This is a genomic window from Ornithinimicrobium panacihumi, from assembly GCF_052073805.1.
GTDB classification, from domain to species: Bacteria; Actinomycetota; Actinomycetes; order Actinomycetales; family Dermatophilaceae; genus Ornithinicoccus; species Ornithinicoccus panacihumi.
On record NZ_JBQGWG010000001.1, the window covers coordinates 1 to 57,008 of the forward strand.

A 57,008-nucleotide genomic window follows, 5' to 3' on the forward strand; every position below is an offset into this window, starting at 1 on the left:
TCAGTGTCAGGGTGATGGCACCGCACTGGTTGCGGTGGTTGGATCCTGATCACCTGGTGTCTGGCTCATAGGTTCGCTGTCGCTCGCTCGCGGGTTGACCAGCATGGGTTTTGCCGGCACCAGGTGTGACGGACCGGCCGGCGTGACTTGATAGGAGCGTGGTCTCGCCCCGACTGAGATGTGTCCGCCGACCGGTCCAACCGTCCACTCACTGATCAAGGTGAAAGAGGAGGCAACCGCCATGGTTGTTGTTGGAGCCGATGTGCACAAGTCCACCCACACTTTCGTCGCCGTCGACGAGGTCGGCCGCAAGCTGGGCCAACTGAAAGTCGAGGCCACGTCCAAGGGGCATCTGAAGGCGTTGGCGTGGGCCCGGCGCGAGTTCGGGACCGAGCTGACCTGGGCGATCGAGGACTGTCGGCACCTGTCCGCGAGGCTGGAGCGGGACCTGCTGTCCGCGGGCCAGCTCGTGGTGCGGGTCCCGCCGAAGATGATGGCCCAGGTCCGGGCCAGCGCCCGCACCCGGGGCAAGTCCGACCCGATCGACGCACTGGCTGTGGCGCAGGCGTACCTGCGTGAGCCACACCTGCCGGTCGCCTCCCATGACGAGGTGTCCCGGACCGCCAAGCTGCTGACCGACCGGCGAGATGCGCTGGTCAAGACCCGCACGCAGCGGATCAACGCCTTGCTGTGGCGGGTGCACGAGCTGGACCCCGAGCACGCTCCCAAGCCCCGGTCGCTGGACCTGGCCAAGCACCAGGACGCGTTGAAGGCGTGGCTGGTCACCCAGGAGGGGATCGTGGCCGCCCTGGCGCTGGAGGAGCTTGAGGACGTCATCGAGCTCACGGCACGGATCAAGGCCAAGGAGAAGGAGCTGACCGCGCACGCGAAAGAGCACGCCCCCTCCCTGGTCGCGATGGACGGCTGCGCCGGGCTGACCGCGGCCAAACTGCTCGGGGAGTCCGCCGGCATCACCCGCTTCAAGAGCGAGGCCGCGTTCGCCCGGCACGCGGGAGCGGCGCCGATCCCGGTCTGGTCCGGACGCACCGACGGGCGGGTCCGGATGACCCGCTCGGGCAACCGTCAGCTCAACTGCGCCCTGCACCGCATCGCCATCACCCAGGTCCGGCTCAAAGGATCCCTCGGGCAGGCGTACTACGAGAAGAAGAAGGCCGAGGGCATGTCCAACCGTGAAGCCCTGCGCTGCCTGAAACGACGCCTGGTCCGCACCGTCTTCAACCTCCTGACCACCGACCACAACACCCACACCACCGTCGAACCGACTTGCCAAACGGCAGCGGCTTGACATAGGAGAAACCCATGCCGCACACCGATCCGACGACCGGCGCACTGGTCCTCGCCGCGACCCCCATCGGCGACTCCCGCGACGCCAGCCCCCGCCTCCTGGAGGAGCTGACCACCGCCGACATCATCGCCGCCGAGGACACCCGCAGGTTGCGCAAGCTCGCCGACCGGCTCGGCGTCGACGTCAAGGGCGAGGTGGTGAGCTACTACGAGCACAACGAGGCTGCCCGCACTCCCGAGCTGGTGACCCGGATGGCCGAGGGCGCGCGCGTCGTGCTGGTCACCGACGCGGGGATGCCCTCGGTCTCCGATCCCGGCTATCGGCTCGTCAGCGCCTGCGTGGAGGCGGAGGTCCACGTCACCTGCGTCCCCGGCCCCTCCGCCGTGCTGATGGCGCTCGCGGTCTCAGGTCTTCCCGTCGACCGTTTCTGCTTCGAGGGCTTCCTGCCTCGCAAGCAGGGTGAGCGCGCCCGGATGCTCGCCACGCTCTCCGACGAGCCGCGCACGATGGTCTTCTTCGAGGCCCCGCACCGGCTCGCCGCAACGCTGTCGTCGATGGCTGAGGCGTTCGGGGACGAACGCCGTGCCGCGGTATGCCGTGAGCTCACCAAGACCTACGAGGAGACCCGGCGAGGCGGACTCGCCGAGCTGGCCGCTTGGGCGGCGGACGGGGTGAAGGGGGAGATCACCGTGGTCGTGTCCGGCCGGCCGAGCGAGGCGACGCGCGAGACCGACCCTGCGAGCCTCATACCCGAGATCCTGGAGAGGGCCGCGGCCGGTGAGAGGCTCAAGGACGTCACGAGGGACGTGGCGGCCCGCACGGGTCAGTCGGCGAAGGTGCTCTACGACGCGGCCATCGCCGCCCGCTGAGCCCTCAGCAACCACAGCGCGCGCCCGGTGGGGTGGAGGGCAACCACTCGGTGCGCTCGGTGGGGTGGAGGGCAACCATTCGGTGCGCTCGGTGGGGTGGAGGGCAACCATTCGGCGCGCCCGGTGGGGTGTGGGGCAACCATTGGACGCGCCCGGTGGGGGTGGAGGTCAGGTCTCCTTGGGGGGACGGCCACGGCGGGGTATGGGGTTCGCGCCCTTGGGGGATCTGCCCGCCTCGCGGAGGGCGTCCCGGATGATCATCTCGACCTGGGCGTTGACGCTGCGCAGGTCGTCGGCGGCCCAGCGCTGGAGCGCCGCGTGCACGGCAGGGTCCAGCCGCAGGAGCACGGACTTGCGCTCCTGCGGGCGGCGCCCTTCCTTCTGTGCCATGCCCGGGTCAGGTGTAGAGCGACCCGGTGTTGACGACCGGCGTGGTGCCTCGCTCGGAGCACAGCACGACCAGCAGGTTGGAGACCATGGCGGCCTTGCGCTCGTCGTCGAGCTCGACGATGTCCTGGGTCTCGAGCTGCTTGAGGGCGCTGTCGACCATCCCGACGGCGCCGTCGACGATCTTCTCGCGGGCGGCGATGATGGCCGAGGCCTGCTGACGCTGGAGCATGGCCTGAGCGATCTCGGGGGCGTAGGCCAGGGCGGAGATGCGCACCTCGACGACCTCCAGGCCGGCCAGCGCGATCCGCTCGGCGACCTCGTGGGCCAGCTCGGCGGAGATGACGTCGGTGTCGCCGCGCAGGGTGACCTCCGTGGCGTCGTTGTCATAGGGGTGGCTCATGGCGACGTGCCGCAGGGCGGACTCGGCCTGGACGGCCACGAACTCCTCGTAGTCCTCGACGGCGAAGGTCGCCCGGGCGGTGTCGGCGACCTGCCAGACCACGATCGCGGCGATGTTGATGGGGTTGCCGTCGGCATCGTTGACCTTGAGCTCGTTGGTCTCGAAGTTGTGGACGCGGACCGAGACGTTGCGGCGGGTGCTCAGCGGCACGACCATGCGCAGCCCGGGCTTGCGGACCGTGCCGATGTAGCGGCCGAAGAACTGCACCACCTTGGTGTGTCCCGGGGCCACGACCGTGAGCGAGGCCGCCAGGACGATCCCGAGCAGGAGCACGACCGAGCCCAGGACGATGAGGCCCACGCCGCCCCGTCCGGCGTCCGCGTCGAGTCCGCCCTGGACGACCGCCCAGCTGCCCAGGCCCATGAGGACCAGCGAGACCGCGAGGCCCGCGAAGCCGTCGATCGACCAGGCCTTGCGCTCGGTCACGTCGACGCGGGTGCCGTCGACGCCCACCGGCCGGCCGGCCGGCGTGCCCCCGGTGGACTCGTCGAGGTCCAGCCTGTCGTCGTGGACCTGTGCGTGCTGCTCTTCGGTCATGGTGATCCCTCCTGGTGGAGTCCAAAATGATAACTAAGTGATATCACTTTATCAGAACGGATCCTGGGCTCGAACCCTGACGGGGGGAGCCGGTGCGCGCTAGCGTGATCGTGGGTCGCAGGCGCGGCCTGCTCCACCCGGATCCGCTCCACCCGCTTCCGCTCCACCCAGACCACCTCACCCACGACACCAGGAGGTGCCAGATGGGCAACACCATCGGCATCCACCAGCCTGACCCGGACGCCGCCTGACCCTGGCCCGGATCCCGCCTGACCGGGATGCCGCCTGACCCGGCGCACGACCGCGGCGACGGGGCTCCGGCCGGGGTGTGGCCGCATACCGGAACGGCCCGCCACCCCACAGGGGTGACGGGCCGTCCGACGTCTGCGTGCGCTCAGCTGTAGCCGGCGTCCGCCATCAGCTCGTCGCGGCGCCGGCGCCGGTTGTAGCCACGGCGCCACAGCGCGAACAGGCCCCACAGCAGGAGCAGGAGGAGGAAGATCACCAGCACGGGGAGGAAGATGGCGACCAGCGACAGGGTGATCGCAGCCCCGTCCTCGGCGGTGGAGACGACGGGTGCGCCGAGCCCGCCGGTGCCGGCGTTGACGACCGGGCGGCTGACCGCCTTGCCGGTGTGCACGATGCCGGCGGTGATGATGCCGAGGATGACCCCGACCCAGGGGTTGTCGGCCATGAAGGTCGACCCCTTCTCGAAGTCCTCGGCCGCCGTCGTCGCGGCGAAGATCAGGCCGCCGGTGGCGGGGCGCACGAAGGTGCCGACCGCGTCGTTGATGCTGTCGACGACCGCGACCTTGTCGAGCACCACCTCGGAGAGCAGCAGCACGGCCGCGATCCCGATGGCCCACCAGGACTCGATCCAGGCGTACTGGTGCGGCAGGTTGATGACGTCGGTGAAGCGGGCGATCAGCGCGACCAGGATGAACGGGATGTAGGCGTTCAGGCCTGCTGCGGCCGACAGGCCTGCCCCGGTGAGTGCAGCGAGCATCGGTGCCTCGCCCTTTCGTCTCGGCGTCCCCCGGTGGGGGTCGTCGGTCTAGTGAACCACGCAGGGTGGTCCGGTTCTTCCCGGTGACGGGCGAGCGTGGCAACCACATGGCGCGCCCGGTGGGGTGTGGGGCAACCATTCGGCGCGCCCGGTGGGGAAGGGGGAGTGGGGACTCAACCTTTCGGGGGGCTGGGCCGTTGGGGGGACATGATGGATGTCAGGAAGGAGGTCGGTGATGCGAGCGGCGCACGAGGCTGAGTTCGTCGAGTTCGTCACGCAGACCTCGCCGAGGTTGCTGACCACCGCGTGGATGCTGACCAGCGACCCCGTGGCGGCCGAGGACCTGGTGCAGGAGGCGCTGGAGCGGGTCTACGTCCGCTGGGGGCGGCTGCGCTCGGGGAACCCTGCGGCCTACGCGCGGCGGATCCTGGCGAACCTGCACACCGACGGCTGGCGCAAGCGTCGCCGCGAGGTGCTCTCCGACAGCCCTCCCGAGCGTGACCCCCTCGACGCCGGTGCCGGTGTCGGATCCCGCCCCTCAGGCTCTCCGGCCGACAGCCAGAACGTCGACCTCGTCCGGGCGCTGCAAGAGCTGCCCACCAGGGAGCGCGAGTGCATCGTGCTCCGCCACTACCTGGACCTGTCCGAGCAGCAGACCGCCGAGGCCCTCGGCGTCAGCCTCGGCACGGTCAAGAGCTCCACCTCGCGCGGCCTCGCCGGCCTGCGCCGCATCCTGGAGGACAGCCATGTCTGAGCGAGACCTCGACGTCCTGGCCCTGATCGACCGCGCCGCCACCGACGCGCCCCCCATGTCCGTGCAGCCCGACTCCGTGCTCGAGGGCGGTCGCCGCAAGGTCCGCCGCCGCCGCGCTGCGGGAGCAGGTATGGGGCTCGCCACCCTCGCCCTGGCCGGCGCCTTCTGGATGGGGCCGGGTCAGGACCTGCTCGGGTCCTCGCAGTCGACCGCCCCAGCCGGGCAGACGACCTCGCAGAGCGAGCAGGACGGCACCGTCCGCCCCGCGACCGATGCCACGCTGACCCTCGCCGACGGCTCGACGGTGACGCTGACCCAGGAGGGTGAGGACGTGGTCGCCACCGGTGAGGACGGGCAGACCTATCCCACCCCGCTGGCCGACATCATGTCGGTGTCCGGGCTGGCCACGCTCTACGGCGAGGGTCGACCCGTCTATCTCTTCGGGGGCTGGGAGCTCTCCGACCCCGCCCTGGCGCGGGTCGGCTCGCAGGGCCCCGCCGGAGCCATCGACTGGTCCGAGCCGGCCGACGTCGCCATCCTTCCCCTGACCGGGGAGGACGCAGACCAGGTCATCGCCCTGCGGGTGGACGCACCACCGTTCGGTGAGCTGGTCGTCGGTGAGGAGCAGCCGGACGGCAGTGTCCGGCAACCCGCCCTCGCCGTCCCCTCCCCGGCGGAAGGCCTCGAGATCCTGGTCGAACCAGGCACGGAACGTCCGTCCGCCGTCCTGCGCGGCCCCACGAAGCTGGCCGAGGCGCCGCACCAGCCCGAGGGGCAGCTGTGGGCCTGGACCGACACCGACGGCTCCACCCTGCTGCTGGCCGAGGCCAACCCGACCGGCCCGGTCCTGCCCATCGTCGAACGGGACGGGAGGCTCGTGGCAGACCCCAGCGCCGTGCGTCGGGAGGCGGTTGTCGAGCTCGCGGCCGGCCGGGTCTTCCTCGTGGCCCAGGTCGCCGAGGGGGCTCGCGTCGTGGCGCTGGCCCGGGAGGACAGCGAGCAGCGCACCGAGGGGATCGCCAACTACTGGCACTTCGTCGGGACCGACCCGGCCGGTTATGTGGCGATCGACGACGGCCTCGTGCTGGCCTCCCCGACGGGCACCTGGCTGCTGGCGCAGACGACCGGCCGGGTGCTGCACGACCCGCTCGCGGGGCGTGCCGACGAGGACCTGCTGGCCTTCACGGTCGACGAGCGCACGGTCCGCTACGCGGCGCTGGTCCGCGGGGACGCACGGGTCGACGCCCAGATCGTGGCGGAGCCCGGCGTGCAGATCGAGCCGGCCGACGACGTGGAGCTCGAGGGTGGGCTCACCCTCCTGCACGGGACCGCCCGGTTCGACGAGCCGATCGACGACCCGGCCGGGACCGGTCTGGGGCTGGACCTGGACGGGGACGAGCGCCCCGACGTCAGCGCCAACCTGGCTCCCTGAGCGACACCCCCCAACCTTTCGGCCACCTGCTCCGTTACCGAGGGCGAAGAATGGCCACGCCGAGAGATAGGAGGAGCGGGTGAGCGGTTCTCAGGACGCGGCTTATGTCGAGTTCGTCGACCAGTCCAGGTCCACGCTGCTGGGCTACGCCTGGTTGCTGACGGCCGACCCGTACGCGGCCGAGGATCTCCTCCAGGAGACCTACGTCCGCGTCTACGTGCGGTGGCGCAAGGTGGCCTCGGGCCATCCCGTCGCCTACGCCCGCAAGGTGATGAGCAACCTGCACACCGACCGGTGGCGCTCGCGGAGGCGAGAGGTGTTCACCGACCAGGCGGGGGAGGCCGCATACACCCAGGACCCGATGACCGTGGACCTGGTGAGGGCGCTGCAGAAGCTGTCCCCGCGCGAGCGGGAGTGCGTGGTGCTGCGGCACTACCTGGATCTGTCCGAGAAGGACACCGCCGAGACGTTGGGGATCAGCCTCGGCTCCGTCAAGCGATACACGTCCGACGCCCTGGCGGCCCTGCGGCCGCTGCTGAGCGAGGAGGAGGCACGTCATGTCTGAGCGCAACCTTGGCCAGCTGCTCGACCGTGCGGTCGAGCACGCCCCCACCGCAGGCCTGACCCGCGACCTGGGCGGGGAGCAGATGCTCGCCGCGGGCAGGCGTCGGGTGCGCCAGCGCCGCACCGTCGCCGCAGGCACCGGGATCGGCGCCCTCGCCCTGGCCGCCGCCGTGTGGACCAGTGTGAGCGGCAGCGGACTGCTCTCGGGTCCCGACACCAGCCCGGCCGGCCGGACGACCACGACGACCACGACGTCGACGATCACGACCGGCCCCGTCGCGAAGGACCGGACCATCTACCTGCGCGGCGCGGACGGGGACTACATGTTCAGCGACGGCTACACCCGCCTGGGTCAGATCACGCTCCAGCTGCAGGCCGACGGCAGCTCCACCGCCGAGATCGAGGTCAACGGCACGAGCGCCGTGGTCGATGGGGAGAAGGTGCTCGCCGGCCAGGTCACGGCCTACCGCGGGGAGCAGGTCACGATCCTGACCGTCCCCCTGCCCGACGATCAGGTGCGCCGTGCGTCGATGCTGGGCACCGGCGAGGCCATCTCGGACCTCTATGCCGACGGTGACGCGCCGATGCAGTGGTGGGCCGTCCTCAACGGGCCCGACCCGAGCCCGGAGGCAGGCCCGCCGACCGACGTGCTCTTCACCTGGGCCGACCGGGCCGAGGCCCTCAGCGGAGCGCCCGTCGACTTCGCGGCGGTCGAGGAGCGGGGCCTGCTCGCCTGGTCGATCCCGAGCCTGGGGCAGTGGGGTATGGCCAGCCACGACTTCGTCAGCTCCACCCCGGGTCAGCTGTTGATGACGGGCGAGGAGGAGCAGATGACCTGGGCGGCACGGGTGCCGCAGGAGGCGCGCAGCGTGTGGCTGGCGGCGCCGGGCAGCGATGACGAGGTCGCGCGCGCCGACTGGTTCGTGACCGTCGGGGACCAGGTGATCGCCGGAGGCGAGTCCTCCTGGCAGGTCGTGGAGGGTGCCGAGGTGCGCTGGGCCGACGAGGCGGGCACCGTGTCCGCGCTCGCAGGCGGCACCGTGGAGGCTCTGGGCGACTTCGCCGGCCTGACCTTCGAAGTCACCCCCGAGCTGGAGGTCACCGCGTCCTACCAGGGCGAGGAGCTGGTCCCCTCCCCGAGCTCGTTGACCTCGGGCGACGTCTACCCCTACCCCGGGGTCGACGGGGCCGACCTGGTGGTGCTGCCCGTGGGCATCGGGGACGACTCGGTCCTGATGACCTTGGAGCCCAACGGCGGCCGCTACCTCCCGGCGGTCGGGAGCATCGTGGACTCGACCACGCTGCAGACCGAGTCGGGCGCGCTGCGCCTGCTCAAGGTCGCGTCCGGCACCTTCGGCGAGGAGGACGGTCACCTGCTGGCGATCCACCACCCGAGCACGGTGGGTGCCTACAACACGTGGTCGCTGATGGGCGGCTCGGTCGTGACCGGATCGATGGCGCTGGACCCGGGCCTCGCGCTGGACCTCCTGCCCGGCCAGGGCTGGCTCATCTACCCCGGCGGCGACCTCGGTGACGGCACCGAGCTCCTCGGTGGGGCGATCGACGAGACGGTCCTGGAGTGGGTGCACCCGGACGACCCGCAGCGCGTCGTCCTCGTGGCGGTCCTCACCGCCGGCACCGATGCCGCCGTGGTCCTGCGGGACGGCTTCGAGCTGGTGGGGACGCAGACCCACGAGGGTCCCGTGGAGGGCTACGAGGTCTTCACCGCCACCGTGGACCGCCCGGTCGACGGCGGCACCGGCGACTTCGGGCTGGACACAGACGGCGACGGCGCGCTCGACCTCGAGGTCGCACCCGCCCTCCCGTGGGGCGAGATGGATTGAGGGGACGGCGCACCGCATACCCCCACCTTTTCGAGGCCTCATCCGTTGAGAGAGTGAGGCCACGAGAGGAGGCGGGTATGCGGTCGTCGCACCAGGCGGAGTTCGCGGACTTCTTCGACCTCGCCTCCCCCCGTCTGCTGGCGGCCGCCTGGATGTTGACGGGGGAGCAGGCGGCCGCCGAGGATCTCGCGCAGGAGGCGCTGGCGCGGACCTATGCGCGGTGGTCGTCGGTGCGCACCGGTCAGCCGCTGGCCTTCGCCCGCCGGGTGATGGTCAACCTGCACACCGACACCTGGCGCAAGCGCCGCCGCGAGGTGCTGACCGACGAGCTGCCGGAGGGTGACGCGCAGGTCGGCCCGCACCTCGACCCGCAGACCGTGGACCTGGTCCGCGCCCTGCGCCGCCTGGCGCCGCGCGAGCGCGAGTGCGTGGTGCTGAGGCACTACCTGGACCTGTCCGAGAAACAGACCGCGGAGGCGCTGGGCATCAGCGTCGGCAGCGTCAAGAACTACACCATGAAGGGCCTGCGCGGGTTGCGCGCCCAGCTGCTGGAAGGGGAGACCACCCATGTCTGAGCACGAGCGAGACGTCCTGGCGCTGCTGGACCGCGCCGCCGCCGACACCCCGCCGCTGCACCTCGATCGGGCCGACGTCGTCGCGCGGGGGGAGCAGATCGTGCGCCGTCGGCGCACGGCCTCTGCGGGTATGGGGCTCGCCGGCCTCGCGCTCGCCGGCGCCGTCTGGGCGGGGCTGGGTGGGTCGGGCCTGGTGAGGCTCTCCCCGGTCGTGCCGGCGGGGACGACCTGGCAGGTGCCCGAGGGGGTGGTGCTGTCGGCGCCGTCCGTGGACGGGCAGCCGTGGCCGGAGGTGGTGCTGACCAAGGATGGTCCGGACGGTTACGGCTCGGTGCGGATCGGGAGCGGTGAGGACGCGCAGACTGTCGACGGCGAGCTCGTCGGTGGGGGGCTGGTCGTCTATCCCGGTCGAGAGATGACGGTGGGGGTGTGGGAGGTCCCGGAGGGTGCCGATGGGCTGGCGGTCGTGTCCGGCAGCGCATCGGAAGATCGCTCCCCGGTGGATGGTGAGCCGGTGGACGTGCCGGGGGGTCGGCTCGACTTCGTCTTCGCCGGCGGGGACACCGAGGTCTCTGAGGCGATCACCCAGGTGCCGCGGTGGGGCGGGGCCGACGTCGTGGCGGCATCCGGGGCCCGCGTCGTCACCGACAGGGTCGGGCAGGGCGGCTTCGCGACGGAGGTCTACGTGCTGCCGGACGCGCGCGGGCTGTGGGGAGTGGTGGGTGAGAACCAGTATCCAGCCTCGTCGGAGCAGGTCCTGCAGGTGGCTTCGGGTCGCCCGTGGTGGCGAGGTGGCGGGATCGCGGCCGTCCACCTCGGTGTTCTTGGCGACGACGCCGCGCGGGTGCGCGCCACGCTCTCCGGCGAGGCGGATCCGGACGACCTCTTCGCCATCGCGCCCGGCGCGGTGGAGGAGGTAGGTGGGCTCCGACTCGGGGTGGTGGGTGTCACCGAGGCGGGCCTGTCGGGGGTGCAGGGGCTGGGGCCGGAGGTGGTCCAGATGCAAGGTCTTGAGTGGGCCGCCGCTGATGGGGTCTGGCACCGGCAACGCTGGGAGCCGACCTCGGTCTCCTGGGAACCCCGCGGCGTCGTGGACGGGGAGGTGGCCGGCCCCGGCGAGGAGGTGACGCTGCTCGGCACCACCTACACCGTGGCGATCGATCCCCACGGTTGGCCGCAGCTGCTCGACGCCGAGGACGGATCGCTCTTCCTCAGGGTGACCGACGAGCAGGGTCCCTCGGCCGGGGGGATGGTCGACATGACCCGCTGGCGCTGGCCGTGGGAGACGGACGCGGCCATCTACTTCACCGTCGGTGACGGGCAGCCGGGGGTTCTGCCTGCCGAGCTCGATGCCGGCGGCACCGAGCGCGTGACCATCGAAGGCCCGGAGGGGCAGGTTCGACTGGTGGGTGTCCCGAAGCGATAGCCCGACCCCGATGCGCCGGCCGCCGGGGTGCGGGGTCGGCGGGGCGGAAGGCCATTGACCGGGCCGACCGCAACTACCTGCCCCTCTTTGCGAACGGCGGAAGTCAGCGTGCTCACTCGCGGAAGCTGCCGTGGCCGAGCCCCCGCCAGGTCATATCGAACAAATATCTGACACGGCTGTGGATACCCGGAGGTTGTCGGACGTGTGTTCTAGAATGGAGGTAGTTCAACAGACCACCTCCTCAGGGGAAGGGCGGGGCGGTCGTGATGGATCGATGGGAGGGGAGGGTATGGCGGCTCAACCGCAGGATCGAGAGAACGAAGGCCGTGAGCGGGCGCAGGAAGACCGCGAGCGAGAAGACCGTGAGCGGGCGGAGTGGGACGAGCTCGGCTTCGAGCTGGAGTCCGAGGACGTGGGTGCTGCTCGCCCGCCTGCCGAGACCTCACTTGATCCTGGCGCAGCTGCGCCGGTTGCCGATCCCATCACCTCCGTAGGCCCAGCGCCATGGACGGACGAGGCGCCTGCCCCACTCGCTGCGCGCGCGGCGGCAGCTCTCCAGGACCTGGGCATGGTCGAGGATGATGCAGACCGCTGGGTCGAGCTGCACTGCGCCCAGCTGGCGGCGGATGGCACGGAAGCGGCCGGGGTGCCTGTGCCGGACACCGACCCGGACGTCCTCTCCGCGATGGCGGCCATGGCCCGTGCGAGTGCGGCGCTCGAGGCGTCCCTGCTCGTCTCCGTGCAGGATCTGGTCCTTCGCGCCGGCAGCCGCCTCCTGTCGGAGCGTGGCGTGACCGACCCCGGGACCATGTCGAAGACCGCGCACCAGACCTGGCGCGTATCGGTGAAGTCGGCCGTGGCCGGCGAGCTGCAGGTCCTGCTCGGGGTCTCGCTGTGGGAGGCGCGCCAGCTCGTGGCTCTCGCGACGAGTCCTGGATCGATCCGGCGACCCATCCTCGGCGCGCTGCGGCGTGGTGAGGTCATCCGTAAGCTGGTCCTGGCCTTCCAGCAGGAGACTCGTCGGCTTGAGGTCGACCAGGCGATCCGGGTCTCGGAGGCGATGTTCGGCACCGACGAGGATCTGGCCGCCGTCGAGCGACTCGACGTCGATGGCAATCTCGAGTTGGGGCGCCCCTGGCACCACAGAGAGTTCTTCGCCGCGCTCAAGCGGGAGGTCGCCAAGGCCAAGAGCCTTGACGAGGATGCCGCTGAGGAAGAGCGCGAAGCCGCCTTCGAGGGCCGGTCCGCCCAGCTGGACGTGGAGGATGACGGGACCGCGACCCTGACCTGCACCATGTCGACCGTGACGGGGGTCGCGGTGTTCGGCCGGATCGAAGACATGGCCCGGCGGGCACGGGCCGGAGGCGACAAGAGGACCCTTGCCCAGCTGCGCGCCGACATCATCGCCATCCTGATCCTCCACGGTGTCGTCACCTTGCCCGGAGACGGCGACGGAGACGGAGGCGGGGCCGGGGGCGGGATGTGCGCTGCCGCGTGCTGCGGGACCGGGGGCACGGACGGTGCCGGCGAGGACACGACCGGCGGGAGCGGTGCTCTGTTCGACGAGGTCATCACACCGGAGATGGCCGAGGAGCTGCGGGCGCTGATCAGCGCGACACCGGCCGGTCAGGTAGGCGTGATCGTCCCCTGGGATGCGATGGTAGGCGTGGTCTGCCCGCAGTGCCGCGGCCCCGTCGCGGTCACCGATCCCGCAGACGGAGACCTGCAGCCCGCACAGGGAGCAGGGCAACCCGGAGTGAGGAGCGGGCCGGAGCCTCCGGGAGAACCAGCGATCCCCGCAGCTCCCGATTTCACCGAGCCGCACTCCGGCTGCCGAGACTCCTCGCCCTGCCGCCAAGGGGACAGCTCTGCCCAGACCGGGCCACCTGTCCGGCCCGGCGCAGGGAGGGTGGCCGAGCTCGTCGGGTGGGAGGCAGCCTTCATCACACCGCGACAGGCCAGACGCATCGCCGTGACTCCCGGCACGACCCTGCACCGCCTGCTCATCGACCCGGAGAGCGGACGCTGCATCGAGCGGTCCAACGGTCGCTATACGCCGGACAGCGAGATGAAGCGGCAGATCATCGCGGCGGACGTCTACGGACGAGGTCCGGGCAGCCGCCGGCCGGCGGGCCAGTGCGAGCTCGACCACGAGAAGGAATGGCTCACCCACGGGTGGACCGCCGAGGTCAACCTCAACCCCAAGGAGCTCGTCGACCACGTCCGCAAGACGAAGAAGCTGTGGCGTTCGCTGATGAACCGCCGGCGCGACGTCACCTGGACGACCTTGCTGGGGCAGATCGCCCGGACCCGGGGCCATGACTACCGGCAGTACGTCGACCGCGTCTGCGCCCTCGCGCCCTGGGAGGCCTCTGACGCGGAGACCTCGCGCCCGGACGGCGTGCACGAGAGCCCGGGTCGGGAAGACCTCGACCGCGCTGAGCTGGACCGGGCAGACCTGGCTGCCAGGCGGGATCTCCTCAACCAGCTCGTCTACGCCGCGCTCGTGCACCGCCGCCCGGGTGAGCGGGCCGAGGCCGATGACGACGTCCTGGGGTCGGAGGAATGGTTGATGGTCGGCGATTGGGGACACCTGCACCACACCGACGACGATGGGCAGCGCAGGCCCGGGCCAGCCCCTGCCCAGGCGACGCCGGAGGAGATCCTGGGCCTGGTTGACCCGCCGGAGTCGGATGTGGCACCTACGGCGGCAGCGGACGTCGCAGCTCCGGCGGACTCTGATGTCGACACCACGACGGATTCGGTCGCTGCAGGGGAGCCTGCAGCCGAGACGGACACGGCCCCCGAGACGGACACGGCAACCGAGGCGGGCGCGGCGACCGAGGCGAGCGCGGCAACAGAGACGCCAGACGTGCAGAGCCCTGGACGAGACACCCCCTGGGGCCGGTGGATCGGACGCCGCGCCACCGACGAGCCGCCGCCCTTTTGAACAGACGACCGGGTCCGCAAATCCCGTTGTGCCTGCCAGCGCCATGGGCCACCATCGGGCAGGTGAGTCCCAGCCCCGATTCCCCCGGCCCCTATCCCCTCCGCACCGACCGCCTCCTGCTCCGTTTCGTCCGGGAGGGCGACGAGGCGACGATCACCGCATACCGGAACGACCCGGAGGTGGCCGCGCTCCAGGACTGGGACCTGCCCTATCCCCGGGAGCACGCGGACAGGCTGATCGCCGCGCACCGGGACCGGAGCGACATCGAGCCCGGCGGCTCCTACCAGGTCGGCATCGAGCGCGAGGGCGAGCTGATCGGCGACCTCTACGTCGGTCTGCACGAGCAGGGTGGCGTGGCCGAGATCGGTTTCTCGCTGCGGACCGAGCACCAGGGCAAGGGCTACGCGCGCGAGGCGGCCGAGGCGGTCATCGACGATCTGGTCGAGCGCCTCGGCGTCCACCGTGTCTTCGCCCAGCTCTCCCCGGACAACCACGCCTCCGCGCGCCTGCTGGAGCGGCTGGGCTTCGCCGTCGAGTCCTTCGCGCCGAAGTCCTACTGGTGGCGGGGGCAGTGGGACGACAACCTGACCTACGCCCTCTCCGACGAGCGGTGGCGGGCGCATCGGGCGGCCCGGCGCCCCACCTAGACTGGTGACCCATGAGCCACGTCCTGTCTGCTGTCGCCTGGCCGTACGCCAACGGCCCGCGCCACCTCGGCCACGTCGCCGGGTTCGGCGTCCCCTCCGACGTCTTCAGCAGGTACATGCGGATGGCCGGGCACGAGGTGCTCATGGTCTCCGGCTCCGACGAGCACGGCACCCCGATCCTCGTCCAGGCCGAGAAGGCCGGGATGAGCCCGCAGGAGTTCATCGACCAGAACCACGCGATGATCGCCGAGGACCTCGTCGGGCTCGGGGTCTCCTACGACCTCTACACCCGCACCACGACCGCCAACCACGAGCAGGTCGTGCAGCAGCTCTTCCTGGCCAACCACGCCAACGGCTACATGGTCGAGCAGACCCAGCAGGTCGCGATCAGCCCCTCGACCGGGCGCACCCTGCCGGACCGCTACATCGAGGGCACCTGCCCGATCTGCGGCTATGCCGACGCCCGCGGCGACCAGTGCGACAACTGCGGCAACCAGCTGGACCCGGTCGACCTCAAGGAGCCGCGCTCCAAGATCAACGGCGAGACCCCGGAGTTCAAGGACACCGAGCACTTCTTCCTCGACCTGCCCTCGCTCTCCGAGGCGCTGGGGGAGTGGCTCGACGGGCGTGAGGCCAGCGGTCTGTGGCGCCCCAACGTCATCAAGTTCTCCAAGAACATCCTCGAGGAGATCCGCCCGCGCGCGATGACCCGGGACATCGACTGGGGCATCACCATCCCGCTGCCGGGCTGGGCCGAGAACGAGCACAAGAAGCTCTACGTCTGGTTCGACGCCGTCGTCGGCTATCTCTCGGCCGCCGTCGAGTGGGCCCGCCGCCTGCCCGAGGGCGAGGGCGGACGCGACGACTCGGAGCGCTGGAAGGAGTGGTGGGTCGAGGGCGCCACGCCCGAGCAGCTGTCCTACTACTTCATGGGCAAGGACAACATCACCTTCCACTCCCAGATCTGGCCGGCCGAGCTGCTCGGCCACAACGGCGAGGGAGCCAAGGGCGGGCAGCCCGGCCCGTTCGGCGTGCTCAACCTGCCCACCGAGGTCGTCTCCAGCGAGTTCCTCACGATGGAGGGCAAGCAGTTCTCCACCTCCCGCTCGATCGTCATCTACGTCCGGGACGTGCTGGAGCGCTACCAGCCCGACGCGCTGCGCTACTTCCTCTCCGCAGCCGCCCCCGAGACCGCAGACTCCGACTTCAACTGGCCCGAGTTCGTCAAGCGCACCAACACCGAGCTCGTCGCCGGCTGGGGCAACCTGGTCAACCGCACCGCCTCGATGATCGCCAAGAACTTCGGGGAGATCCCCGCGGCCGGTGAGTTCGAGGACGTCGACCGCGCGCTGCTGGACCAGATCGCCGAGGGCTTCACCACGGTCGGTCAGCTCATCGCCACCCACAAGCAGAAGGCCGCGCTCGCCGAGGCGATGCGCCTGGTCGGTGAGGCCAACGCCTACGTCTCCACCACCGAGCCCTTCAAGCTCAAGGGTGAGGACCAGCGCGAGCGGCTCGGCACCGTCCTGCACGTCCTCGCCCAGGCGGTGGTCGACCTCAACACGATCCTGTCGCCCTACCTGCCGCACTCCTCGACCGCGGTGCACCAGGCGCTCGGCGGCGAGGGTGTCTTCCAGCCGATGCCGCGCCTCGAGCAGGTCAGCGACCTCGACGACGCGGCGAAGCCCGACTACCCGATCATCACCGGCGACTACTCCGACGCCCCGCGGTGGGGGCACCGGCCGGTCGTCGTCGGGGCGCCCGTCGCCAAGCCCTCGCCAATCTTCACCAAGCTCGATCCTTCGGTCGTCGACGAGGAGCGCGGTCGCCTGGGTCTGGGCGAGGAGCAGGTATGAGGTCACTCCCCTCCGCAGTCCCCTCGCCCCGGTCCGTGCGGGCCGGGGTCCGGCCATGAGCGGGGACAGCGCCGTCCTGGGCGAGGGTAGGAGTGGGGGCGGTGTCCCGGACGGCGGCGCGGACGGCCGGGCAGCCCGGCAGAACGATGCGCGGATGGGCGAGCGCCCGGAGCTCCCGGACCGGCTGCCGATCACGGTGGCCGACAACCACGCCCACCTGGACATCCACCGCGACGACGCCCCGCGCGTCGACCTCGAGCAGGTCATCGCCGAAGCCGCGGCCGTCGGGGTCGACCGCATCGTCCAGATCGGCTGCGACATCGGGTCGGCGCGCTGGACGCACGGCATCCTCGACGACCATCCCGCGCTGCTCGGGGGCGTGGCCATCCACCCCAACGAGGCGGCCAAGCACGAGCAGGCCGGCGACCTCGACGCGGTGATCGACGAGATCGCCTCCCTCGCAGCGCATCCCAGGATCCGGGTGATCGGTGAGACGGGGCTGGACTATTTCCGCACAGGTCCGGAAGGTGTTGCGGCGCAGCATCATTCGTTCCGACGCCATATCGCCTTGGCCAAGGAGCTGGGTCTGGCCCTGCAGATCCACGACCGCGACGCCCACGAGGACGTCATGCGGATCCTCGCCGAGGAGGGTGCCCCGGAGAAGACGGTCATGCACTGCTACTCCGGCGACATGGAGATGGCGCGGGAGTGCGTGCGCCGCGGCTACTACCTGTCTTTCGCCGGCACGGTCACCTTCAAGTCCGCCAAGGACCTGCGCAACGCCCTGGCCGTGACCCCGCTGGAGCACCTGCTCGTCGAGACCGACGCCCCCTACCTGACGCCCACGCCGCACCGTGGCCGCGGCAACGCGCCCTACCTGATCCCGCACACCGTGCGGTCGATGGCGGCGACGCTCAACGTCGCGGTGCCCACGCTCTGTGAGGCGCTGTCGGCCAACAGCGAGGCGGTCTACGGCACCTGGGCCTGATGGAGGCGGTCAGCGCTCGTTGTTGCGCTGCGCCGCCCGGCTGCCCAGCGTGGTGAGGGCGTCGACGACCTTGGCCGCCGGACCGGACAGCCCCTGCCGCGCGACCCGGCCCTCCACGGTCCGGCCCGGTCCCGACGCGGAGGGCAGCAGTCGCGAGGTCAGGCCCATCATCCGCGTGGTGACCCCCGGCATCAGCCCGCGGAAGCGGGTCGCCACCACCGTCAACGGGGTCAGCTCGCAGCGCACGTCGCCGGCCAGGACCGCATCCACGATCTTCTCGGCCGCCCGCTCCGCGTCCATCGACAGGAGAGGGAGCGAGGCTGCGGGGCCGAACCAGGCGTACTCCTTCTCCGCCTGACCGGTGAACTGGGCCCGCTCGTGCGAGCCCGTCCTCATCAGGCCGGGCACGATCGTGGTCGAGGTGATCCCGGTCCCGGCGAGCTCGGCCGCCAGTCCCTCGCTGAAGGCGACCGCGCCCTTCTTGGCGACCGCGTAGGGCCACAGGTGCGGCGGCGTGACCTCCCCGCCGACGGAGGTGACCGTGCCGATCCGGCCGTGGCCACGCCCCCGCATGGCCTCCAGGACGGGCAACGTCACGTTGATCGGGCCGTGCAGCATCGTGCCCAGCGACTGGTCGAAGTGCTCGAAGGTCATCGCCTCGGCCGGGCCCACCTGGATCACCCCGGCCACCGTGACGAGCACCTCGATCGGGCCCACCTTCGCCTCGACGTCGCCGACGAGATCCTGCACGGCCTGTCGGTCGCGGATGTCGCAGGCGTGGACGTGAACCTCGGCCCCCTGGTGGATCGCCAGGATCTGGGCCCTCGCCTCATCCAGGCTCTCCCGGCTGCGCGAGCTGATCACGACCCGGTGCCCCCGCCCCGCGAGCTGGTGGGCGATGAGCAGGCCGAGCCCCCGGGAGGCGCCCATCACCAGCGCGACGGGAGCCGAGACCTGCGGAGGCGGGGCGAAGGAGGAGGCGGGAGACGTCATACCCCGAAACTAGGTGAGTCCGGGAGCAGGTGCCTGTTCAACGCGCACCCCGCCGACCCCGCACCTAGCATCGAGGGATGCGAGCACTCACCTGGCAGGGCGTCGAGGACGTCCGCGTCGAGACCGTCCCCGACCCCGTGATCCAGGAGCCGACCGATGCGATCGTGCGGGTCACCTCGACCGCGATCTGCGGCTCCGACCTGCATCTCTACAAGGTGCTCGGCGCCTACCTGGAGCCCGGGGACGTGCTCGGGCACGAGTTCATGGGCGTCGTCGAGGAGGTCGGCCCCGAGGCCGGCGGCCTGAGCGTGGGGGACCGGGTCGTGGTGCCGTTCAACATCTCCTGCGGCCACTGCTGGATGTGCTCGCGCGGGCTCTTCGCCCAGTGCGAGACCACGCAGAACGTCGAGGAGGGCAAGGGCGCCTCGCTCTTCGGCTACACGAAGATGTATGGGGCGGTGCCGGGTGGGCAGGCCGAGCTCGTCCGGGTGCCGCAGGCTCAGTTCGGCCCGGTGCGCCTGCCGCAGCACGGCGCCGACGAGCGCTATCTCTACCTCTCCGACATCCTCCCCACGGCCTGGCAGGGAGTGCAGTGGGCCGACGTGCCCGAGGGTGGGACGCTGGCCGTCATGGGGCTGGGGCCGGTCGGCCAGCTGGCCGTGCGCTCCGCGCTCCACCTGGGGCTGCGGGTCATCGCCGTCGATCTCGTGCCCGAGCGGCTGGCCCTCGCTGCGCAGTGGGGCGCCGAGGTGCTCGACCTGCGGGACGGGCTCGACGACCCGGTCAAGGTCGGCGACGCGGTGCGCGACCTCACCGACGGGCGGGGCGCCGACGGCACCCTCGACGCGGTCGGGATGGAGGCCCACGGCAACCCGGTCAGCGAGAAGGTGATCAACCTCGTGGGCAAGCTGCCCGGAGCGGTGTCACGCCAGATGATCGAGCACGTCGGCATCGACCGGCTCGCCGCCCTCCACGCGAGCATCGACGCCGTCCGCAGGGGTGGGACGGTGTCGGTGAGCGGCGTCTACGGCGGCGCGGTCGACCCGATGCCGATGATGGACCTCTTCGACAAGGGGCTGACGGTCCGGATGGGCCAGTGCCACGTCAAGCGGTGGACCGAGGAGCTGCTCGAGCTGGTCAGCCAGGACGAGGACGTGCTCGGGCTGGAGTCCCTGGCCACCCACCGGGTGTCCCTGGAGGACGCCCCGCGGATGTATGACGTCTTCCAGAAGAAGGAGGACGGCTGCCTCAAGGTCGTGCTGCAGCCCTGAGCCCGGAGCGTGAGTCAGGCGCCGGTGGTGATCGCGGCCAGGGCCGTGTCGATCTCGGCCCGCCCCGAGGGGCGCACGACCCGGTCGACCTCGACGCCGTCGCGCAGGAAGACCATGGTCGGCCAGAGCTTGACCTGGTAGGAGCGGCCCAGCGGACGACCCTTGCCGTCCTCGACCGCCACGACGGGCACGTCGGGGTGCTCGGCCAGGGCGGGCGCGATGTAGCGCTCGGCCGCCCGGCAGAAGCCGCACCAGTCGGTGCCGAAGATCACGACGGCGGGGCCCTCGGTCGCGTCGAGGTCGGCACGGTCGGGCTGGTCGGGGCTGTAGGTGGTCACCGACCCAGCATGCTGCACCGGCGGGCGTCGGTCATCCGCAGGGGATCTCCAGCAGGTCGGCCGGGATGGCAAACCTGCCACTCGTGGGATCATGACGCGGTGACGACGCAGGAGCCCGAGGACCGGGCAGACCAGCCCGAGGAGCACCTCCTCGGCCCGGCGCAGATCCGTGACCTCGCGGCCCGGCTGGGCATCCGGCCGACCAAGCAGTGGGGCCAGAACTTCGTCATCGACAAGGGCACGGTCCGACGAATCGTCCGCGCCGCCGAGGTCGGTCCCGAGGATGTCGTCCTGGAGGTCGGGCCCGGCCTCGGCTCGCTCACCCTCGCGCTCCTGCCGCAGGTCCGGCACGTGACCGCGGTCGAGATCGACCCCACCCTGGCCGGCCAGCTCCCGACCACGGTCCAGACCCTGGCCCCCGAGCTCTCCGAGAGGCTGACGGTGCTGCATACCGACGCCCTCCGCGTCACCGAGCTGCCCGACCCCCGACCCACCGCGCTGGTGGCCAACCTGCCCTACAACGTCGCCGTGCCGGTCGTCCTGCACCTGCTCGCCACGGTCCCCACGATCGAGAAGGTCCTGGTGATGGTCCAGCTCGAGGTGGCCGAGCGGCTCGCGGCGGGGCCGGGCAGCAAGGTCTACGGGGTGCCCAGCGTCAAGGCCGACTGGTATGCCGAGGTGTCGGGGGCGGGGCGCATCGGCCGCAACGTCTTCTGGCCGGCGCCCAACGTCGACTCCGGGCTCGTCCGCATGGTGCGCCGGGAACCGCCGGCCACCACGGCGACCCGAGAAGAGGTCTTCGCGGTGGTCGACGCGGCCTTCGCCCAGCGCCGCAAGACCCTGCGCGCCGCGCTCGCGGGCTGGGCGGGCGGTGCGGCCCGGGCCGAGGAGATCCTGCGCGCGGCCGGCGTCGACCCGCAGGCGCGCGGCGAGGTGCTCACGGTGCTGGACTACGCGCGGATCGCCGACGCGGCACGCTCGATCCCGGCGGGCTGAGCGGCTCGGGCGGGGCCGACGCAGCATCGCGACGGGGGCCGACCCGGCACCGACCGCCCCGGCCCCATAGGGTGAGGAGCATGAGGGCTGCCGAGGCGATCGACGTGGTGACCTGCCGGGTGCCCGGGAAGATCAACCTCGACCTCAACGTCGGCCCGCTGCGCGAGGACGGCTTCCACGAGCTGTCGACGGTCTACCACGCGGTGAGCATCTACGACCGCGTCAGCGTCCAGCCGGCCGACGACTGGTCGGTGGTGGTCACCGGCCCCTACGCCGACCGCGTCCCCACCGACGACACCAACCTGGCGCTGGTCGCGGCCAAGACCCTGGCCCGTCGCCGCCCGCGTGGCTCCCGGCTGGTGCCGGTCACGATCGAGATCGACAAGCAGATCCCGGTCGCCGGCGGGATGGCGGGCGGGTCGGCCGACGCCGCCGCCGCGCTCCTGGCCTGTCGTGAGCTGTGGGGCATGGACAACGTCGAGAACGACCTCCTGGAGCACATCGGCGCCAGCCTGGGCTCCGACATCCCCTTCCTCATGCACGGCGGCACCGCGATCGGCACCGGGCGGGGCGAGCAGATCACCCCCGTCCTGGCCAGGGGCGAGCTGCACTGGGTGCTCTGGGCAGGCGAGGGCCTGGCCCTGTCGACCCCCACGGTCTACGCCGAGTGCGATCGCCTCCGCGAGGAGGCCGGCATCGAGGTGCCCGACCCCGAGCCCAACGGCGAGCTCATGACGGCGCTGCGGCGGATGGACGCCGAGGAGGTCGCCAAGCACCTGCGCAACGACCTCCAGGACGCGGCGATCTCGCTCCAGCCCGTCCTCGCCGAGGTCCTCGAGGCCGGCTCCGAGCTGGGCGCCCTCGGTGGCCTGGTGTCCGGGTCCGGCCCCACGGTCGCCTTCCTCGTCGGCTCCCAGGCCGAGGCGATCGACCTCTCGGTCGGCCTCGCGGCCAACGGGCCCGTCGGCGACATCCTGCGCGCCACCGGCCCCGTGCCGGGCACGCAGATCGTCCAGAACCGCGTCCCGCCCCCACCCCCGGTCCCTCCACGCCCCGGTCCCGTCGGCCCGGTGCCCGGCTGATGGGCGCAGGTATGCGGATCTCCTCACCGGGGGTCCGCTGATGGCAGGCGCCCAGGCGGCGAGCCTGGTCACCCTCGACCGGGCGCGGCTCGTGGCCGGCACCCAGGTGCTCCTCGACGACGTCTCCCTCGGCGTCGCCGACGGCGACCGCATCGGTGTCGTCGGCCGCAACGGCGGCGGCAAGAGCAGCCTGCTCGGCGTGATCGTGGGCACCCGCCAGCTCGACGCGGGACGGGTCATCCGCACCGGCGGGCTGACCGTCGGGATGCTGGGCCAGACCGACGAGCTCGACCCCGCCGCGACCGTCGGCGAGGTCGTCCTCGGCGACCTGGCCGAGCACGAGTGGGCCGGCGACGCCCGCGTCCGCGAGATCCTCACCGGCCTCCTCGGCGGCACCGACGCACCCGCCCTCGGTGGGTGGGGCCGGCAGGTCGGCCCCATGTCCGGCGGCGAGCGACGACGCCTGGCCCTGGCCGCGCTCCTGGTGCAGGACCCGGACCTGCTCGTGCTCGACGAGCCCACCAACCACCTGGACGTCGAAGGCGTCGCCTGGCTCGCCACATACCTCAGCGGCCGGAGGCCGAGGCCCGGCAACGCGCTGGTGGTCGTCACCCACGACCGGTGGTTCCTCGACGCCGTCTCGACGCGGACCTGGGAGGTCACCGACGGCCAGGTGCACTTCTACGACGGAGGGTATGCGGCATACGTCCTGGCCAAGGTGGAGCGCGCCCGCGTCGCGCAGGCCACTGAGGAGCGGCGCGCCAACCTGGCCCGCAAGGAGCTGGCCTGGCTGCGCCGCGGCGCACCGGCGCGCACGAGCAAGCCGAAGTTCCGGATCGAGGCGGCCAACGCCCTCATCGCCGGTGAGCCCGCGCCGCGCGACTCCGTGGAGCTGGTGCGCTTCGCCACGACCCGCCTCGGCAAGGACGTGCTCGACCTGCTCGACGCGACCGTGAAGGTGGGGGACCGCACGCTGCTGGAGAAGGTGACCTGGCGGATCGGGCCGGGCGACCGTTACGGGATCGTCGGGGTCAACGGCGCCGGGAAGTCGACGCTGCTGCGGGTCCTGCAGGGGCAGCACCCGCTGGCGGCCGGCAAGCTCAAGACCGGCAAGACCGTCAAGATCGCCTGCCTGAGCCAGGAGCTGCGCGAGCTGGACCGCGTCGCCGGCTGGACGGTCATCGACGCGATCACCGAGGTGCGGCAGTTCACTGTGATCGGCGGCAAGGAGGTCGCGGCGAGCTCGTTGGCGCAGCGGCTGGGTTTCACCGGCGGGCGGCAGCAGTCGCGGGTCGGGGACCTGTCCGGGGGCGAGCGGCGACGGCTGCAGTTCGTGCGGCTGCTCATGGACGAGCCCAACGTGCTCATGCTCGACGAGCCGACCAACGACCTCGACATCGACACCCTGACCTCGATGGAGGACGTGCTCGACGGCTGGGCCGGCACGCTGATCGTGGTCTCCCACGACCGCTACCTGCTCGAGCGGATGACCGACCGCCAGGTCGCGCTGCTGGGTGACGAGGCGCTGCGCGACCTGCCGGGCGGGGTGGAGCAATATCTCGAGCTGCGGCGAGCCCGGGTCTCCAGTGCCGGCGGGTCTGGTGCCGCCCGTGCCTGCGGGTCCGGTGCCGCGGCCGGGTCGTCGGCGACGTCGTCCGGGACCTCGCGCGCAGCCGCCTCGGCCACGGCACCTGGCGCCTCGGCCTCGGCATCTGCCTCCTCGGCCACGACATCTGGCGCCTCGGCCGCCCAGGTGCGCGAGGCCCGCAAGACCCTGGCGCGGGTGGAGAAGGCCCTCGACAAGCTGCATACCCAGGAGGCCCGGCTGCACGAGGAGATGGCCACGGCAGCCACCGACCCGACGCGGTTGACCGAGCTCACCGCGCAGCTGGCCGAGCTGGGCGCCCAGGAGGAGGCCCTGGAGCTGGAGTGGCTGGAGGCCTCCGAGATCGTGGAGTGAGCCTCGGCCTCGGCCTCGTCGTCGCCGGCGCGATGTCTTGACGTCGAGAATCTCGACGGGTCTACGCTGGGTTCATGAGCCAGGGTCAGCACGACGACGTCGACGGAGTCGTCGCGGCCTGGCGCCGGGAGCGGCCCGACCTCGACGTCGCCCCGCTGGAGGTCCTCTCCCGCGTCTCCCGGCTCGCCCGCCACCTCGACATCGCGCGGCGGCAGGCCTTCGCCGAGCAGGGTCTGGAGTCCTGGGAGTTCGACGTGCTGTCGGCGCTGCGGCGCTCGGGGGAGCCCTATCAGATGACCCCTGGTGAGCTGCTGCGGCAGACCTTGGTCACGAGCGGGACGATGACCAACCGGCTCGACCGTCTGGCCGACCGGAGCCTGGTGACCCGCCAGGCGTCGCCGACCGACCGCCGTGCCGTCATCGTCACCCTCACCCCCCAGGGGCGGCAGGTCGTCGACGAGGCGATGGAGTCCCTGCTCGTCGGTGAGCGGGAGATGCTCGCGGCCCTGGGTGCGGCCGACCGCGCCGATCTTGCCGGCCATCTCAAGCGGTTGCTGGTGGCTTTCGAGGGCTGACGCCCGAGAAGTCCCCCGCGACCGGGAAACCTGCCAGCAGTCTCTAACCATCGGCCGGAAAGTGATCGGTCGTCCGGTTCTTTCCGGCTGACGGATCACTTTCCGGCTGACGGATCACTTGTCGACTGACGGAGCACTTTCCGGTCGCCGGATCACCTTTCGGCTGCGGATCACTTGTCGGCTGACGGAGCACTCAGCGACGATGCCGGCCCATTCCGATGTCGTGCGACATCACAGGGCTCCCCGGGCAGGAATCGAACCTGCGTCGCTAATCCTGATTCAAAGTCAGGCGGCCCCTACCAGCAGAGCAACCGGGGAACGTCCCGCAGGACCCGACAAGCCTAGGACACGTGCGGCCCGACCCCCGACTCGCCCGCCGCACGGGTCCTCCCACGAGCAGGCGAGGAGGCCGTGGACGCTCAGCGGGAGGGAAGGCCCGGCACGCTGGACGTTCAGCGAGCGGGAGGCCAAGGCCCGGCACGCTGGACGTTCAGCGGGAGATCGTGCGCAGGGCTGGCTTGGCCTCCATGCCAGCCAGCCCGTTCCAGGCCAGGTTGACCAGGTGGGCGGCGACGTCCTCCTTCTTCATCCTGCGGGAGTCGAGCCACCAGCCGCCGGGGATCGCGACCATGCCGACGAGCATCTGGGCGTAGAGGGGAGCGGTCTTGGGGTCGAGCTTCCGGCGCCGGAACTCAGCGGCCAGGATGTGCTCGACCTGGCTGGCGATGTCGCTGATCAGGCTGGCGAAGGAACCGGTCGACTGGCCGGGTGGGGAGTCGCGCACCAGGATGCGGAAGCCGTCGGTGGAGGTCTCGATGTAGTCCAGCAGCGCCATTGCCGCCGCCTCGAGCAGGGTGCGGGCGTGCTGCGGCGCACCCTCGGGCTGGGTCAGCGCGGCCGTGATCTGGCCCAGCAGGGACTGGATCTCGCGGTCCACGACGACGGCGTAGAGACCTTCCTTGCCGCCGAAGTGCTCGTAGAGCACCGGCTTGGAGACGCCGGCGCTGGCCGCGATCTCCTCCACGGTCGTCCCCTCGAAGCCTTTCTCCGCGAAGAGCGCACGTCCCACCTCGATGAGCTGCTGGCGGCGCTGCGGCCCGGTCATCCGGGCACCACGGGCGGTCCTTGCTGGGGAGGAGGTCACCCCCTCATCATGCCAAGTAGAGTCAGGGGCGTGATGTCACACCATCCCGCAGCAGTCATCATCCTCGCCGCCGGCGAGGGGACCCGGATGAAATCCGCGACACCCAAGGTTCTGCACCGCATCGGTGGACGCTCCCTCCTGGGGCACGCCATGCACGCCGCCCGTCAGGTCTCCCCTCAGCACCTGGCCGTGGTCGTGCGCCACGAGCGGGAGCAGGTCGCCGCCCACGTGGCCGAGCTGGACCCCACCGCCATCGTCGCCGACCAGGACGAGATCAAGGGCACCGGCCGCGCCTGCGAGTGCGGCCTCGACGCGCTGCCCGCCGACCTGACCGGGACCGTGCTGGTCACCATGGGCGACGTCCCGCTGCTGACCACCGAGACCCTCGCCGACCTGACCGCGCGGCACGAGAGCTCGGGCGCCGCCGTCACCGTCATCACCGCCGAGCTGCCCGACGCCAAGGCCTACGGCCGGGTCGTGCGCGACGAGGCCGGCGATGTCCTCCAGATCATGGAGTTCAAGGACGCCCTGGCGCACCGCGAGTCCGGCAGCGAGTTCGCCCACGTCGTCGACATCCGCGAGATCAACTCCGGCATCTACGCCTTCGACGCCCAGGTCCTGCGCTCGGCGCTGGCCGAGGTCGGCACCGACAACGCGCAGGGCGAGAAGTACATCACCGACGTCGTCGCCATCGCCCGCCGCGACGGCCGCAAGGTCGCCGCCCACCTCGTCGAGGACCTCTGGCAGACCGAGGGCGTCAACGACCGGGTCCAGCTGGCGACCCTGGGCAAGGAGCTCAACCGCCGCACCGTCGAGCACTGGATGCGCGAGGGTGTGACGGTCGTGGACCCCGGCACCACCTGGATCGACGCCGAGGTCACCATCGGCCGCGACACGGTCATCCGCCCCAACGTCCAGCTCCTGGGCGCCACCACGATCGGCGCCGACGCCATGATCGGCCCGGACAGCACCCTGACCGACACCGAGGTCGCCGACGGCGCCAGCGTGGTGCGTGCCCAGACCGAGCTCGCCACGATCGGCCCCGGCGCCACCGTCGGGCCCTTCTCCTACCTGCGCCCCGGCACCGTCCTGGGCGCCAAGGGCAAGATCGGCGCGTTCGTCGAGACCAAGAACGCCCAGATCGGTGACGGTGCCAAGGTGCCGCACCTGACCTACTGCGGCGACGCCACCATCGACGAGGGCGCCAACATCGGCGCCGGCACGATCTTTGCCAACTACGACGGCGTCAACAAGCACCACACCCACGTCGGCCGCCACAGCTTCGTCGGCTCCGACTCCGTGCTCGTCGCGCCGGTCGACATCGCCGACGGCGCCTACGTCGCGGCCGGCTCGGCGATCACCGGTGAGGTCGGCCCCGGCCAGATCGCCGTCGCCAGGGGGCGGCAGCGCAACGTCGACGGCTGGGTCGCCCGCCGCCGCGCCGGGACGAAGACCGCCGCCGCGGCGGAGGCCGCGATCGGGGGAGAGGCACCGCATACCGCGCAAGAGTCCGAGGCCGGGCAGACCGCCGGGACACCTGACGCAGACCAGAACGCCGACACCACCCCCACCCAGGAGCACTGATGACCGGGATCCACCGCACTCCGGAGAAGAACCTGATGGTCTTCACCGGCCGGGCCCACCGCAGCCTCGCCGAGGCCATCGCCGACAACCTCGGGACCTCGCTGGTGCCCACGCAGGCCTATGCCTTCGCCAACAGCGAGATCTACGTGCGCTACGACGAGTCGGTGCGCGGCTGCGACGCCTTCGTCATCCAGAGCCACGCGGCGCCGGTCAACGAGTGGATCATGGAGCAGCTGATCATGGTGGACGCGCTCAAGCGTGCGTCGGCCAAGCGGATCACCGTGGTGCTGCCCTTCTACGGCTACGCCCGTCAGGACAAGAAGCACCGCGGCCGTGAGCCCATCTCCGCCCGCCTCATGGCCGACCTGTTCAAGACCGCCGGCGCGGACCGGCTCATGGCTGTCGACCTGCACACCGCGCAGATCCAGGGCTTCTTCGACGGCCCGGTCGACCACCTGATGGCGCTGCCGATCCTGGCCGACTACGTCAAGAAGAAGTATGCCGGCGAGAGCCTGGCCGTCGTCTCGCCCGACGCCGGCCGGATCAAGGTCGCGGAGTACTGGTCCAACCGCCTCGGCGGCGTCCCGCTGGCCTTCATCCACAAGACCCGCGACATCACCCGGCCCAACCAGACCGAGGCCAAGCGCGTGGTCGGTGAGGTCGCCGGCCGCACCTGCGTCCTGGTCGACGACATGATCGACTCCGGCGGCACCATCTGCCAGGCGGCCGACGCGCTGATGGCCGACGGCGCCACCAGCGTCATCGTCGCCGCGACGCACGCGATCTTCTCCGACCCGGCCATCGACCGGCTGCGTGACTCGGTCGCCCGCGAGGTCATCGTCACCGACACCCTGCCGCTGTCGGACGAGGCGCGCGCCCTCGGCAAGATCACCGAGCTGTCGATCGCCCCGCTCATCTCGCGCGCCATCCGCGAGGTCTTCGAGGACGGCTCGGTCACCTCGATGTTCGACGGGCGCGCCTGAGCGGGCTCCGTCCAGGCGATTTTCCGTGGCCGCCGCCAGGGGCTAGACTGCTCGGGTTGCCTCGGCGAGGGACACCGCACGATGCGGGGTCCGTGATTCGACGAAGCGCGTCGCCCACCCGGTGCCACGTGCCCGGTGGATCCAGGCGCCTCCGTCCTACCACGCCCACCGTGCCGTGTCCCGCGTCGAGGCCCATCCCTGAACCACCCCGACCACGAAGGTGACCTGACGCATGTCCGACACGACCAAGATCTCCGCCGAGAAGCGCACCGAGTTCGGCAAGGGCGCTGCCCGCCGCATCCGCCGCGCCGACAAGGTGCCCGCCGTCCTCTACGGCCACGGCACCGACCCGATCCACCTTTCCCTGCCGGGGCACGAGGCGATGCTGGCGCTGCGTCTGACCAACGCCATCCTGACCCTGGACGTCGAGGGCGAGGAGCACCTGGCCCTGGCCAAGGACGTCCAGCGTGACCCGATCAAGCGGACCCTGGAGCACGTCGACCTCGTCATCGTGCGTCGCGGCGAGAAGGTCACCGTCGACATCGCGGTCCACGTCGAGGGCGAGGCCGCTCCGGAGACCGTCGTCACCACCGACCAGACCGAGCTGACCGTCGAGGCCGACGCGCTGAGCATCCCCGAGTCCTTCACCGTCTCGGTCGAGGGCCTGGAGGCCGGCACGCAGATCCTGGCCGGCGAGGTCGAGCTGCCCGCGGGCGTCACCCTGGTCACCGACCCCGAGGCCCTGGTCGTCAACGTCGCCCAGGCCATCTCCGAGGAGGCCCTGGAGGCCGAGCTCGCCGAGGCCGAGGCCGAGGCCGGCATCGAGGCCGACACCCCCGAGGACGAGGCTGCCGAGGGCGACGGCGACGAGGCTGCAGCCGAGGGCGAGGGCGCCGAGGAGAAGACCGAGGAGTGATCCTCGCGGGTCCTCCCGCACCTGCTCCACACCTGCTTCACGACGCGGCCACGTCCGCCCCGGGCACCACGCCCGAGGGGACGTGGCCGCGTCGCGTGAGGCACCGCATACCCTGGCGTGGGCCGCGCCTACCTGCACGACGTGAACGAGACGAACGAAAGGTCCGCCCGAGATGGACACCTCGCCCTGGCTGATCGTCGGACTGGGCAATCCCGGGCCGAAGTACGCCGGCAACCGGCACAACATCGGTGCGATGGTCGTCGCCGAGCAGGCCCACGCCGCGGGGGCCACGCTGAAGCAGCACAAGGCGGCGCGCGCCTGGGCCGCCGAGATCCGGCTGGGCACGGCACCGGGTGGGCTGCCCGGACCGAGGGCCGTCATCGCCCAGCCGATGACCTACATGAACGTCTCCGGCGGGCCGGTAGCCGGGCTGGCGAAGTTCTACAAGATCCCGCTGGAGCAGATCGTCGTCGTGCACGACGAGCTCGACATCGAGCCGGGGCAGGTGCGCCTCAAGCGCGGCGGGGGCGAGGGCGGCCACAACGGCCTGCGCTCGATCAGCCAGTCGCTGGGCAGCAAGGACTACCTGCGGGTGCGTCTGGGGATCGGTCGCCCGCCGGGGCGCCAGGACCCTGCCGACTACGTGCTCTCCGACTTCCCCACCAGGGACAAGGTCGAGACCGAGCTGCTCGTCGGTGACGGCGTGGACGCGGTCGAGGACCTCGTGCACCTGGGCCTGGAGGCCGCTCAGCAGCGCTTCCACTCGCGCTGACCACGGCACGAGGAGGGTGCTGGGCCGTCATCCGCCGCTCGTGGCGAGGGCAGTCGTCCGTCCGACGCCCGGCGTGAGGACGAGCGTCCGCCTGTCCGACGCTAGGCGTGAGGGTGGGCGTCCTCGTCCGGCCCGAGGAGCGCGACGACGGTCTGCAGGGGGATGAGCGCGGCCTCCGGCCGGCCTGCGTCGACGTCGGCCTGGGCGCGGTCGAGCAGCTGGGCCACTTGTGCCTGCACCTCGGGGGAGCGGCCCGGCCGGGCGGCCAGCTCCCGCAGGCCCTGGACGCGCGTGGGCACGAGGTCGCTCTGGTGGCGGAGGGCGTCGAGGCCGGCCGGGATCGTTCCGACCCGCTCCAGCGCCGCGCGGGTCAGGTCGACGACGGACTCGAGCTCCTCCCGGGCGCGGGCCGGCGCGACGAGCCAGTGGGGTTCGTCCACGGGACCGGAGACGACCGCGCCGCGTCGGCGGTGACCCTCCAGACCCTGGTCGCGCGCGCCCGAGACCGTCTCGGACATCGAGGCGATCAGCGGCGGGTCGAACTCGGCCCCGGCGAAGCCCACCTCCAGCTCTGCCGCCGCGAGGGCGTCGTCGAGGGCGACGGCCAGCGTCCCGTGCTCACGAGCCAGCTCGCGGGCCCGGGCGAGGTCCTCGGCCGCCCGGGTGCGGGCGCGGGCCCGGCGCCACAGGACGAGGGCCACGGTCGCTGCCGCCGCGAGGACCGCGCCGATCCCGAGGGTCCACCACAGGGTGCGCGCGGCACGGTCGGAGGAGGAGAGACGCTGGGAGTCCACCAGCCCGTCGGCCACCGTCGTCACCGCGCGGTCGACGTCACCGGCCGCGAGCGCCTCCCGACCCTGCGACTGCAGCGTCCGGACGCGCCCCTGGTCGAGACGACTGCCCTCGGGGGCGCGGAGCTCCAGCTGCTGCCCGTCGACGGTGACGGCGAGCAGGAGATCCTGGTCGCCGAGCTGGGACAGCCGGGCGGTCTCGGCCATCCAGCTCTGAGGTGACTGCCCGTCGAAGTCGTCGACGACCACCACGAACAGCTGCAGCCCCAGGTCGTCGACCAACCGGTCCTGGGCCGCCTCGATCTCCTCGACGGCACCGGGGGACAACGCGCCGGCCCGGTCGGTCAGCTCCTCGGCCAGCCGCTCCGGGGCAGCGGCCAGCGCCGGGGAGGTGGTCAGCGCCGGTGAGGCGGTCAGCAGCCCACCCAGGAGCGTCGCGGTCCCCGCGAGGACGGCCACGGGTCGGCGAGATCTGCCGCGCATCAGAACCTGCCCCCGCCGGAGCTGGAGGAGCCGCCTCCGCCGCCCCCGCCTCCGCCACCACCGCCGCCGGAGCTGCCCCCGGAGGAGCTGCTGCGGGCCCGCAGGTCGGCCAGGGCCTTGGAGAGCGTGAGATAGGGCGTCATCTCGCGGTTGACGTTGCGCAGCGCGTGCTCGACGCTGGCCGCCTGCTCGACGGGATCGACCTCCATCGTGGGGCCGGCCACGATGAGGCGGTCGGCCTCGTCGAGGACCCCGGCCAGGTGGGCCCGGTCCCGGGTCTCCCACTCCTTGCCCCGCTTGACCTTGTGAGCGTTCTTGACGTAGTCGTCGTGCTGGTGGAGCTCCTCGTAGCCGCGGACGACCAGGTCCTCCAGCTCCTTGAAGTGCGGCTCGATCTCCTCCAGCGCCTCCCGCCCGACGCGCTCGGGGTCGGCCACCTTCGCCAGGAGGGCCTCGGCGTCCCCGAAGTCGCGTTGGGCGGAGCGCCAGGCCACCCCGGCGTCCGCGGCCCTGCCGTTCTCCAGGGAGCTGGTCGCCGAGGTCAGCCCCTTGGCCGAGGCGGAGATGTTGAGGTCGACCATGTCCAGCAGGTGGACCAGGCGCTTGACCAGCCAGGCCGGGTGGGGGCCAGGGGCACGGTGCAGCTCCCGGGTGTCCACGGACTGGGTGCGGAGAGTCTCGACCCGCTCGGAGAGCGCGGTCAGCAGCCCCGGATCCTCGATCAGCTCGCGGGCGGCACGGACTCTGTCGACGGCTGCGGTCAGCGTGTCATGGGCCTCGTTGACCTTGCCCTCGTAGCGGGACAGCCTCTTGCGCCACTTCTTCAGGTCATCCTTCTTGGGGGCGCGGCGGGCGGGCTCGGAGGGCAGGTGCTCCAGCGTGGAGGCGGTGGCACCGATGACGTCGGCGGTCTCCCGGGCCTGGGTCCGGAGCCGGCCCTCTTCCTGCTCGCCCAGGTCGGCGGCCGCGAAGTCGGCCTCGGTCGCGGCGGTGCCGGACAGCTCCTCCAGCGCCACCACCTTGGTCGCGAGCACGCCGCGCCGGCGGATGACGTCGTCCTCCTCCTCGCGCCGGGAGCCGACGGACTTGCGCCAGAAGTAGAGCCAGGGCGCTCCCACGACCCCCAGAACGCCGGCCCAGATCCCGCCGAACAGCCCCCAGGGGAAGGGCTCCGAGTCGTGCCGGTAGCCGTCGGCGACCGCCAGCGCGGCACCGGCCCACCGGTCGTCACGCAGCTCGGGCTCGACCTTGCCGCTGGCAATCTCCGCGGCCCACTCGGTGCTGACCGCGGTGTCCTCGTGATAGCCGTAGACCCGGTCCTCCACGGCCACGGCGAAGACGACCGAGCCGTAGCCCAGGCCGCTGGTCTCGAAGGTCGACCGCGCCCACTGCGGGCCGGTCAACCCGTCGAAGCTGTCCACGAAGACCACGTGCAGGTCGATGTCGCGCTCGGCGTCCAGCGCGTCCAGCGCGGCCCGGATCTCGGACTCCTCGGCGGCGTCCAGCACGTCGCTGGCGTCGGTCAGCCGGCCCTCCAGGTCCCGTGGTGGCTCGGCCACGGCGGCCGGCACCGTCGGTGCCGGCGTCACCCCGCCCGGCACCCCTCCCAGGCCGAGCGTGGCCGCGACGCCCAGCGCCGCCGCATACCTCTTCACCAGATCCACCTGGCTCCCCTTCCTCCCCCGCCGGCCGTCCCCGACCGGCGGTCACGGAGCGGCCGCGCCACCGCGAGGGTGACGCGGCCGCTCCATGCTCGTGCGCGGGCCGCTCAGCCCTGGTTGCCCTTGAGCTGCTGCAGGCGCGCCTCGATCTCGGACTGGTCGCTGCTGTCCTGCAGCTCGGCGAACTGGTCCTCCAGGCTGGTGGCCTGCGCCTCGGCGCGACCGGCGACCATCGCCTCCTGCTTGCGGATGCTGTCCTCCCAGCGGGCCAGGTCGCTGCTGGGGTCCATGACGTCGATGGAGGACATCGCGTCCTGGACCTTCTCCTGCGCCTCGACCGAACGGGCGCGGGCCACGAGCGTGCCGCGACGGGACTTGAGGTCCTCCAGCTTGGTCTTCATCGTGGTCAGGCCGGCCTTGAGCTGCTCGACCGTGGCGTTCTGCTGGGCGATCGTCGGCTCGGCGTTCTTGATGTCGTTCTCGTGCTGGATCTGACGGCCCAGCGCCACGCGGGCCAGGTCGTCGAACTTGAAGGCGCCGTCCGGGTCACCGGCCCCACGCATCTCCTCGGCCTTCTTGGAGGCCGCGGCGGCCTTGCGGCCCCACTCGGCGACGGCGTCGCGGTCGGCCTGCAGGTCGGACTCGGCCATCCGCACGTTGGCGATGGTCTGGGCCACGGCCTCCTCGGCCTCGGCGATGCTGTTGGTGTAGTCCCGGATGAGCTGGTCCAGCATCTTCTCCGGGTCCTCGGCGCGGTCCAGCAGGGCGTTGATGTTAGCCCGGGTGAGCTGGCTGATGCGTCCGAGGATCGTCTGCTTCTGGGTCATGCTCGGTTCCTTTCGGTTCCCCGCCGGGTGGCGGCTGGTCCTGCGATCGGTTGGGTGGGTGGTCGTGCGTCCAGGTGGTCTCGTGGTCCGGTCGGTCTAGGTGGGGTATGAGGTGCCTCTCGCCCGGTCTCGGGTCCGGGGGCGTGGTCAGAAGCGGCCGCCGCTGAAGTTGCCTCCGCCGCCACCGCCGAAGCCGCCGCCGCTGAAGCCACCTCCGCCGCCGAAGCTGCCGCCGAAGCCGCCGCCCCCGCCCCAGCCTCCGGAGTGGTGGTGGCCTCCGCCACGGTTGCCTCCGCCCAGGATCAGGCCGCCGAGGATCACCGACCACGGGTCGATGCCGGCGGAGCGGTTGCCGTAGCCCCGCCCGTAGCCGCCGCCGAAGCCGCCCGAGCCGCCCCAGGAGGACAGGTCGTTCTGGGCCTCGGTGAGGGCCTGCTCGCCGAGCTGCTCGGCGCGGGTGAGTAGACCCATCGCGGCGTTCGGGTCGCTCTGGCTCACGCGCTGCGCCTCGTCGAAGACGCGCAGCGCCTCGGAGATCCGGGTGCGGGCCCCGCTGCTCACGGCACCGCGGCGGGCCGAGATGGTCTCGTTGATGCTACGCAGGCGGGCGCCGACACGGGAGACGCGCTGGGTGAAGTTCTCGCGCATCTTGGTCAGGTGGGCCTCGGCGTCGCGCATCGGCTGCAGGAGGGTGTCGAGGTCGTGCTCGGCCGCGTCCAGCTCCGCCAGCGCCTTAAGGGGGTCACCGGAGGTGCGGGCGGCCTGGGCCTCCTCGACCGCCTTGCGGGCGCGGTCGGCGGCCTGGGCGATGACCGGCTCACGGGGAGCCAGCCGCGTCACGTCCTGCAGGTCGCTGGTGATCGAGGCGACCCGCTTGGACAGCTCCTCGGCGGAGTTGGCCAGGTCGGCGTCCGCGCGGGAGATCTGGTCCATCAGCGTGGCGGCCTGGCCCATCGCCTCCTCGGCGGCTCGGGCGGCGGCCACGGCCGAGGCCCGGTCGTCCCGCTCCAGGGACTGGTTGCCGGCCCGGATGAAGCCGTCGGCGGAGTCGAGCAGGTTGCCCGCCTGGGCGTGGTGCTCGCGGACCGTGACCAGAGCCTCGGCGGGGTGGCGGGCCTGGAGGCCGCGCAGCTCCTGCTCGGCGACGGGGAGGCGCTCCCGGGTCTCCGCCAGGCGGGTGCCGAGCTCCTTGAGGAACTGCGGCGCCCGGTCCTGCAGGGAGCGCAGGGTCGCGAACTCCTGGGTGTGCTGGTCCAGGGTGCGGCGGGAGGACCCGGTCAGCTCGATGATGCGGGCGAGCATGCTGCGCTCGACGTCCTCAGGCTCCTTCTGGTCGTCGTCCAGCTGCTGGCGCAGGGAGAAGGCCTCCTTGGCCGAGGCCTTGGCCTGCTCCAGGACGCCCCGGAACTGCTCGGTCCGCTGCGTGCCGAACTGGGCCTCCGCGAAGGCCAGCTCCTCCTCCGCGGAGCGCACGGCGTTGTCCATCCCGACCAGCGCCTCGGCGGCCTGGCGCTGGAGGTCCTGCAGGCCGACGCGCTGGGCCGAGGCGGGCACGGTGGCCCCGCCCGAGGGGCGGCGCTTGCGGCGGGACATCGCGTTGATCAGGCCGCTGCCGGCGAACAGGACGACCGGCGCGGCGAAGAACAGGACGGGCAGCCCCATACCGAAGCCGTCGTTGCTGTCCTGGTAGACCGGCCCGTTGTCGGGGCGGTAGCCGCCGCCCGGCCCCAGGGCGCCCCCGGAGCCGTCGGAGACGGAAGCGTGCTCGCGCGCGAAGCCATCGACCGCTCCGGTGATGGCGCCGGCCCAGTCGTCCTGGCCGAGCGCGGGCTCGATGTCCTCGCCCTGCACGTTGCGCAGCTGGTCCATGCTCAACGTCTCGCCGACGTCGCCCACGCCGTAGAAGCGGTCCTCGACCGCCACGGCCAGCAACAGGTCACCGTGGCCCATCCCGGACTCCTGGGCGGTGAGCTCGGCCCAGGTCTCGCCGTTGACGCCGGCACCGGAGGCGTCCTCGAAGGTGTCGACGTAGGCGACGAAGAGCTGCAGCCCCGTCTCCTCGCGCAGCTGCTCGATCTGCTGGACCGCCTCCTGCTCCTCGGCGTCGGAGAGCACGTCGGCGGCGTCGTAGACGGGCCCGGACAGGTTGAGCGGCTCCTCGGCCGACGCCGGCGCAGCGACCAGCAACGGGGCGGCGGCGACGGCCGCGACGAGGGCGGCGGCCGGTCCCCACGGACGTCGGACGGTGCGGGCACTGGTGGTCATCACGTCTGCGATCCTCCCTGAACGATCTCCCGCGCGTCCACCGGAGCGGCGCGTGGGCCCGGCCCACAGCATGGCACGCGTCACCCACCAGACGTCCAGCACGTCCCTGCGGTTCCCCGCCTGCAGCTCCCTGGCGCGTCCCCTCCCGTGCGCGCACTTCCCCCTGCGTCCGCGCGGGAGGGGAAGGTCGGTCCCGCGCCGTAGACTCAGGTGTTCACCGCGCACGTCCGTCCCTGGCCGAGGAATCCCATGCACCTGACCCCCGTCGTCGATCTGTTCTGCGCCGACGCCGCCGCCGAGCGCGTGCTGCAGGCCGCAGCCGCCGGCGAGCCGGCCGTCGAGGTCTCGCTGACGTCCGGGGCGCACGCCACCATGGTCGCGGCCCTGGCCCGCTCCTCCGAGGAGCCACTGCTGGTCGTCACGGCCACCGGCCGCGAGGCCGACGACCTCGTGCTCCAGCTCGGGGCCCTCCTGCCAGGGGAGGGCGCCGAGGTCGCCGGCTTCCCCAGCTGGGAGACCCTGCCGCACGAGTGCCTCAGCCCACGCTCCGACACCGTCGGCCGGCGTCTGGCCACGCTGCGTCGGCTCGCCCACCCCGACCCCCAGGATCCCTCGGTGGGGCCGGTCAAGGTCGTCGTCTCCTCCGTCCGCGCCCTCCTGCAGCCGATTGCCAAGGGGCTGGGCGAGCTGCGGCCGGTGCGTCTGCGCGCGGGGGAGGACCACGCCCCGGCCGAGGTGGTCGAGGCCCTGGTCGCGGCCGCCTACACCCGCACGGACATGGTCGAGCGCCGTGGCGAGTTCGCGGTCCGCGGCGGCATCCTCGACGTCTTCCCGCCCACCGAGGAACACCCGGTGCGCGTCGAGTTCTGGGGCGACACCGTGGAGGAGGTGCGGTGGTTCAAGGTGGCCGACCAGCGGTCCCTGGAGATCGCCGAGCACGGCCTGCACGCCCCGCCCTGCCGCGAGGTGCTCCTCACCGACGAGGTCCGCGAGCGGGCCCGTGAGCTCGTCGGCAGCCTGCCCGGGGCCGCGGAGATGCTCGGCAAGATCGCCGAGGGCATCGCGGTGGAGGGTATGGAGTCGCTCACCCCGGTGCTCGTCGACGGCATGGAGACCCTCGTCGACGTGCTGCCCTCCGGGTCGAGGGTGGTCGTGCTGGACCCGGAGCGGGTGCGCACGCGGGCCCACGACCTCGTCGCGACGTCCGAGGAGTTCCTCCAGGCCAGCTGGGCCGCGGCGGCCACCGCCGACGGCGCCGCGCCGATCGACCTGCAGAACGCCCTCGGCACCGCCTCCTCGTGGTCGCTGGCGCAGATGCGCACCCACACGCTGGGCAGCGGCCGGCCGTGGTGGGCCCTGACCCCGTTCCTGGCCGACGAGGAGCTCGTCGCGGCGGCCGCCGAGGCGGCCGGTGCCGAGGGTGGCGGGACCGGCGGGACCGCCCAGACCGACGGGACCGAAGGCGCAGGTGAGGTCGACGCGGTCGAGAGCTACGTCATACCCTCCGCCCCCATCGAGGCCTACCGCAGCGACCGGGAGGCGATCGTCCGCGACCTGCGGGCCTGGACCGCCGACGGCCGGCGCGTGGTCGTCAGCCCCGACGGGCCAGGCATGGCCCGCCGCGTGGCCGAGATCCTGGGCGAGAACGACATACCCCATCGGTTGAGCAGCCCGCTCACCCACGCCGGTGACGTGACCGCCGAGGTCGTCACGGTGACCACCGGGGTCGTGGGGCACGGCTTCATGCTGACCGGCAGCGGCCTGGTCGTCGTCGGCGAGACGGACCTGACCGGCCAGCACACCAGCGGCGGATCGACGCGGGACATGCGCAAGATGCCCTCCCGGCGACGCCAGCAGGTCGACCCGCTCGCGCTGCGGCCAGGCGACTATGTCGTGCACGAGCAGCACGGGGTCGGCCGGTTCGTGGAGATGGCGCAGCGTCAGGTGCAGGGGGCGACGCGGGAGTATGTCGTGCTGGAGTACGCCTCGTCCAAGCCACGTGGGCACGGGGTGGCCGATCGTCTGTACCTGCCGACCGACCAGCTCGACCAGCTGACCAAGTACGTCGGCGGCGAGGCGCCCACCCTCAACCGGCTCGGCGGCTCGGACTGGCAGAAGACCAAGAGTCGCGCCCGCAAGCACGTCAAGCAGATCGCGGCCGAGCTGATCCGGCTCTACTCGGCCCGGATGGCCACGACCGGGCACACCTTCGGGCCCGACACCCCCTGGCAGCGCGAGCTCGAGGACGCCTTCGCCTTCGTCGAGACCCCCGACCAGCTCTCGACGATCGAGGAGGTCAAGGAGGACATGGAGAAGTCGGTCCCGATGGACCGGCTGATCTGCGGCGACGTGGGCTACGGCAAGACCGAGATCGCGGTGCGCGCGGCCTTCAAGGCGATCCAGGACGGCAAGCAGGTGGCGGTGCTGGTGCCCACGACGCTGCTGGTGCAGCAGCACTTCCAGACCTTCTCCGAGCGCTATGCGCAGTTCCCCGTCACCGTGCGGGCCTTGTCGCGCTTCCAGAGCGACAAGGAGGCGAAGGAGACGATCGCGGGGCTGGCCGACGGGTCGGTGGACATGGTGATCGGCACGCACCGGATCCTCGGCTCGAGCGTGCGCTTCAAGGACCTGGGGCTGGTCGTCATCGACGAGGAGCAGCGCTTCGGCGTCGAGCACAAGGAGCAGCTCAAGGCGCTGCGCACCAACGTCGACGTGCTCGCCATGTCCGCCACGCCGATCCCGCGGACCCTGGAGATGGCGGTCACCGGCATCCGGGAGATGTCGACGCTGGCGACGCCGCCGGAGGAGCGCCACCCGGTGCTGACCTTCGTCGGGGGTTATGACGAGAAGCAGATCGCCGCCGCGATCCGGCGCGAGCTGCTCCGCGAGGGGCAGGTCTTCTACGTCCACAACAAGGTCGGCTCGATCGAGAAGGCCGCCTCGCGGATCCGTGAGCTGGTGCCGGAGGCGCGGGTGGAGACGGCCCACGGCCAGATGGGGGAGCACCGTCTGGAGCAGGTCGTCGTGGACTTCTGGGAGCGGCGCTTCGACGTGCTGGTGTGCACGACGATCGTCGAGACGGGCCTCGACATCTCCAACGCCAACACCCTCATCGTCGAGCGGGCCGACCAGCTCGGCCTCTCGCAGCTGCACCAGCTGCGCGGGCGGGTCGGGCGTGGTCGCGAGCGTGCCTACTCCTACTTCCTCTACCCGCCGGAGAAGCCGTTGACCGAGACGGCCGTGGACCGGTTGCAGACGATCGCGGCCAACACCGACCTGGGCGCCGGCATGGCGGTGGCGATGAAGGACCTGGAGATCCGCGGCGCGGGCAACCTGCTGGGCGGGGAGCAGTCCGGGCACATCGAGGGCGTCGGCTTCGACCTCTACGTCCGGATGGTCGGTGAGGCCGTCGCGTCCTTCAAGGGCGAGGACGAGGCGCCGCCGGCGGAGGTCAAGATCGAGCTGCCCGTCGACGCCCACCTGCCGCACGACTACGTGCCGGGGGAGCGGCTGCGGCTGGAGGCCTACCGCAAGCTGGCGCAGGTCGCCGACGAGGAGGAGCTGGCCGCCATCCGCGAGGAGCTGGTCGACCGCTATGGCGAGCCGCCGCTGCCGGTGGAGACGCTGCTGGAGGTCGCGCGCCTGCGCACGGTGGCGCGAGCCGCCGGCATCTCCGACATCGGCGTGCAGGGGCAGATGATCCGGTTCGCGCCGGTGGAAGACCTGCGGGAGAGCCAGCAGATGCGGCTGACCCGTCTCTACAAGGGCACGATCGTCAAACCCGCGCTGCGCCAGATCCTCGTGCCGGTGCCCAAGACCGCCGCCATCGGTGGGAAGCCGTTGCGCGACAAGGAGATTCTCGACTGGGCGTCCCAGCTCGTCCGCGCCGTCCTGCTCGACGACATCGCCGCCGCAGCCGCTCGCCAGTCCTGACCCACGCACCACCCTCCCACCACCCCTACCGACCGGGCGCGGCCTGTGGTTGCTCCAGACCCGCACCGGGCGCGTCCCGTGGTTGCTCCCACCCGCACCGGGCGCGGCCTGTGGTTGCTCCCACCCCCACCGGGCGCGCCGTGTGGTTGCTCCCACCCCCACCGGGCGCGCCGTGTGGTTGCTCCCACCCCCACCGGGCGCGTCCCGTGGTTGCTCATGGGGCGACTGAACGCACCATGTGGTTGATCCGGACGCCCAAGCCTGGTGGTGCGGCCACGGCGTCGTCGGTCCGGCAGGCCTGGGCTGCGCGGCCGGATCGTGTCATGCGGTTCTGGTGCTCTGACGCAACTTCCGCAGGACCAGAGACGCAGGACAGCCACGTGCGGGCACCGAGTCCCTCCGGTGACGTCGTGGATCGGCAGGGGCCACCTATGGGTATGGGGCTCTCGCTCCCCTCGATGCTCGATCACCTCACAACCACAGGCCGCGCTCGGTGGCTCCTGGAACAACCAGAGCACGCGCCCGGTGCGGGTGGGAGCAACCACGGGACGCGCCCGGTGGGGGTGGGAGCAACCACAGGACGCTCTCGGTGGGAGGGGGAGGGCGTGAGATCGTGTGGCCCATGACGAACTCTCTGAGCACCGCACTCCTGGACCCGGCCACGCGGCCGCAGGTCGTCGACGCCCTCGTCCAGCTCGCCGAGACCGAGGTCGCGGCGAAGAAGGGCCTGAGCGGCACCGTGGTCAAGACGGCCTTCGCCGGCGCGAAGAAGGCGGGCGAGGGCATCCTGCGCAAGGCCGCCAACGCCCTCCTGCCCGGGGTCGCCCGCGCTCTCGACCCGCACTACGACGCGGCCGCCGGCCAGCCCTTCGGCGCCTACCTGTCCGCACCGGCGCGCTCCGGCCAGGTCGCCGACGAGCTGCTGGCCGTCGCCGACGCCAAGGCGGCCTCGGTGCAGGGCAACCCGCTGGGCAAGGTCTACGGCACCGTCCGCAAGGGCGCCAAGGGCCACGTCGAGGCGGCCCTGCCCGCGCTCGGCTCGACCCTGGAGCGCTTCGTCCGCTGAGAGGGACGCGTGCGATGATGACCCCTGTGAAGCCGCGTCTGATCACCGCCCTGACCCTGTCGGCAGCCCTCGTCCTCACGGGCTGCGCCGGAGCCGGCACCACCTCGGGGGTGTCCGTCAACGGGACCGACTACTCCGCCGCCGAGGTGCAGGAGGCGACCGCCCAGCTGTCCGAGGCGACGCAGCAGCAGTTCCAGCCCCAGCAGGTGATCGCCTCGCTGGCCCAGCTGCCCGTCCTGGACGAGCTCTTCGCCGGCACCGACTTCCAGCTCACGGAGGCCACGGTCCAGCAGACCCTGGCCCAGACCGGGGTCACCGACGCCGGCCGCGGCACGCTCGACGCCGCCCGCGCCGTCCTCTACCAGAACGTCATGCGCGACCCCGCCGCCGGCCAGGACCCCAAGGTGCTGGAGCGCGCACCGGGCCTCCAGCAGGACCTGGCCGAGGTCCAGGTCGAGGTCAACCCGCGCTACGGCGCCTGGGACGTCAACTCCGGCGTCACCCCCGTCGCCCCGTCGTGGATCAGCTCGTCCGAGGGCTGAGCCTGCTCCTGAGCAGCCCCAGGGTCGCCCCGGGGCTGCTCAGCGCCGCCGCCTGGGACGCCCTCCGGCAGGCCGACGCCGTCCTCGCGGCCGACCCCGCCGCGCCCCAGGCCGCCGCGATCGAGGCGGCCGGCATCCCCGTCACGTCCCCGCCGCCCGAGGCGCTCGCCTCCCCGCAGTCCCTGGCCGCGCACCTGCTCGAGCAGGTCGGCACCGACCGCAGCGTGGTCTGGGTCGGCTCCCCGGACGGCGACCCCGGCCTCGCCGAGGCCCTCGCCGTGACCCTGCCCGAGGACGACCCGCCCGCCCTCGAGCTGCTCGTCGGCTCCTGGGACACCCCCGGCTCCCGGCTCCTGGACGCGGTGGCCGTCATGGACCGCCTCCGCTCGCCCGGCGGCTGCCCCTGGGACGCGCGCCAGACCCACGCGAGCCTGACGCCCTATCTCATCGAGGAGGCCCACGAGGCAGCCGAGGTCCTCGAGCAGCTCGACGGTCCTGACGCCGACCGCGACGCCGCCGCCGATGAGCTCGGCGACGTGCTCCTCCAGGTCCTCTTCCACGCGCGGGTCGCCGCCGACCACGACGAGGACCCCTTCGACATCGATGACGTCGCCGCCACCCTCGTGGCCAAGCTCGTGCGCCGCCACCCGCACGTCTTCGCCGACGTCACCGCCGAGACCCCGGAGGCCGTCGAGGCCAACTGGGACCAGATCAAGGCTGCAGAGCGCGAGCGCTCGGGCGCGTCACGCACCGGGGTGCTCGACGGCATTCCTGCGGGTATGCCGCCACTCGCCCGCGCGGTCAAGGTCGCCTCCCGCCTGCGGCGGGCGGGGCACGCCGAGTGGGCCCGCGACTGGCTCTCGGCCCGCGAGGACGGGGGCGACCCCGGAGCGCTCCTCCTGAGCCTCGCACTGGACCTGCGCGACGGTGACCTGGACCCCTCGGCCGCGCTGCGGCATACCCTCAGGTCCCTGGAGCAGGACGCCGCCGACGAGCTCGGGTGAGGGGCCGATAGGCTCGGACCTGAGACGGCGAACACGCACGTCCGGACCACCGCCTAACCGACTCCAGGAGGAGTGCACATGGCCGCCATCGATGCCATCATCGCCCGCGAGATCCTCGATTCCCGCGGCAACCCGACCGTGGAGGTGGAGGTCGGGCTGGACGACGGCACCGTCGCCCGCGCCGCCGTCCCCTCCGGTGCCTCGACCGGTGCCTTCGAGGCCGTCGAGCGCCGTGACGGCGACAAGGGCCGCTACCTGGGCAAGGGCGTGGAGCAGGCCGTCGCCGCCGTGATGGACGACCTCGAGCCGCGCCTGCTGGGCTTCGACGCCTCCGAGCAGCGCCTCGTCGACAACGAGATGCTCGCCGCCGACGGCACAGACAACAAGGGTGAGATCGGCGCCAACGCCATCCTCGGCGTCTCGCTGGCCGTCGCCAAGGCCGCCGCGGACTCCGCTGGCCTGCCGCTGTTCCGCTACGTGGGCGGCCCCAACGCCCACATCCTGCCGGTGCCGATGATGAACATCCTCAACGGCGGCTCGCACGCCGACTCCAACGTCGACATCCAGGAGTTCATGATCGCCCCGATCGGCGCCGGCTCCTTCCGGGAGGCCCTGCGCTGGGGCGCCGAGGTCTACCACGCCCTCAAGGACGTCCTCAAGGAGCGCGGCCTGGCCACCGGCCTGGGTGACGAGGGCGGCTTCGCCCCCAACCTGGAGTCCAACCGGGCGGCCCTCGACCTGATCATGGAGGCCATCAAGAAGGCCGGCTACACCCCGGGCAGCGACATCGCGCTCGCCCTGGACGTCGCGGCCTCGGAGTTCCACGACGGTGGCTCCTACACCTTCGAGGGCGGCACCAAGTCGGCCGAGGAGATGATCGACTACTACGCCGAGCTGGTCGACGCCTACCCGCTGGTCTCCATCGAGGACCCGCTGAACGAGGACGACTGGGACGGCTGGGTGAAGATCACCGAGCGTCTCGGCGACAAGGTCCAGCTGGTCGGTGACGACCTGTTCGTCACCAACCCCGAGCGGCTGCAGCGCGGCATCAACGACAAGGCCGGCAACGCCCTGCTCGTCAAGGTCAACCAGATCGGCTCGCTCACCGAGACCCTCGACGCCGTCGCCCTGGCCCACGCCAACGGCTTCAAGTGCATGATGAGCCACCGCTCCGGCGAGACCGAGGACGTCACCATCGCCGACCTGGCCGTCGCGACCAACTGCGGCCAGATCAAGACCGGCGCCCCGGCCCGCTCCGAGCGCGTCGCCAAGTACAACCAGCTCCTGCGCATCGAGGAGGAGCTGGACGAGGCGGCCATCTACGCCGGCGCCGGCGCCTTCCCGCGCTACCGCGCCTGAGTCGCACGCAGCACGAGCAGGCCGCGCCGGTCCGTCCGGCGCGGCCTGCCGCTGTCCGCGGCGGGCACCGCATACTCTGGAAGACGTCTGCCCACCCGACCCAGGAGCACCATGAGCAACGCACGCGGACCCCGCGACCCGCGGACCCCGTCGTCCCGTGGCTCGGCGCGCCCCGCCTCGCGACGCTCCGGCGGACGACCGGGCGTGCGCAGCATGACGGGGGCGGCCGGCTCCGTGCGGCGGGCCCCTGCTCACGTTCGACGCCTCCTGGCGCTCGCGCTGCTGGTCGTGCTCATGGGTGCCGTGGTCTATCCCGTGCTGTCGGGCTACCTGCGTCAGCGCGCGGACATCACGGCGGCCGAGGAGCGGATCGCCGACGAGCGTGCCGAGATCTCGCGCCTCGAGACCGAGCTGAAGAAGTGGGACGACGACGCCTACGTGGAGCAGCAGGCCAGGCAGCGTCTGCGCTTCGTCAAGCAGGGGGAGACGGCCTTCACGGTCATCGATGACAGGGATGAGGTCTACACTGAGGCGCTCCCTGGCATGGCGCCGGTCAGCGAGGAGGTCCTCGCCGAGAGTCCGTGGTACGGCCAGGTCTGGGAGTCGGTGAAGATTGCCAACGAAGGTCTCCCAGAGACCAAGGAGCCATGAACTACCTCGACCGCACCACCCTGGACGAAACTCCTTCCGAGGAGGATCTCCGCGTCATCGGACGCCAGCTGGGCCGGGAGCCCCGCGGCGTCGTCTCCATCTCCCACCGGTGCCCGTGCGGCTGCCCCACCGTGGTGCGCACCGAGCCTCGGCTGCCCGACGGGACCCCGTTCCCGACGAGCTTCTACGCCACCTGCCCGCGGCTGACCGCGGCCATCTCCACGCTGGAGAGCTCGGGGCTGATGAAGGAGATGTCCCAGCGCCTGGCCCAGGACGAGGGGCTCGCCTGGAGCTATGCCCAGGCCCACGACGACTACCTGCGGCGCCGCGAGGAGCTGGCGCACGTGCCGGAGATCGCCGGCATCAGCGCCGGCGGGATGCCCAACCGCGTCAAGTGCCTGCACGTGGTCGTCGCGCACGCCCTGGCCGCGGGCCCGGGCACCAACCCGCTGGGTGACGAGGCCCTCGAGGCGCTGCCCGAGTGGTGGCACGACGGCTGCTGCGGCGCCCTGCAGGACGACGGCGACGCAGAGGGCGGCGAGAACCACCCCGTCGTGGCCAACACCTGCCCCCAGCACCACCCCGTCGAGCACCACCCCGTCGTCGAGGCCGCCGGCCAGCCGGCCGCCCACGGGCTGGAGGAGGCCGCCGAGGAGCTGGCCTTCGACCCGGAGAAGGAGCTGGCCTACGACCCCGACGCCCCGCAGGTCGAGGACGAGGGCCGGACGTGACCACCGGCGTGAAGCGGGTCGGGGCCGTCGACTGCGGCACCAACTCAATCCGGCTCCTCATCGCCGACCTGCACGAGGACGGGCGCAGCCTGACCGAGATCTCCCGCCAGATGCAGATCGTCCGGCTGGGCGAGGGCATCGACGCTACGGGGCGCATCTCCGAGGCCGCGATGGCCCGCACCCTCGCCGCGGCCGAGGGATATGCCGCGCTCTGCCAGGACGCCGGGTGCACGTCGGTGCGCTTCGTGGCCACCTCCGCCTCCCGGGACGCCGAGAACTCCGCCGACTTCGTCGCCGGGGTCCAGGCCGCGTTCGGCAGCTTCGGGACCACGCCCGAGGTGATCTCCGGCGAGGAGGAGGCCACGCTCTCCTTCCTGGGCGCGACCGGGGCGCTGCGCGCCGCCGGCGCTCCGGCACCCTTCCTCGTGGTGGACATCGGCGGCGGCTCCACCGAGTTCGTCCGCGGCACCGAGACCGTCGAGGCGGCCACCTCGGTCGACATCGGCTGCGTCCGGATGACCGAGCGGCACCTGCACGACGACCCGCCGACCGAGGACCAGGTCTGGGCCGCCCTGTCCGACATCGTCCGCGCGATCGAGGACGCCTCCTCCCGCGTCGACCTCTCCGGCGTCGGCACCCTGGTCGGCCTCGCGGGCTCGGTGACGACCGTGACCGCGCACGCCCTGGACCTGGACCGCTACGACCCCGAGCGCATCCACGGCGCCGAGCTGCCGGTGGCCGAGGTGCTCGACGCCTGCACCGACCTGCTCCTGTCGCCGCGCAGCCGCCGCCGCGAGCTGCCCTTCATGCACGAGGGCCGGGTCGACGTCATCAGCGCCGGAGCCCTCGTCTGGCGCAGCGTCGTGCAGCGGGTCGCCCACGACTCGGGCCTGGTCACGGTGCGCACGTCGGAGACCGACATCCTGGACGGGATCGCACTCTCCCAGGCCTGACATGCCCCAGGACCTGCCGCACCCGATCACGGGCGAGATCTTCCCCAGCCCGGTCCCGCCCGGGGCGGGGTGGCCGCAGGACCCCGCGCTGCCGCATACCCGATCGGCGCGGAGCGCGGCCGGCGTGAGGCGACTGGCCGCTGGGGCCCGTGACGTCGAGGACCTCGACGCCCGTGTCTCGGTCTGCGCCGCCTGCCCCCGCCTGGTGCGCTGGCGCGAGCACGTCGCCACGCAGGCGCGCCGGGCCTCCTTCGCCGACCAGCCCTACTGGGGCCGGCCCGCGCCCGGGCTCGGACCCGGCGACGCGCCCGTCCTCGTGGTCGGGCTGGCCCCGGCGGCCCACGGCGCCAACCGGACCGGGCGGATTTTCACCGGCGACCGCTCGGGGGACTGGATCTATGCCGCGCTGCACCGCGCCGGTCTGGCCAGCCAGGCCTCATCCCGCCACGCGGGGGACGGTATGGAGCTGCGCAGGGTGCGCATCACCGCCGCCGTCCACTGCGCGCCCCCGGACAACGCCCCGACGACCCAGGAGAAGGTGGCCTGCCGCCCCTGGCTGGAGCGAGAGCTGACCCTGATGGAGCCGCACCTGCGCTCGGTCCTGGCCCTCGGCGGGATCGGGTGGGACGCCTTCCTGGCCGCGGCCCGTGCCCTGGGCTGGGAGGTGCCCAGGCCCAAGCCACGCTTCGGGCACGGGGCCGAGGCGGAGCTGACCACCACCGCCGGACGCGTGGTCCGGCTGGTCGGCAGCTATCACGTCAGCCAGCAGAACACCTTCACCGGCCGCCTCACCGAGGCCATGCTCGATGAGGTGATCGCGCGGCTCTGACCGGCGGTTATCCTGCCGTGCAGCGCCGACCGCCACCGCCCCCGTAGCCCAACCGGCAGAGGCAGCCCACTTAAAATGGGTTCAGTGCGGGTTCGAATCCCGCCGGGGGCACGTCGGGGTCAGCGCATGCCCACTGACGTCTCGGGGGCGCGGGCGCGGTCGAGATGCTGGACGACCGGGGCGCCGCTCCGTCAGCCGTCCAGCGAGGCCCAGATCAGGGCCCGTGCGACGAGAGGGTACTGGCCCTTGGGGTGGGCGCGGAAGAGCGGCTCCGAGCCGATCAGCACGCCGCGGGCGCCGGTCTCCTCGTCGGTGCCGTGCACGATCACCGGCTGCCCCGCGGCGTCCGCGGGGCCACCGACGCCGCGGGCGTCGGGCCGCCAGTGGCCGCTGACCACGGGGTCCTCGCCGTAGCGCTGGTCGACCGTCACCTCCGCCCCGAGGTCGGTGAACCAGACGGGGGAGTAGACGAAGGTGTGGTCGGTGGCGCCGGAGGCGATCGGGCTGGCAGGGTCGTTGTCCACCGCGACCACGCCGTTGGCGTCGCTGCGGCCGGCGACCGCCGTCGCCTCGACGACGCCCAGCTGCTCGTTGAGCGCGGCCGCCCTCGCCCCCCGCGCGACGAGGCCGCCGCCCTCGGCCACGAAGGCCTCCAGCTCGGCGCGGGCGTCGCGGTCCAGGTCGCGCCACTGGAGCCCGCTGGAGACGTAGAGCGCGTCCAGGTCGGACAGGTCCAGCCCCTCGTTGAGGGACCGGCTCGTGACCGGCTCGACGGTCAGCCCCATCTCGCCCAGGGCCCACAGCTCCTCGGGGGTCGCGGCGGCGCCGATGCGCAGCTCGGTCAGCACCGTCCCCTCGGCGTCCTCCGGCGCGGCCACCAGGCGCGCCCCGTGAGAGTCGACGACGGCCCGCGCGGCACGCCCGTCCTCCGCGGGCACGAGCACCGTCCCGTCGGCCAGCCACTCCAGCTGCGCGCCGGCGGCGCGCAGGGCGCCCAGCGCGGCCACGTCGGCCGGGTCGTCGAGGCGCAGCACCCAGCCGGTCGCGGACCCGGCCAACGAGCCGGCAGGGGCGGGAGCCGTGACCTGCTTCCCCACGACCCGCAGCGGCGACCCTGCCGGGACGGTCACCACGTCGGCGCCCCAGAGCAGGCCGTGGCTCCAGCCGGAGATGTCGTACATCGCGTCCACCCGCTCGGAGATGTCCGACCCGGCCCCCAGGATCGTGCGGGCCATCCCACGCTTGGCCTGGTGCAGGTCGACCACGTAGGTCCCGGCCGGATAGGCCTGCCCGTCGATCGTCGCCGGCCGGGTCATCCGCGTGACGTCCACGTCGTTGGCGACGAGGTGCGCGACCAGGCGGGCGGCCGCGGCAGGGGAGCGCTGGGCCTCGTCGGTGCGGATCACGTAGGCCCGCGGGAAGTCGGCCGTGTAGACGTCCTCGGGGCCGATCACGCCGAAGAGCCCGTCCTGGACGGCACGCTGCGGCTCCCCGGCCACCCCGCGCCGGAAGCCCTCGATCTGGTCGGCGAGGAGCGCGTCGCGGTGCGCCACCGCATACCGGATCGAAGAAGTCATGGCCGCGTGCGCGATGTCGGTGTTGATCGCGGACCGGCGCCTCAGCTCGGCCTCCGGCTGCTGGTAGGCCGAGTTGTTGACGCGCAGCGGCACCTCGACGGTGTGGGCGACGGCGCCGTGGAGAGCGGCGTACTGCGGGGTGAAGATCGGCGGCCAGTCGTCCCAGCCCTCGGCCCAGTCGCGCAGCGGGATCTGCACCGGCTCGACCCCGTCGGCGTTGCCGAACCCCAGGCCGTTGATCGCCGCCTCCATGCCCAGGGCGTTGGGATAGGCGTGCTTGACGAACAGGTCGTACTCGTAGTTCTCCCCGTGCGGCGGCGTCGTCGGCTCCACCAACGTCCCGTTGACATAGCCGTGCAGGTCGACCAAGAGGGCCGGCTGGGTGCGGACCAGCGCGTCGCGCACGGCGATCGTCTCGGGCTGGGTGGCGGTGATGAAGTCGCGGTTGAGGTCGAAGCCGGCGGCGTTCTTGCGGGTGTTGTCGTGGCGACCGTCGGGGTTCATCGTCACGACGAGGTGCAGCCGGGTGGTCTCCAGCGTGCGCACCACCTCGGGGTCCTGCGAGGTCGCGTAGTCCTCGATCAGGCGCAGGGCCGCGTCGGTGCCCTCCCACTCGTTGCCGTGGATGTTGGCGTTGAGGAAGACGGGGAGCTTGTACTTCCGCGCCAGCCCCCGGTCGCCCGCGGCCTGCTGCGGCTGGTCGGCGATCCGTTCGCGCATCTTCGTCTGCTGCCCGGCCTGCGCCGCGGTCTCCGGCGCGGTCAGGGTCACCAGCACGACCTGCCGCCCGCCGGAGGTGGTGCCGATCACCTCGGCCGAGACCCGGTCCGAGCTCGCCTGGGCTGCGTTGAGCCGCTGGAGGATCTGACGGTATGAGGCCAGGCCGAGCTTGAGAGAGGCGTCACCCTGGTCGTCGGCCGGCTCGGTCAGGACGGCCTGCCGGGGGTAGGCCTGCTCGTGGGCAGGTGCCGCGACGAGGCCCGCCGGAGCGGCCAGGACCGGGGTGAGGCCGGTGGTGAGGCCAGCCGCCAGGACCACCGCGGCCGCGAGGGCACGACGACGTGGACGGGCGGCGGTGCGCGGCAGTGCGGCCATCGTCCGGCCTTCCTCTCGTCGCGGCGGTGCGGGATGCAACCAGCCGAGCCTATCCGCCAGCGCGGACGGACGAAAGGTGAGGATCGGGAGAGCGCTATCGACAGGCGACCCGACCTCCCCTGAGGTAGACATGACCCATGTCTTCCCGCACCGACACCACCGGGTCCGGCGTGCCCTCCGCGGGCTCCTCCGCCGGCTTCACCGTCCTGGGCGACTGGTCCGGCCAGCTCGTCGCGACCGCGATCCATAACGGCCACGACCTGCGCCCCGAGATCGCCGGGGCGATGATCCTCGACGAGGCGGTCCGCCTGCGTGAGGAGGACCCCTTCACCGACGTGATCGGCGCCGCCGCCCCGGCCCAGGTGGTCGTGGAGCGCTCGCGCTTCGAGGTCGACCTGAACCGCCCCCGGGACACGGCCGTCTACCGGACCCCCGACGACTGCTGGGGCCTGGAGGTCTGGCGCGAGGACCCGCTGCCCGACGACCTGGTCGAGGGGAGCCTGGAGTTCTACGACGCGTTCTACGCCGAGCTCGGCCGTCGGCTGGACGAGGTCGCTGCCCGTGGCCCGTTCGTCGTCTACGACGTCCACTCCTACAACCACCGGCGTGACGGCGCCGACGGCGCGGAGGCCGACGTCGAGGAGAACCCCGAGGTCAACCTGGGCACCGGCACGGTCGACGAGCGCTTCCGGCCCGTGGTCGAGGCCTTCACCACCTCCCTGGAGGCGCAGGAGGTCGGGGGCCACCGCCTCGACGTCCGGGAGAACGTGAAGTTCGAGGGCCGCGCCCTGGCCTGGTGGGTGCACGAGCGCTACGCGGGTGTCGGTGTCTGCCTGGCCCTGGAGTTCAAGAAGACCTTCATGGACGAGTGGACCGGCGAGCCCGACCAGGCCCACCTGCAGGAGCTGCAGCGCGCGCTGGCCGCCACCCACGAGCCGGTCCTGGCTGCGCTGGCAGGCCTGGAGGACGCGTGACCACAGAGGCGCCGGTCGCCGGCGTCCCGCAGTCCGACACCGGCCCGACGGCCACCCTCGCAGTCGAGGACCTGGCCGTCGACCACACCCTGGCGATGCTCGCCGGGGGGATCCGCTTCCTGCTCGACGTCACGCCCGTCGACGCCGACGACCACCGCGCCGACTTCCTGGCAGGCACCATCGAGGAGCCCGCGTTCACCTACCGCGAGCTCGACGTGGACCCCGACGTCTTCGGCGCCCAGCTGGACCAGGTCCCGCTCGACCGGGTGCAGGACGCGACCCTGGCCGACCTGCTGCGCAACAAGCACCGGGAGATGAAGCTGCAGCTGGAGATGCTCCGGGCGCGGGACACCGACGACTTCCGTCAGCTCTCCGTCGAGCTCTACGGCGCGGTGGGACCGACCCTGCGGGGCCAGGCCGAGGACCTCGTGGCCCGGCTCGACGTGGCCGGCCAGCCGGGGGACATGCTGACCGCCGATGAGTTCCTCGCCCTGGCCGAGGCCGAGATCGAGGCCTACCGCGAGGAGGATCCCGACGCCGGCCTGCATGCCGAGGTCCGCCCCGACGTCAGCGGCGTGCTGGTCGAGGGCAACGTGCTGCTCATCAGCGAGTCCTCCTCGATCGCGGCGGTGCGCGGCAACGCGCTGATCCAGCACGAGGTCGGGACCCACCTGGTCACCCAGGTCAACGGCTCCGGGCAGCCCATCAAGACCCTCGGTGGCGGGCTGGCCGGCTACGACGAGACCCAGGAAGGCCTGGCGGTCCTGGCCGAGGTCGGTTGTGGCGGGCTGACGCCCTTCCGGCTCCGCCAGCTGGCGGCCCGGGTGCTGACCGTCCACCGGATGCTGACCGGAGCCACCTTCCGCGAGGCCCACGAGGCGCTGGTGGGCGACGGGGTGCCGGCGGGCACCGCATACTCGACCGTGATGCGGGTCTACCGCGCCGGCGGCCTGACCAAGGACGCCATCTACCTGCGGGGCCTGCTCGACCTGCGCGAGCACCTGGCCCGCGAGGGGCGCCTCGACCTGCTCTTCCTGGGCAAGTTCGCGCTGCGCGACCTGCCGCTGGTCCAGGACCTGCACGACAGGGGCCTGCTGCGGCCCCCACGCCTGACTCCCCGCTGGTTGCGGGACCCGCGTGCGGTGACCCGGCTCCGTGAGGTGGCCGGCACCGACGACCTCACCACCCTCACGAAAGGTCTGGAATGAAGATCGCCTTCGTCGTCAATGACGTCGCCACCGAGAAGTCCGTCTACACCACCACCCGCCTGGCGATGACCGCCACCAACATGGGTCACGAGGCCTGGCTGATGGGGATGGGCGACTTCGGCTACGAGCCGGACGGCTCCCTGTCCGCCCGCGCCCGCGCCGGCGGTGACAAGACCTACCGCTCCCTGGAGCGCTACCTGGACGACGTGCAGAAGCCGGAGGAGGACGAGCGGATCCCGCTCAACGACTTCGACGTGGTCATGCTGCGCAGCGACCCCGCCGACGACGCCGAGGGCTCGGCCTGGGCCAACAACGCCCTGGTGGGCTTCGGCGACCTCATCGCCTCCGGCGGCGTCCTGGTCGTCAACGACCCGGGCAGCCTGGCCACTGCGCTGTCGAAGTCCTACTTCCAGCACTTCCCCGAGGCCGTGCGTCCGCGGACCCTGATCTCGCGGGACGAGGACCGGATCGAGGACTTCGTCAAGGAGCTGGGCGGCAAGGCCGTGCTCAAGCCGCTGCAGGGCTCCGGCGGCTCCGGCGTCTTCCTGGTCAACTCCAAGGAGTCGCCCAACCTCAACCAGATCATCGAGGCCATCGCCCGTGACGGCTACGTCGTGGTCCAGGAGTACCTCCCCAAGGCCAAGCAGGGCGACATCCGCATGTTCGTCATGAATGGGCGCCCGCTGAAGGTCGACGGCAAGTACGCCGCGTTCCGCCGCAAGAGCACCTCGGAGGACATCCGCTCCAACATGTCCGCCGGCGGCAAGGCCGAGGCGGTCGAGGTCACCGACGAGATGCTCGAGCTGGTCGAGGCGGTGCGGCCCAAGCTGGCCGCCGACGGGATGTTCCTGGTCGGCCTCGACATCGTGGGCGACAAGCTCATGGAGGTCAACGTCTTCAGCCCCGGTGGCCTGGGCAGCTGCGAGGCGCTCTACGGCGTCGACTTCGCCCCCGCCGTCATCGAGGATCTCGAGCGCAAGGTCGCCATGCGCAAGCACTACGGCCGCGAGCTGGCCAACGCCTCCCTCGCCACCCTCTGACCCGTCCCGACCCGCCCGCCCCACGGAATGCGTGGGGCGGGTGTGTCGTTTTATCCTGTGAACTGACACGACGGGGGACTTTTCCGTCGTGCCGCACGACATCGGAGGTTCCATGGCCGTCAACCCGGTCTTCAACCGCATCGACAAGGAAGCCTCGCAGGGGGGCTACGCCGGCTTCGGCAACGCCCAGGGTGGCTATGCGCCGCCGCAGGGCGCTCCCAGCATCCCCGCCGGCTACCACCCCGGCCCGAGCGAGTCCCTGACCGACGACCAGCTCCGCGACATGTACGCCCAGGCTCCCGCAGGCCCGGCGCAGACCGGTCGCCTGACCCTTGACGACGTCGTCGTCAAGACCCTTCTGCTCTTCGGCGTCGTGCTGGTCTCCGGCGCCGCCACCTGGTTCTTCGTCGGCGCCCAGCCCGAGCTCGGGATGCCGATCTGGCTCGCCGGCATGTTCGGATCGCTGGCCCTGTCCTTCGTCATCGGCTTCTCGAAGAAGGTCAACGTCCCGCTGATCATGGTGCACGCCGTGCTCCAGGGCCTGTTCATCGGTGCCGTGAGCGTGACCTACAACGCGGTCTTCGACGGCGTCGTCACCACCGCGGTCGTGGCCACCCTGGCCACCTTCGTGGGCATGTTCATCGGCTGGAAGATGGGCTTCATCAAGGTCACCAGCAAGTCGCGCCGCATCTTCGGCATGGTCGCGATGGGCTACCTGGTCTTCCTGCTCGTCAACCTGGCTGCCAGCTTCATGGGCTTCGGTGACGGCTGGGGCATCTACGGTGGCCAGTTCGGCTGGCTGATCGCCCTGGCGGGCGTGGCCCTGGCCTCCTACAGCCTGGCCGTCGACTTCGACTCGGTGGACCGCGCCGTCCGCGGCGGTGCCCCGCAGAAGTACTCCTGGCTCCTGGGCCACGGTCTGGTCGCCAGCCTCGTCTGGCTCTACATCGAGTTCCTGCGCCTCTTCTCGATCCTGTCGCAGGACTGATCTCGCTCGATGGGCGCTGTCGTAGACGACGTCCACACCGAGCTGGAGCGCGTGGTCCGGCGGTGGCAGCAGCTGCCGCTGGACCACGCGCTTCGTGCTGTTCCGGGGGTGATGGCCCTGGTCCAGGGCCTGGCTGACGAGGCCGCCGCGCATGCCGGGCTGCCTTCAGCGACGGTGCCGGACCTCGGCCCCGCGGTCCTGATGGATCAGCTGCGGGTGATGGTGCACGACCACCTGAGCTGCGGGTTGCCGCCCGAGCCGCTGCTCAAGAGTCTCACCACACTCCGCCGCAACCTCCCCTGACAAGAGCCACACCAGGCGCGTCGGATGGTTGCCGCCACCCCGACCGGGCGCGCCTGATGGTTGTTCTGAAGCCCACCGGGCGCGCCTGATGGTTGTCCTGACTCCCGTCGAGGGCGAGGCGGCGCTGGCTCAGTGCGCGGCGGACTCGGCGTGAGTGCTGTCCTCGTGCTTGTCCTTGCGCGGGATGAGCTTGAGGATGCCCACGACGAACAGGCCGACGACCAGGCCCAGGACGGCCGAGAAGAAGGTGTTGGTCAGCCACTTCATGGCCCCGGCGATCCCGGCGGGCACGACCCCGGCCACGACCTCCTCGGCGTGGTGGACGAACTCGTAGATCGGGTGGAACCCCAGCTCGTCGATACCCACCAGGAGGATGTGCCCGCCGACCCAGAGCATGGCGATCACGCCGACGGTGGACAGAACCTTCAGCACGATCGGCATGGCCTTGACCAGGCCCTCCCCGAAGCGGGCGGTGCCGGCGGACTCGCTCTGGGCGAGCTTGAGGCCGACGTCGTCCATCTTCACGATCAGGCCGACCACGCCGTAGATGAGGATGGTGATGGCGATCGCGACGACCACCATGATGATGGCGCGGTTGATGAAGGGCTCGTCGGCGACCTCGTTGAGGGAGATCACCATGATCTCGGCCGAGAGGATGAAGTCGGTGCGGATGGCCCCGGAGACCATCTTCTTCTCGGCCTCGGGCCCCTGCTCCACGACCGGGGCGTCCTCCTCGTGGTGGCCTCCGAGGCCGACCCACTCCAGCACCTTGTGGGCACCCTCGTAGGACAGGTAGGTGCCGCCGACCATGAGCAGCGGGGTCAACGACCACGGGGCGAACTGGCTCAGCAGCAGGATCGCCGGCAGGATGAACAGCAGCTTGTTGCGGAAGCTGCCCATCGCGATCTGCTTGATGATCGGCAGCTCACGGCTCGGGTCGAACCCGGTCACGTAGCGGGGCGTGACGGCGGCGTCGTCGATGATGACGCCCGCAGCCTTCGTCCCGGCGCGGCCGGCGGCCCCCGCGATGTCGTCCACGGATGCCGCGGCGACGCGGGCGATCGCCGCGATGTCGTCAAGCAGTGCGGCCAGACCAGCAGCCATGCGTTCACCTCAGGGGATAGGCCGATAGGAAATCTGTCCCAGGCTACCTGCCGACCGCGGTTCCGCCCGACTTCAAGGCTGCGGGTTCTCGCTGTGGGGCTCGCGGTCGGGTCACGCACACCATGTCGCCGACCGCTGCAGATGACGGTCAACCTGCGATGCGCCCAGGAAGTAACCCGCGCACAAGGCAGGTTCACCGACATCAGCACCGAAGACCGGCACCGTGAGGCAGGTGGGGCTCAGCTCAGCCGCTCGAAGATGATGGCCATGCCCTGACCGCCACCGACGCACATGGTCTCGAGACCGAACTGGCCGTCGCGCAGCTTCAGCGCGTTGAGGAGTGTGGTGGTGATGCGGGCACCGGTGGACCCGAAGGGGTGGCCCAGCGCGATCGCCCCGCCGTGCACGTTGAGCTTGTCGTAGTCCATCCCCAGCGCGTCGGCGGACCCGAGCACCTGCACCGCGAAGGCCTCGTTGATCTCGTAGAGGTCCATGTCGTCGATGGTCATCCCGGCCCGCTCCAGCGCCTGGCGGGAGGCCTCGATCGGCCCCAGGCCCATGATCTCCGGCGACAGGGCGCTCACGCCGGTGGAGACGACGCGCGCCAGCGGGGTCAGCCCCAGCTCCTTGGCCCCGGTGTCGCTCATCACCACGAGCGCCGCGGCGCCGTCGTTGAGCGGGCAGCAGTTGCCCGCGGTGACGGTGCCGTCCTCGCGGAAGACCGGCTGCAGGGTGGAGACCTTCTCCAGGGTGACGCCCGGCCGCGGGCCGTCGTCGGTGCTCACGACCGTGCCGTCGGCCAGGGTGACGGGAGCGATCTCACGCTCGAAGACGCCGGCCTTGATGGCGGCCTCGGCGCGGTTCTGGCTGGTGACGCCCCACTCGTCCTGGCGCTCGCGCGAGATGCCGTACGCCGTCGCGACGTTCTCGGCCGTCTGGCCCATCGCCACGTAGATGTCGGGCAGCTGCCCCTGCTCGCGCGGGTCGGTCCAGGTCGCGTTGGTGCGGGCGATCTCCTCGGTGCGCGCCACCGCGTCGGCGAAGAGCGGGTTGCGCCAGGACTCCTTGCCCCCGCCGGCGCCGGAGAAGTCGGCATAGCGGGAGACCGCCTCGACGCCTGCGCTGATGAAGGTGTCGCCCTCGCCGGCCTTGATCGCGTGGAAGGCCTGCCGGGTGGTCTGCACCGACGAGGCGCAGAAGCGGTTGATGGTGGCGCCAGGCACGCCGTCGAGGCCGAGCAGCACGCTGACCACGCGAGCCATGTTGAAGCCGTGCTCGCCCCACGGCTCGGCGCAGCCCAGGTAGAGGTCGTCGATCGTGGTCGGGTCCAGGCCGGGCACCTGCTCCAGCGCCGCCCTGATCACGCCGGCGGCCAGGTCGTCCGGCCGGGCGGTCGCGAGCGACCC

Annotated in this window: 47 protein-coding genes, 2 tRNA genes and 1 pseudogene (1 of these 50 running past the window's edge); 36 read left to right on the top strand and 14 right to left on the bottom strand. The window is 71.8% G+C overall.

Going from position 1 to position 57,008, the window contains the following annotated elements; genetic code table 11:
• Positions 1–241 precede the first annotated feature (241 nt).
• Both ACTMMA_RS00005 and rsmI read left to right on the top strand, forming a co-directional pair.
• Positions 242–1,306 (top strand): IS110 family RNA-guided transposase, encoded by a 1,065-nt coding sequence (locus ACTMMA_RS00005; RefSeq protein ID WP_441188427.1) that lies wholly within the window; start codon positions 242–244, stop codon positions 1,304–1,306.
• A 14-nt stretch (positions 1,307–1,320) separates the two neighbouring features.
• On the top strand, positions 1,321–2,175 hold the full coding sequence (gene rsmI / locus ACTMMA_RS00010) for a 16S rRNA (cytidine(1402)-2'-O)-methyltransferase (protein ID WP_441188047.1): 855 nt from the start codon (positions 1,321–1,323) through the stop codon (positions 2,173–2,175).
• A 168-nt stretch (positions 2,176–2,343) separates the two neighbouring features.
• Here the strand turns inward: rsmI and ACTMMA_RS00015 are convergent, their stop codons facing one another.
• The 3 genes from ACTMMA_RS00015 to ACTMMA_RS00025 form a co-directional block, all read right to left on the bottom strand.
• A complete protein-coding gene (locus ACTMMA_RS00015) occupies positions 2,344–2,565 on the bottom strand; it encodes a type II toxin-antitoxin system antitoxin (RefSeq protein ID WP_441188048.1) in 222 nt (73 codons plus the stop codon).
• 7 nt (positions 2,566–2,572) lie between these two features.
• The gene (locus ACTMMA_RS00020) at positions 2,573–3,562 is read right to left on the bottom strand and encodes an SPFH domain-containing protein (RefSeq protein WP_441188049.1); all 990 of its coding nucleotides are present in this window, start codon (positions 3,560–3,562) and stop codon (positions 2,573–2,575) included.
• 394 nt (positions 3,563–3,956) lie between these two features.
• Complete coding sequence (locus ACTMMA_RS00025; RefSeq protein WP_441188050.1) at positions 3,957–4,568, bottom strand: DUF4126 domain-containing protein; 612 nt, start codon at positions 4,566–4,568, stop codon at positions 3,957–3,959.
• 235 nt (positions 4,569–4,803) lie between these two features.
• Here ACTMMA_RS00025 and ACTMMA_RS00030 point away from each other — a divergent pair, with 235 nt between their 5' ends.
• From ACTMMA_RS00030 to ACTMMA_RS00075, 10 genes are all read left to right on the top strand, one after another.
• On the top strand, positions 4,804–5,322 hold the full coding sequence (locus ACTMMA_RS00030) for a SigE family RNA polymerase sigma factor (protein ID WP_441188051.1): 519 nt from the start codon (positions 4,804–4,806) through the stop codon (positions 5,320–5,322).
• Positions 5,315–6,754 carry a hypothetical protein gene (locus tag ACTMMA_RS00035; protein WP_441188052.1) on the top strand — a complete coding sequence of 480 codons (1,440 nt, stop codon included), beginning with the start codon at positions 5,315–5,317 and terminating at the stop codon, positions 6,752–6,754. Before ACTMMA_RS00030 ends, ACTMMA_RS00035 begins: the two co-directional genes overlap by 8 nt.
• A gap of 79 nt (positions 6,755–6,833) precedes the next feature.
• Positions 6,834–7,319, top strand: coding sequence for a SigE family RNA polymerase sigma factor (locus tag ACTMMA_RS00040; protein ID WP_441188053.1), 486 nt, complete (start codon positions 6,834–6,836; stop codon positions 7,317–7,319).
• Positions 7,312–9,162, top strand: coding sequence for a hypothetical protein (locus ACTMMA_RS00045; RefSeq protein ID WP_441188054.1), 1,851 nt, complete (start codon positions 7,312–7,314; stop codon positions 9,160–9,162). Before ACTMMA_RS00040 ends, ACTMMA_RS00045 begins: the two co-directional genes overlap by 8 nt.
• Before the next feature lie 77 nt (positions 9,163–9,239).
• Positions 9,240–9,737 carry a SigE family RNA polymerase sigma factor gene (locus ACTMMA_RS00050; protein ID WP_441188055.1) on the top strand — a complete coding sequence of 166 codons (498 nt, stop codon included), beginning with the start codon at positions 9,240–9,242 and terminating at the stop codon, positions 9,735–9,737.
• Entirely contained in the window at positions 9,730–11,163 is a 1,434-nt protein-coding gene (locus ACTMMA_RS00055; protein WP_441188056.1) for a hypothetical protein, read from the top strand. Before ACTMMA_RS00050 ends, ACTMMA_RS00055 begins: the two co-directional genes overlap by 8 nt.
• Before the next feature lie 568 nt (positions 11,164–11,731).
• Positions 11,732–14,113 (top strand): hypothetical protein, encoded by a 2,382-nt coding sequence (locus ACTMMA_RS00060; protein ID WP_441188057.1) that lies wholly within the window; start codon positions 11,732–11,734, stop codon positions 14,111–14,113.
• Positions 14,114–14,175: 62 nt separating this feature from the next.
• A complete protein-coding gene (locus ACTMMA_RS00065) occupies positions 14,176–14,760 on the top strand; it encodes a GNAT family N-acetyltransferase (protein WP_441188058.1) in 585 nt (194 codons plus the stop codon).
• Between the two features lie 11 nt (positions 14,761–14,771).
• Positions 14,772–16,616: a methionine--tRNA ligase gene (gene metG, locus ACTMMA_RS00070; RefSeq protein ID WP_441188059.1), complete on the top strand. Its 1,845-nt coding sequence runs from the start codon at positions 14,772–14,774 to the stop codon at positions 16,614–16,616.
• Positions 16,617–16,770: 154 nt separating this feature from the next.
• Positions 16,771–17,604: a TatD family hydrolase gene (locus ACTMMA_RS00075; protein WP_441188428.1), complete on the top strand. Its 834-nt coding sequence runs from the start codon at positions 16,771–16,773 to the stop codon at positions 17,602–17,604.
• A 9-nt stretch (positions 17,605–17,613) separates the two neighbouring features.
• On the opposite strand, the gene ACTMMA_RS00080 is transcribed toward ACTMMA_RS00075, so the two are convergent.
• Complete coding sequence (locus tag ACTMMA_RS00080; RefSeq protein WP_441188060.1) at positions 17,614–18,597, bottom strand: SDR family NAD(P)-dependent oxidoreductase; 984 nt, start codon at positions 18,595–18,597, stop codon at positions 17,614–17,616.
• 77 nt (positions 18,598–18,674) lie between these two features.
• Between ACTMMA_RS00080 and ACTMMA_RS00085 the strand changes: the two genes are divergently transcribed.
• Entirely contained in the window at positions 18,675–19,868 is a 1,194-nt protein-coding gene (locus ACTMMA_RS00085) for a zinc-dependent alcohol dehydrogenase (protein WP_441188061.1), read from the top strand.
• Positions 19,869–19,882: 14 nt separating this feature from the next.
• On the opposite strand, the gene ACTMMA_RS00090 is transcribed toward ACTMMA_RS00085, so the two are convergent.
• Positions 19,883–20,206 (bottom strand): thioredoxin family protein, encoded by a 324-nt coding sequence (locus tag ACTMMA_RS00090; protein WP_441188062.1) that lies wholly within the window; start codon positions 20,204–20,206, stop codon positions 19,883–19,885.
• A 99-nt stretch (positions 20,207–20,305) separates the two neighbouring features.
• On the opposite strand from ACTMMA_RS00090, the gene rsmA reads away from it, so the two are divergent.
• The 4 genes from rsmA to ACTMMA_RS00110 all read left to right on the top strand — a co-directional run bounded on the left by rsmA (position 20,306) and on the right by ACTMMA_RS00110 (position 24,819).
• The gene (gene rsmA, locus ACTMMA_RS00095) at positions 20,306–21,202 is read left to right on the top strand and encodes a 16S rRNA (adenine(1518)-N(6)/adenine(1519)-N(6))-dimethyltransferase RsmA (protein WP_441188063.1); all 897 of its coding nucleotides are present in this window, start codon (positions 20,306–20,308) and stop codon (positions 21,200–21,202) included.
• Between the two features lie 80 nt (positions 21,203–21,282).
• Positions 21,283–22,284: a 4-(cytidine 5'-diphospho)-2-C-methyl-D-erythritol kinase gene (locus ACTMMA_RS00100; RefSeq protein ID WP_441188064.1), complete on the top strand. Its 1,002-nt coding sequence runs from the start codon at positions 21,283–21,285 to the stop codon at positions 22,282–22,284.
• A 40-nt stretch (positions 22,285–22,324) separates the two neighbouring features.
• Positions 22,325–24,244 (top strand): ABC-F family ATP-binding cassette domain-containing protein, encoded by a 1,920-nt coding sequence (locus ACTMMA_RS00105; protein ID WP_441188065.1) that lies wholly within the window; start codon positions 22,325–22,327, stop codon positions 24,242–24,244.
• Between the two features lie 74 nt (positions 24,245–24,318).
• Positions 24,319–24,819, top strand: a complete 501-nt coding sequence (locus ACTMMA_RS00110; RefSeq protein WP_441188066.1) for a MarR family winged helix-turn-helix transcriptional regulator — start codon at positions 24,319–24,321, stop codon at positions 24,817–24,819.
• Positions 24,820–25,058: 239 nt separating this feature from the next.
• Here the strand turns inward: ACTMMA_RS00110 and ACTMMA_RS00115 are convergent.
• Positions 25,059–25,137, bottom strand: a tRNA-Gln gene (locus ACTMMA_RS00115).
• A gap of 172 nt (positions 25,138–25,309) precedes the next feature.
• The gene (locus ACTMMA_RS00120) at positions 25,310–25,924 is read right to left on the bottom strand and encodes a TetR family transcriptional regulator (RefSeq protein ID WP_441188429.1); all 615 of its coding nucleotides are present in this window, start codon (positions 25,922–25,924) and stop codon (positions 25,310–25,312) included.
• A 72-nt stretch (positions 25,925–25,996) separates the two neighbouring features.
• Here ACTMMA_RS00120 and glmU point away from each other — a divergent pair, with 72 nt between their 5' ends.
• From glmU to pth, 4 genes are all read left to right on the top strand, one after another.
• Complete coding sequence (glmU, locus tag ACTMMA_RS00125) at positions 25,997–27,547, top strand: bifunctional UDP-N-acetylglucosamine diphosphorylase/glucosamine-1-phosphate N-acetyltransferase GlmU (protein WP_441188430.1); 1,551 nt, start codon at positions 25,997–25,999, stop codon at positions 27,545–27,547.
• Positions 27,547–28,530, top strand: a complete 984-nt coding sequence (locus ACTMMA_RS00130; protein WP_441188067.1) for a ribose-phosphate diphosphokinase — start codon at positions 27,547–27,549, stop codon at positions 28,528–28,530. The genes glmU and ACTMMA_RS00130 overlap by 1 nt, the downstream gene beginning before the upstream one ends.
• 232 nt (positions 28,531–28,762) lie before the next feature.
• Positions 28,763–29,446, top strand: coding sequence for a 50S ribosomal protein L25/general stress protein Ctc (locus tag ACTMMA_RS00135; protein WP_441188068.1), 684 nt, complete (start codon positions 28,763–28,765; stop codon positions 29,444–29,446).
• Between the two features lie 172 nt (positions 29,447–29,618).
• A complete protein-coding gene (pth, locus tag ACTMMA_RS00140) occupies positions 29,619–30,218 on the top strand; it encodes an aminoacyl-tRNA hydrolase (protein WP_441188069.1) in 600 nt (199 codons plus the stop codon).
• Between the two features lie 101 nt (positions 30,219–30,319).
• On the opposite strand, the gene ACTMMA_RS00145 is transcribed toward pth, so the two are convergent.
• The 4 genes from ACTMMA_RS00145 to ACTMMA_RS00160 all read right to left on the bottom strand — a co-directional run bounded on the left by ACTMMA_RS00145 (position 30,320) and on the right by ACTMMA_RS00160 (position 36,245).
• A complete protein-coding gene (locus tag ACTMMA_RS00145) occupies positions 30,320–31,492 on the bottom strand; it encodes a TPM domain-containing protein (RefSeq protein WP_441188070.1) in 1,173 nt (390 codons plus the stop codon).
• Positions 31,492–33,156 carry a TPM domain-containing protein gene (locus ACTMMA_RS00150; RefSeq protein WP_441188071.1) on the bottom strand — a complete coding sequence of 555 codons (1,665 nt, stop codon included), beginning with the start codon at positions 33,154–33,156 and terminating at the stop codon, positions 31,492–31,494. The genes ACTMMA_RS00145 and ACTMMA_RS00150 overlap by 1 nt, the downstream gene beginning before the upstream one ends.
• Positions 33,157–33,260: 104 nt before the next feature.
• Complete coding sequence (locus tag ACTMMA_RS00155; RefSeq protein ID WP_441188072.1) at positions 33,261–33,980, bottom strand: PspA/IM30 family protein; 720 nt, start codon at positions 33,978–33,980, stop codon at positions 33,261–33,263.
• Between the two features lie 147 nt (positions 33,981–34,127).
• Positions 34,128–36,245 carry a TPM domain-containing protein gene (locus tag ACTMMA_RS00160; RefSeq protein WP_441188073.1) on the bottom strand — a complete coding sequence of 706 codons (2,118 nt, stop codon included), beginning with the start codon at positions 36,243–36,245 and terminating at the stop codon, positions 34,128–34,130.
• 249 nt (positions 36,246–36,494) lie between these two features.
• Here ACTMMA_RS00160 and mfd point away from each other — a divergent pair, with 249 nt between their 5' ends.
• The 10 genes and pseudogenes from mfd (at position 36,495) to ACTMMA_RS00210 (ending at position 47,424) form a co-directional block, all read left to right on the top strand.
• On the top strand, positions 36,495–40,178 hold the full coding sequence (mfd, locus tag ACTMMA_RS00165) for a transcription-repair coupling factor (RefSeq protein WP_441188074.1): 3,684 nt from the start codon (positions 36,495–36,497) through the stop codon (positions 40,176–40,178).
• 622 nt (positions 40,179–40,800) lie between these two features.
• The gene (locus ACTMMA_RS00170; protein WP_441188075.1) at positions 40,801–41,244 is read left to right on the top strand and encodes a DUF6918 family protein; all 444 of its coding nucleotides are present in this window, start codon (positions 40,801–40,803) and stop codon (positions 41,242–41,244) included.
• Between the two features lie 26 nt (positions 41,245–41,270).
• Complete coding sequence (locus ACTMMA_RS00175; RefSeq protein WP_441188076.1) at positions 41,271–41,786, top strand: hypothetical protein; 516 nt, start codon at positions 41,271–41,273, stop codon at positions 41,784–41,786.
• On the top strand, positions 41,762–42,790 hold the full coding sequence (locus tag ACTMMA_RS00180; protein ID WP_441188077.1) for a MazG family protein: 1,029 nt from the start codon (positions 41,762–41,764) through the stop codon (positions 42,788–42,790). Before ACTMMA_RS00175 ends, ACTMMA_RS00180 begins: the two co-directional genes overlap by 25 nt.
• 78 nt (positions 42,791–42,868) lie before the next feature.
• The gene (eno, locus tag ACTMMA_RS00185; protein WP_441188078.1) at positions 42,869–44,149 is read left to right on the top strand and encodes a phosphopyruvate hydratase; all 1,281 of its coding nucleotides are present in this window, start codon (positions 42,869–42,871) and stop codon (positions 44,147–44,149) included.
• Between the two features lie 111 nt (positions 44,150–44,260).
• Positions 44,261–44,800, top strand: coding sequence for an FtsB family cell division protein (locus ACTMMA_RS00190; protein WP_441188079.1), 540 nt, complete (start codon positions 44,261–44,263; stop codon positions 44,798–44,800).
• A pseudogene (locus ACTMMA_RS00195) lies at positions 44,797–45,303 on the top strand (DUF501 domain-containing protein); the annotation flags it as partial. The gene ACTMMA_RS00190 and the pseudogene ACTMMA_RS00195, both read left to right, overlap by 4 nt.
• A 224-nt stretch (positions 45,304–45,527) precedes the next feature.
• Positions 45,528–46,484, top strand: a complete 957-nt coding sequence (locus ACTMMA_RS00200; protein WP_441188080.1) for a Ppx/GppA phosphatase family protein — start codon at positions 45,528–45,530, stop codon at positions 46,482–46,484.
• A 1-nt stretch (position 46,485) separates the two neighbouring features.
• The gene (locus ACTMMA_RS00205; RefSeq protein ID WP_441188081.1) at positions 46,486–47,313 is read left to right on the top strand and encodes a uracil-DNA glycosylase; all 828 of its coding nucleotides are present in this window, start codon (positions 46,486–46,488) and stop codon (positions 47,311–47,313) included.
• Positions 47,314–47,350: 37 nt separating this feature from the next.
• A tRNA-Leu gene (locus tag ACTMMA_RS00210) sits at positions 47,351–47,424 on the top strand.
• 80 nt (positions 47,425–47,504) lie between these two features.
• On the opposite strand, the gene ACTMMA_RS00215 is transcribed toward ACTMMA_RS00210, so the two are convergent.
• Positions 47,505–49,985, bottom strand: a complete 2,481-nt coding sequence (locus tag ACTMMA_RS00215) for a M14 family zinc carboxypeptidase (protein WP_441188082.1) — start codon at positions 49,983–49,985, stop codon at positions 47,505–47,507.
• A gap of 137 nt (positions 49,986–50,122) precedes the next feature.
• Between ACTMMA_RS00215 and ACTMMA_RS00220 the strand changes: the two genes are divergently transcribed.
• The 5 genes from ACTMMA_RS00220 (at position 50,123) to ACTMMA_RS00240 (ending at position 54,498) form a co-directional block, all read left to right on the top strand.
• Positions 50,123–50,959, top strand: a complete 837-nt coding sequence (locus ACTMMA_RS00220; RefSeq protein WP_441188083.1) for an N-formylglutamate amidohydrolase — start codon at positions 50,123–50,125, stop codon at positions 50,957–50,959.
• Complete coding sequence (locus tag ACTMMA_RS00225) at positions 50,956–52,167, top strand: peptidase MATCAP family protein (RefSeq protein ID WP_441188084.1); 1,212 nt, start codon at positions 50,956–50,958, stop codon at positions 52,165–52,167. The genes ACTMMA_RS00220 and ACTMMA_RS00225 overlap by 4 nt, the downstream gene beginning before the upstream one ends.
• The gene (locus tag ACTMMA_RS00230) at positions 52,164–53,207 is read left to right on the top strand and encodes a glutathione synthase (protein WP_441188085.1); all 1,044 of its coding nucleotides are present in this window, start codon (positions 52,164–52,166) and stop codon (positions 53,205–53,207) included. The genes ACTMMA_RS00225 and ACTMMA_RS00230 overlap by 4 nt, the downstream gene beginning before the upstream one ends.
• Positions 53,208–53,319: 112 nt before the next feature.
• A complete protein-coding gene (locus ACTMMA_RS00235; protein WP_441188086.1) occupies positions 53,320–54,195 on the top strand; it encodes a Bax inhibitor-1/YccA family protein in 876 nt (291 codons plus the stop codon).
• A gap of 9 nt (positions 54,196–54,204) precedes the next feature.
• Positions 54,205–54,498 (top strand): hypothetical protein, encoded by a 294-nt coding sequence (locus ACTMMA_RS00240; RefSeq protein WP_441188087.1) that lies wholly within the window; start codon positions 54,205–54,207, stop codon positions 54,496–54,498.
• Positions 54,499–54,627: 129 nt separating this feature from the next.
• Here the strand turns inward: ACTMMA_RS00240 and ACTMMA_RS00245 are convergent, their stop codons facing one another.
• Positions 54,628–55,602, bottom strand: a complete 975-nt coding sequence (locus tag ACTMMA_RS00245; protein WP_441188088.1) for a DUF808 domain-containing protein — start codon at positions 55,600–55,602, stop codon at positions 54,628–54,630.
• 239 nt (positions 55,603–55,841) lie between these two features.
• Positions 55,842–57,008 carry the 3' portion of an acetyl-CoA C-acetyltransferase gene (locus tag ACTMMA_RS00250; protein ID WP_441188089.1) on the bottom strand. It continues 57 nt past the right edge of the window, so only the last 1,167 of its 1,224 coding nucleotides appear in the window; its start codon lies off the right edge, out of view — the gene reads right to left on this strand; the stop codon is at positions 55,842–55,844.

Bases quoted from the DNA above. Each gene is read 5' to 3' on its own strand.
- ACTMMA_RS00005 (WP_441188427.1), top strand. From the start codon at position 242: ATGGTTGTTGTTGGAGCCGATGTGCACAAGTCCACCCACACTTTCGTC.
- rsmI (WP_441188047.1), top strand. From the start codon at position 1,321: ATGCCGCACACCGATCCGACGACCGGCGCACTGGTCCTCGCCGCGACC.
- ACTMMA_RS00015 (WP_441188048.1), bottom strand. From the start codon at position 2,565: ATGGCACAGAAGGAAGGGCGCCGCCCGCAGGAGCGCAAGTCCGTGCTC.
- ACTMMA_RS00020 (WP_441188049.1), bottom strand. From the start codon at position 3,562: ATGACCGAAGAGCAGCACGCACAGGTCCACGACGACAGGCTGGACCTC.
- ACTMMA_RS00025 (WP_441188050.1), bottom strand. From the start codon at position 4,568: ATGCTCGCTGCACTCACCGGGGCAGGCCTGTCGGCCGCAGCAGGCCTG.
- ACTMMA_RS00030 (WP_441188051.1), top strand. From the start codon at position 4,804: ATGCGAGCGGCGCACGAGGCTGAGTTCGTCGAGTTCGTCACGCAGACC.
- ACTMMA_RS00035 (WP_441188052.1), top strand. From the start codon at position 5,315: ATGTCTGAGCGAGACCTCGACGTCCTGGCCCTGATCGACCGCGCCGCC.
- ACTMMA_RS00045 (WP_441188054.1), top strand. From the start codon at position 7,312: ATGTCTGAGCGCAACCTTGGCCAGCTGCTCGACCGTGCGGTCGAGCAC.
- ACTMMA_RS00050 (WP_441188055.1), top strand. From the start codon at position 9,240: ATGCGGTCGTCGCACCAGGCGGAGTTCGCGGACTTCTTCGACCTCGCC.
- ACTMMA_RS00055 (WP_441188056.1), top strand. From the start codon at position 9,730: ATGTCTGAGCACGAGCGAGACGTCCTGGCGCTGCTGGACCGCGCCGCC.
- ACTMMA_RS00060 (WP_441188057.1), top strand. From the start codon at position 11,732: ATGGTCGAGGATGATGCAGACCGCTGGGTCGAGCTGCACTGCGCCCAG.
- metG (WP_441188059.1), top strand. From the start codon at position 14,772: ATGAGCCACGTCCTGTCTGCTGTCGCCTGGCCGTACGCCAACGGCCCG.
- ACTMMA_RS00075 (WP_441188428.1), top strand. From the start codon at position 16,771: ATGGGCGAGCGCCCGGAGCTCCCGGACCGGCTGCCGATCACGGTGGCC.
- ACTMMA_RS00080 (WP_441188060.1), bottom strand. From the start codon at position 18,597: ATGACGTCTCCCGCCTCCTCCTTCGCCCCGCCTCCGCAGGTCTCGGCT.
- ACTMMA_RS00085 (WP_441188061.1), top strand. From the start codon at position 18,675: ATGCGAGCACTCACCTGGCAGGGCGTCGAGGACGTCCGCGTCGAGACC.
- ACTMMA_RS00100 (WP_441188064.1), top strand. From the start codon at position 21,283: ATGAGGGCTGCCGAGGCGATCGACGTGGTGACCTGCCGGGTGCCCGGG.
- ACTMMA_RS00105 (WP_441188065.1), top strand. From the start codon at position 22,325: ATGGCAGGCGCCCAGGCGGCGAGCCTGGTCACCCTCGACCGGGCGCGG.
- ACTMMA_RS00110 (WP_441188066.1), top strand. From the start codon at position 24,319: ATGAGCCAGGGTCAGCACGACGACGTCGACGGAGTCGTCGCGGCCTGG.
- ACTMMA_RS00120 (WP_441188429.1), bottom strand. From the start codon at position 25,924: ATGACCGGGCCGCAGCGCCGCCAGCAGCTCATCGAGGTGGGACGTGCG.
- glmU (WP_441188430.1), top strand. From the start codon at position 25,997: ATGTCACACCATCCCGCAGCAGTCATCATCCTCGCCGCCGGCGAGGGG.
- ACTMMA_RS00130 (WP_441188067.1), top strand. From the start codon at position 27,547: ATGACCGGGATCCACCGCACTCCGGAGAAGAACCTGATGGTCTTCACC.
- ACTMMA_RS00135 (WP_441188068.1), top strand. From the start codon at position 28,763: ATGTCCGACACGACCAAGATCTCCGCCGAGAAGCGCACCGAGTTCGGC.
- pth (WP_441188069.1), top strand. From the start codon at position 29,619: ATGGACACCTCGCCCTGGCTGATCGTCGGACTGGGCAATCCCGGGCCG.
- ACTMMA_RS00145 (WP_441188070.1), bottom strand. From the start codon at position 31,492: ATGCGCGGCAGATCTCGCCGACCCGTGGCCGTCCTCGCGGGGACCGCG.
- ACTMMA_RS00155 (WP_441188072.1), bottom strand. From the start codon at position 33,980: ATGACCCAGAAGCAGACGATCCTCGGACGCATCAGCCAGCTCACCCGG.
- ACTMMA_RS00160 (WP_441188073.1), bottom strand. From the start codon at position 36,245: ATGACCACCAGTGCCCGCACCGTCCGACGTCCGTGGGGACCGGCCGCC.
- mfd (WP_441188074.1), top strand. From the start codon at position 36,495: ATGCACCTGACCCCCGTCGTCGATCTGTTCTGCGCCGACGCCGCCGCC.
- ACTMMA_RS00170 (WP_441188075.1), top strand. From the start codon at position 40,801: ATGACGAACTCTCTGAGCACCGCACTCCTGGACCCGGCCACGCGGCCG.
- eno (WP_441188078.1), top strand. From the start codon at position 42,869: ATGGCCGCCATCGATGCCATCATCGCCCGCGAGATCCTCGATTCCCGC.
- ACTMMA_RS00190 (WP_441188079.1), top strand. From the start codon at position 44,261: ATGAGCAACGCACGCGGACCCCGCGACCCGCGGACCCCGTCGTCCCGT.
- ACTMMA_RS00205 (WP_441188081.1), top strand. From the start codon at position 46,486: ATGCCCCAGGACCTGCCGCACCCGATCACGGGCGAGATCTTCCCCAGC.
- ACTMMA_RS00215 (WP_441188082.1), bottom strand. From the start codon at position 49,985: ATGGCCGCACTGCCGCGCACCGCCGCCCGTCCACGTCGTCGTGCCCTC.
- ACTMMA_RS00220 (WP_441188083.1), top strand. From the start codon at position 50,123: ATGTCTTCCCGCACCGACACCACCGGGTCCGGCGTGCCCTCCGCGGGC.
- ACTMMA_RS00230 (WP_441188085.1), top strand. From the start codon at position 52,164: ATGAAGATCGCCTTCGTCGTCAATGACGTCGCCACCGAGAAGTCCGTC.
- ACTMMA_RS00235 (WP_441188086.1), top strand. From the start codon at position 53,320: ATGGCCGTCAACCCGGTCTTCAACCGCATCGACAAGGAAGCCTCGCAG.
- ACTMMA_RS00240 (WP_441188087.1), top strand. From the start codon at position 54,205: ATGGGCGCTGTCGTAGACGACGTCCACACCGAGCTGGAGCGCGTGGTC.
- ACTMMA_RS00245 (WP_441188088.1), bottom strand. From the start codon at position 55,602: ATGGCTGCTGGTCTGGCCGCACTGCTTGACGACATCGCGGCGATCGCC.